Origin of the sequence: Exiguobacterium sp. s7, from assembly GCF_018618195.1 — a bacterium.
Lineage (GTDB): Bacteria > Bacillota > Bacilli > Exiguobacteriales > Exiguobacteriaceae > Exiguobacterium > Exiguobacterium mexicanum_A.
Genome location: NZ_JACSLO010000004.1, coordinates 113295 through 169553 on the forward strand (window position 1 = coordinate 113295; position 56259 = coordinate 169553).

Here is a 56259-nt window from a genome sequence, read left to right on the forward strand (position 1 = left end):
TAATGAGTCGCTGCTTGTTTTCGTTCGTCTAACGCACGTTAGCCCGTACTGTTTTCTGTAAAACCGGGAATACTCATAGCAGGAGGGATTTATGATGAAACGAATCGGATTATTGGCCATCATGCTCAGTTTGATTGTCGTCCTCGGCGGCTGTGTGCCGGGCGACGGGACGTACACGACCGACCCGGCCGGCTTCTTTTGGGGCGTCTGGCATGGTTGGATCGCACCGGTGTCACTCGTTTTAGGATTGTTCAATGACACGTATCGCGTCTATGAAGTGAATAACACCGGTTGGTTCTACGATTTGGGCTTCTATATCGCCATCATCAGCGGCTTTGGCGGGGTAGCGGTCACCCGGAAGAGCCGGAGTTGACGTTAGATGGGCTTTCGTCCGGACACGGCGACCGTATGATAGTCTCGTGAGTCAGGTCCACGTGTCTCGACGAGATCGGTCAAATTAAGAGCGGAAGCGGCGGGGATGAACTGTTCCCGCACGATAGACGCGATGCCATCCCACGTCACGTCAGCTTTCCCATCGCAGTACGTGATGACGAATGACCCACCTGGTGCGAGCACGCGATCAATCTCGGCAAGCACCGCCGGCACGTCTTCCCAAAAGTAGAGTGTGTGGATGCTGAAGACGCGGTCAAACTGCGCGTCCGGGAACGGGAGCGTCCCGAGGTCGCCTTGGACGACTTCGGCTCGCCCAACATGCACGTCCGTTTGATTTCGTCGGAGCGCCGAGCGGACGATGGTCGGGGAACGATCGAGTCCGGTCACATGCACGTGATTATAGCCACGTAGCATCTGTGCCAGTGCGTCGCCGGCCCCGCAACCGAGATCGAGGACGCGATTGTCGGGCTGAATATGAAGTTGCTCAATCGTCCAATCGACTTCGACCCGGTGTTGCCTGACCATCTTCTCACCGATATACGTGCCGACGACGCCGCGTGGATTCTCGTATTGACTGTCAATCCATGTTTGGAGACGTGTGAAGCGCATCGAACCATTCCTTTCTAAATAACATCGAGGTAGATTGAGTATAGCATAACCATATTAGGAGGGGAGTTGAATCGATGCGTTCCTTTTGGATTTTCGGCAATCAGTTGTCGCACGAACTCGAGCTATTCAATCACATCGAGGAGGATGACGTCATCGTCATGATTGAGGCGACGTCACGGTCGACGTGGCGGCCGTACCATAAACAAAAACTCGTCCTCATCTTCTCGGCGATGCGTCACTTCGCTGAGGAACTGCGAGAAAAGGGCTACACTGTCGACTATCATGAGGCCGATTCGTTCCAGGACGCGTGGGACGACCACTTCAAGCGATACGAACCGGAGGCAATCCATTATACGGCCGTCACCGACGTCGCGATGGAGAAGAAGTTGCGTCAGTTCGGGAAGAAATATAAGCTCGTCGAACATTCGGACGTGCCGCTCTTCTATCAAATTAGGCGAGAGTACTCCCACTTCTAAACGAAGTGAAAGTGGGAGGTGAATCGCCAACCTCTCTTTTGGGTATAATTCCTTCCAAGGAGGTGAAATTCATGTTGAAACATAAGGCTTACAAATTCAGAATTTACCCGACAAAAGAACAGGAAATCCTGATCGCCAAGACGATCGGTTGTTCGCGTTTCGTGTTCAACCACTTCTTAGCGAAGTGGGATGAAACCTACAAAGAGACAGGCAAAGGACTGTCCTACGGTTCTTGTTCGAAAGAAATTCCTTTACTAAAACAAGAGTTCGGCTGGCTCAAGGAAGTAGATAGTCATTCGCTTCAATCCAGCGTCAAGCACCTAGCCGATGCGTATGATCGTTTCTTTAAGAAGCAGAACGAACGGCCTCGATTCAAGTCGAAGCGCAACCCTGTACAATCTTACAAGACGAATATCGAGAAGAAGAATCAACTTCCTGAAGTCTCGATCGTAGGTAACAAGCTCAAACTTCCGAAGTTGAAGTGGGTTCGTTTTTCCAACTCCAGACAGGTCGAGGGGCGAATCTTGAACGCCACGATCCGACGCACAGCTTCGGGTAAGTACTTTGTGTCCCTGCTCGCAGAGCATGAGATCAACGAACTGCCGAAGACAGAATCATCTGTCGGCGTCGACGTCGGGCTGAAGAACTTCGCCATCCTGTCGGACGGCACGGTGTACAAGAACGACCGCTACTTCCGCACGCTCGAGAAGAAACTTGCGCGCGAACAGCGCAAGTTGTCACGTCGTCAGCTCATCGCCCTAAACAGGAAAGTGAGACTTTCCGAGGCGAAGAACTATCAGAAGCAAAAGCGAAAAGTCGCGCGCATCCATGAGAAGATTGCCAACAAGCGTACTGACTTCCTGCATAAGGTATCGACCGAGATCGTCAAAAACCACGACGTCATCGGAATCGAGACTTTGCAAGTGAAGAACATGCAAAAGAACCGCAAGTTGAGCAAGTCGATTTCCGAGGTCAGTTGGTCAGAATTCTTCAGCATGCTCGAGTATAAAGCCGACTGGTACGGGAAGACCGTCGTGAAGGTCGGGAAAACCTTTGCCTCGAGCCAGCTCTGTTCTAGTTGCGGCCATCAACACAAAGACGTGAAGCATCTTGGCTTGCGTGAATGGAGATGCCCGAGTTGCGGGATTCATCACGACCGCGATGTGAATGCAGGAATAAACCTCAAACAAGAAGCAGAACGCATCTTAGCTTCTTCAACCGTCGGGACGACGGGGTTAGCCTGATAAGGTTTCGACCGTTAGGTCGAATAACTCAGGAATCCTCCACCTCTAAGCGAAGCGTAGGTGGGGGTAGTTCAACGCCAGATGCGGAAACGGTTTGACGTCTTGCTCGAGGATGGGAAACCGAGGGGTGGCAAATGGTCGTTCGATGCGGACAACCGCCAGCCGCCGAAAGCCGGGCTGACGTTCCCGGCACCGATTCATTTCCGGCCGGACGTCATCACGAAAGACGTCATCGAAAAAGTGAATCGCGATTTCGCCGACCATCCGGGAGACATCACTCCGTTCGTCTGGCCGGTGACGCGCAGTGAGGCACGGCGGGCATTGAAACGGTTCGTTGAGGAGCGACTCGAGACGTTCGGTCCGTATCAAGACGCGATGCTGTCGGACAATCAAGACATGTCACACAGTCTGTTGTCCGCAGCAATCAACATCGGACTGCTGACTCCGGATGAGGTCGTCCAAGCGGCGGTGGAACCGGACGCACCGCTCGCCTCGGTGGAAGGATTCGTCCGTCAAATTCTCGGATGGCGAGAATTTATGCGCGCCGTCTACGTGGCGTCGATGCCGGGCTACGAGTCGGTCAATACGTTCAAGTATGAACGCGATTTACCCGATTACTTTTGGGACGCCGAGACGGAGATGAACTGCATCCATCAGAGCGTGAAGCCCGTCATCGAGAAGGCGCACAACCATCACATCCAACGGCTCATGGTGCTCGGTAACTTCGCGACGCTGTTCGAGGTGTCGCCACAACAGACGAGCGACTGGTTCAATAAGATGTACATCGACGCTTACGACTGGGTCGTCTTGCCGAACGTGCTCGGGATGGCGCTCCATGCGGACGGCGGAAAGCTGGCGACGAAGCCGTACATCGCCTCGGGAAAATATATCGATAAGATGAGTGACTACTGTAAAGGATGCACATACAACCCGAAACATACGACCGAGGACGACGCCTGTCCGTTCAACGCGTTGTATTGGCACTTTATCGACAAGCACGAGGAGCGATTCGCGAAGAACCAACGCATGAAGATGATGGTCCGCAACTGGCAAGGGCGGGATGATGCCGTCAAAGCGGACATCTTGGCGAAGGCGAGGCAGACGCTAACGGATATGTCCTAACGATAAAAATGATGAGAAACAAATGACGTGAGCCTGGTAAACTTCCAGGCTCACGTTTTTATAAGAACTTTTGTTCATCGAATCATCATTAACTTGGCCATTCAATTCCAATTTCAGAAAAAGAACATCTACTTTCTTCAATTCCTTCAACATCATTTGCGTTAATTGATTGAATGTCCTCTTCCGTTAAAAGAATACGCCTAGTAGGGTCTTCCAACTTTAAATGATATAGTTTTTCCACTAATGCTAGTTGTTGTTCCGTGAGTTCGTAATTTTCTTCCCAAAATTCAATAGCCGCTTCATACTCTGATGCCTGTACTTCTAAAAGATCCGCTCCTCGTTCAAGCATGATGTCATAAGGATGACTCGAAAAAACGTGCTGTTCACTTTCCCATAAGACGGTCGTGACGACTGGACGAACCTCTCCATCCACTTCATCTAACAAGTATTGAAGCGTTTCTTGTTCAGCTGTTTGTTGTACCTGGTCCGGAGCTTCGATAAAGTATTGCTTTGCATCTACTGGGTTCAAAGCGAGATGGTCATTTCGGAAACCTGCGGCATATACCTCTTGACCGAATGCCACCGTCCCTCTGCTTCCTTGGCCATCATTCGTACTGTAGTTGTCACCATCCCATGAATGTTCGTACGCAAGATCAGGAGCATCCGCTATAAAAACAGCATGGGCAATCGAGGCGAGTATGCATCCTTCCCATATGTTTTGGCGGGTCCACTCATGTTCGGTGAGTTGAATTTTTTTCACGTCTATTCTCCCCTAGTTATTCTCAAATGAAGGCTTTACTCGATTTCCGCTCACTAACAGTATAACTCGGTTAACAAGTAGACATTGATGTTAGTTCGGCTGGTTTGTAAATCTCATTCATGAAAGGTTTACGCTTTTTTTCACACGCTTCACAGACACTTTACATTCATCCGTTACGATATGACTTGTGAGACCCCTCATGCCAAGTGAATAGCAACTGGTAGAACATTGGAGAGACCAACAGAAGCCCGTACGTCCATGACGTCCTGTTTCTGTTGGTCCTTTTTTTGGGAAGGATGAATTCAAGTGAATGAAACACTTCGCACAATCGGACAAGAGAAGATGATCGCCTCCATCAAATCACCGAAACAACTCGAGAAGTTCCTACAGTCGGATGTGACGACGACGTTCCTCATGATGGGGACGCTCAGCACGCTCGACCGCTACGTCGCCCATTTGAAGCGTGAGAATCGGACCGTGTTCCTGCACGCCGAACGCATCAACGGCATCAGCCTCGACCGGGACGGCATCGACTATTTGGCGAAACGGGTCGGCGCCGACGGGATTGTGACGACGAAGGCGTCTGTCATCCAACACGCCAAACGGGCCGGCCTGATGACGGTGCAGCGCCTGTTCCTCGTCGACTCGGACGCGATCACCTCAGGCATCAAGATGGCGAAAGACCAACAGCCGGACGCGCTCGAACTGATGCCGGGTCTCATCCCGAGTGTCATCGAGCACGTCGCGGAACACGTCTCGTTGCCGATTGTGACAGGCGGGATGATCCGGAAACCGATTCACGTGCATGAAGCCCTGTCCCACGGGGCGTTCGCCGTCTCGACCGGGGACGAGCGGCTTTGGGCGTCGCAAGGAATGAAGGAGGACATCATATGAAATCGATTCAACTGCAGAATATCAAAAAATCATACGACGAGACGGAAGTCATCCGTGGCATCGACGTGACAATCGAGGCCGGTGAATTCTTCGCCCTCGTCGGACCGTCGGGCTGCGGCAAGAGTACGATGCTCCGGATGATCGCTGGGCTCGAATCGATCACGAGCGGGACGCTCCGCATTGACGGCGTCGCAGCGAACGAACTGAAACCGAGCGAGCGGCAACTATCGATGGTATTCCAAAACTATGCGCTCTATCCGCACATGACCGTCGAGAAAAACATCACGTTCGGGTTACATACGAAAGGACTGACGAAGCTCGAGCAGCGTGAACGTTGCTTGGAAGCGGCCGATACGCTCGGACTGACCGACTATTTGAAGCGGAAGCCGCGCGAACTGTCGGGCGGGCAACGGCAACGGGTCGCACTGGCCCGGGCCATCGTGACCGAGTCGCCGATTTGCCTCATGGACGAGCCGCTCTCGAACTTGGACGCGAAACTTCGGGCCAAGATGCGCTCGGAGATCCGGCAGCTGCAACGCAAGCTCAAGCTGACGATGATTTACGTCACGCACGACCAAGTCGAGGCGATGACGATGGCCGACCGGATGATGCTGTTGAACGATGGCCAGGTCCAACAAGTCGGTCAACCGCTCGATTTGTACAATAAGCCGGCGAACACGTTCGTCGCCTCGTTCATCGGGTCACCGCCGATGAATTTGACGTCGGTGCAACGGAGTGACAAGGGCTGGGTCGCCTCGGACGGGCGCCTGTTCCACCCGAACACGCTGACGCGAGAAGATACGGCGACGCTCGGCATCCGGCCGGAACAAATCACGCCGGCGAAAGACGAGATCACGTTCTACGCCGAATTGAAAAATATCGAAGTGCTCGGCACGGAGACGATTCTCGCCTTTGACATGGGCGGCGTCGAGTGGCTCGCCAAATGGCCCGGACAATGGCCGCTCGCGATTGGGGAGAAGATTGCCTGTTACGTCGACCCGAAACAGATGTCACTGTTTGATGCGACGGGAAATCGCATCGAACCGCGGCAACCGAAACTGTTCGAGGCGTTGGAGGTGTTCCAATGACGGTCGCCCTTCCGAGACAACGCGTCCGGACCCGATTATCAGACGCGACGAGCGGACTCCTCTACTTGTCCCCGTCGATCGCGTTATTTGGGATCTTTCTCGTCTATCCGTTGTTCCGGACGATTTACTTGAGTTTCTTTCAAACGGACACGCAAGGGACGCCGCTCAGCTACGTCGGCGGCGAGCATTACGCCAAACTGTTCACGAGCGCCTCGTTTTGGCAGAGCATTCAGGCGACGGTCGGCTTCGTCCTGTTGACCGTCCCACTCACGATCATCATCGCGCTTGGGCTCGCGCTCCTCGCCAACGAGAAGCTGCGCGGCATTGGCATCTTCCGGACGGCGTTCTCGGCGACGATGGGGATGAGCGTCGCAGCCTCGTCGGTCATTTGGATGTTCATGTACAACCCGTCCATCGGTATCTTCAATCGCTTCTTGGAAGCGGTCGGGGCAAGCGGGGTGCAGTGGCTCCTCGACCCGCAGTACGCGCTCCTGTCCGTGTCGCTCGCGACCGTCTGGATGAACATCGGCTTCACGTTCTTGATTCTCCTCGGCGGGCTGCAAAACATCGACCGGACACTGTATGAGAGTGCGGACATCGCCGGAACCGGATATTGGACCCAGCTCCGGGCCATCACGATCCCGATGCTGTCTCCGACGCTCTTCTTCGTCGGCATCATCTCGCTCATCAATGCGTTCCAGACGTTCGGGCAAATCGATTTGCTGACGAAAGGCGGCCCGACGAACTCGACGAACGTCATCGTCTACGCCATCTATAAGGACGCGTTCATCAACTATAACGTCGGCGGGGCGAGTGCGCAGGCCGTGCTCTTGTTCTTGACGGTCCTCCTGTTGACGTGGCTCCAGTTCAAGCTCGTCGAAAGGAAGGTGCATTACCAATGACGCTCCGGAAAGTAGTCACGTATACGCTCCTCGTCTTGAGCGCCGTTGTCATGCTGTTCCCGATTGCCTACGCGTTCTCGATCAGCCTGATGGACGGGAGCGAAGTGTTGAAAGGGAACCTCATCCCGCGCGACGTCACGTTCGACAACTATATTGCCGCCTTTGAGCGGATCCCGCTCATGACGTACTTATGGAACAGTCTCGTCGTCGCACTCCTCGTCATGGTCGGACAAGTCGTCTTGTCGAGTCTTGCCGCCTTCGCGTTCGTCTTCATCGACTTCAAAGGGAAAGGGCTCATCTTCATGCTCTTCCTCGCGACGATGATGGTGCCGTGGGAAGCGACGATGGTGCCGAACTTCTTGACGATTCAGTCGCTCGGCTGGCTCAACTCGGTGTGGGGGCTGTCGGTGCCGTTCTTCGCGCTCGCGTTCGGAACGTTTTTGCTAAGACAACAGTTCAAGACGATTCCGTACGAGATGTACGAGGCGTCACAAATCGCCGGCATCAGCCGCTTCCGTTTCTTTTGGAACGTCGTCTTGCCGGTGTCGAAGACACCGCTCGTCACACTGTCGGTATATAGCTTCTTGACAACATGGAACATGTACTTATGGCCGCTCCTCGTCACGAACACGGAGCAGGCACGCACGGTGCAAATCGGGATTAAACAGATGCAGTCGAACGAGGTCGCCTCGGATTGGGGTGTCGTCATGGCGGCGGTCATCTTGATTATCATCCCGACGCTGATGTTGTTATTCGCAGGACAAAAGCAGTTACAAGAAGGTCTGACGCAAGGTGCGATCAAATAATAGGGGGAATACATGATGAAAAAGAAAGCGTTATTCGCAGGGTTGGCTAGTTCGGTATTGTTGCTCGGGGCATGTGGTAGCGAAGAGGCGGAACCGGCCGCTTCGGCGACGGAGGACGGGAAGACGGAAGTCGTATTTTGGCACGCGATGAGCGGGGACTTAGAGACCGCGCTCAACAACCAAGTCGATGCCTTCAACGAGTCGCAAGAAGAGTATGAAGTGAAACCGGTGTTCCAAGGCACGTATGAAGAGGCGCTCACGAAGTTCAACGCCGTCGCGGGGTCACCGGACGCACCGGCTATCATGCAGACGTTCGAGGTCGGCACGAAATATATGATCGACTCGAACAAAATCACGCCGGTCCAAGAGTTCATCGACAAAGAAGACTTCGATACGGGCGTCTGGGAAGAGAACATCTTGAGCTACTATCAAGTCGACGGCAAGCAGTACTCGATGCCGTTCAACTCGTCGACACCGGTGCTCATCTATAACAAGGATGCGTTCGAAAAAGCGGGACTCGACCCGGAGAAAGCGCCGCGCACGTATGACGAGCTGAAGCAGGCGGCGAAGGCACTGACGACCGACGGCCAGACCGGCTTCACGATGCTCAACTACGGCTGGTTCTTCGAACAGCTCGTCGCCGCGCAAGGCGGGCTCTACGTCGATAACGACAACGGGCGCAGCGGTGCGCCGACGAAAGCGGTATTCGATGGGGAAGAAGGACAGAACGCCTTCAACTTGATCAAAGAGATGTACGACGACAAGACGTTCATGAACGTCGGCCAAAACTGGGACGACATGCGCGCCGCCTTCCAATCAGGGAAAGTCGCCATGTATCTCGACTCGTCGGCCGGGATTCGCACCGTCGCGGATAACGCCGACTTCGAGGTCGGGGCATCATACTTGCCGGTGCCGAACGAGGCGGAGCGGGAAGGTGTCATCATCGGCGGGGCCTCGCTCTGGATGGGTGACGGCATCGCCGACGAGACGAAGCAAGGTGCATGGGAGTTCATGAAGTATGCGGCGTCGAAAGAAGCACAGGCCAAATGGCACGTCGAGACGGGCTACTTCGCCATCAATCCGGAGGCGTATGACGAGCCGATCGTCAAAGAGATGTGGGCCGAGTACCCGCAACTGAAAGTGACGGTCGATCAATTGAGTGAGACGACAGCCTCACCAGCGACACAAGGCGCGCTCATCTCGACGTTCCCGCAGTCCCGTCAAAGCGTCGTCAATGCGATGGAGAGCCTATACCAAGGCGTATCGGTCGAAGAGGCGTTGAAGCGCGCGGCCGATGAGACAACTTCCACCTTGGGGCAGTGACATGTTGATTTACGCACATCGCGGCTATAGCGCCAAGTATCCGGAGAACACACTAAGCGCGTTCAAGGCGGCGTTGCCACATGTCGACGGCATCGAGCTCGACGTCCAATTGACGCGCGACGGACGCCTCGTCGTCATCCATGACGAGACGGTCGACCGGACGACGAACGGGAGCGGTTTCGTCAAAGACATGACGCTCCGGCAGCTCCGCTTGCTCCGGACGGAGAGCGGGGAACGGATCCCGACGCTTGAGGAAGTGCTCGTCTTGCTCGAACCGACCGACGTCACGCTCAACATCGAGCTGAAGACGGACCGGTTCGACTATGACGGGATCGAGTATCTGACGTGGCTCGCCGTCACCGAGTTCAAGTTAGAAGAGCGCGTCGTCTTCTCCTCGTTCAATCCGGACACGCTCATCCGATTGCGGGATATCGCCCGTGAGGCGAGGATTGCCGTCCTGACAACTGACGGGCATCCGAATCTGATCGAGTTCGTCGAGCGGATCGGGGCCGAGGCCGTCCACGCCCAGCCGGAATTCACCGGGACAGTGGAGGCGGCGACGCTCCGCGAACAAAATCGGTCACTTCGTCTCTACACGATCAATGACCCGAGCGAGTTGCCGGACATGACTGGTGTCGACGCCATCATGACGGACGAGGTCGAGCGGTTCCAATCGAGGTCGCGTCATTAAACAACACCCGAGACCAGTGTCTCGGGTGTTGTCGGTTAAAAACGGTGTAAGATTGCTTCTAAGTCACCACGTAGTTGATGGGTGCGTGAAGACGTTGGATAGACGCGGCTCGAGAAGACGAACTCGCCATCGTTCACGAATACCTCCATAGAAGACGCGTCGACGAAAATCCGGAACGTCGTGCCTGTTGCCTGTAGCCGGCGGACATCTGTGCCTCGTGTCAATTCGAGCCAATCGCCTGTTTTCGAGAAAGTAGCGGCGTTCCCGAAACAGTCGAATTGAAAATCGTTTTGCGTCTCGAAGGACAATTCGAACGCATCTCCTTCAAACTTCGGACCAGCCAACACATGACTTTGTTGTCGAAGCGAAATTATCTCTTCAATCGGTGTCATGTATAAACAATTATCCCGAAGCGACAGTTCACGTGGAATCGTCATCTGGTTCGTCCATCCCTCGGCTTGTTCAGGCCACTCGCATTCCCACATCGCATTCCATCCGATTAAAATACGCCGGCCGCGCTCGTCGAGGAACGTTTGAGCCGCGTAAAAGTCATGACCATAATCGAGTTCAGTGAAGGCACCATGCGTAAAATGCGGGAGTTCGAGATCGAGTGTACCCACGAAATACCCACATTGATGTAGGTTATGATACCGGTCACCGTCTGGCTCCATTCCTTGGGGTGATAGGAGCAATACGTCTTGACCGTCAAGCGAGAAGACGTCCGGGCATTCCCACATCCAACCGTGGCGTCCGGTTTCTCCGGCAATGACGCCACGCTCGGACCAATGGATGGCGTCGTCCGATCCATACAAGACGACTTTCCCGTCCGTCGCGTCACGCGTGCCGAGTACCATGTAGAAACGGCCGTCCGCTTCCCATACCTTTGGGTCCCGGACATGGGCGTTTCCCTGTTGCGGGATTTCAGAGATGATAGGATTCTGTGCGGACTTCACGAATGTCACTCCATCGGCGGAAGTGGCGAGACACTGGACTTGACGCAATGTCTCCCGTTTCTCGTCGAGCCATGTGTTGCCCGTGTAGTAGAGATGAAGTACCCCATCTTTCACTAAGGCGCTTCCGGAGAAGACGCCGTCGCGGTCATAGTCATGATCTGGCCGAAGTGCAATCGGTTTATGTTCCCAATGAAGGAGGTCGGTCGATGTGGCGTGTCCCCAGTGCATATCGTCCCACTCCACACCGAACGGATGATACTGATAAAACAAATGATAGACACCGTTGAACTGACAGAGTCCGTTCGGGTCGTTCATCCAACCGAAGGGCGGAGCGAAATGGTAACAGGGACGATAGCTCATACGGACAACACTTCACTTGTGAACGTATCCGTGATTTCTCGTTGTTCGCCATATACTTCGATGATGAGCGGTTCGGTCGATGGTGTTCGACGCGTGATGGTGACTTGCTCTTGTGACGCGTGAACGTCAAGCGTCTCACCTTTCCAATCGATCGAATACGCGAGGGCGTTCCATGCTTTCGGGAGCATTGGCGAGATGCGCAAGTTTCCGCCTGTCATCCGGACGCCGCCGAAACCGTTGACGACCGCTTGCCAAATCCCACCGAGCGACGCTGCGTGGATGCCTGCGTCGGATGTCTTCATGTTCGGCCCGAGATCGATTTCAGATGCGCGACGGAACAAGTCGTAGGCGAGTTCTTGATCGCCGAGATCAGAGGCGAGGACGCTATGTGTTGAGAGAGAGAGCGACGAGTCATGTAGTGTCTTCGGCTCATAGTACTCCCAGTTGGCACGTTTGACGTCTGCTGGGAACAAGTCTTCGAGCAGGTACATCAAAATCATGACGTCTGCTTGTTTCGATACTTGAATCTCGTTCACTTGCTCAAGGTTGTAGTCGTAGAACATCGAGCCGACGTTTTCTTGATTTTTGTATTTCGTCAAATCGATGATTTCTTTCTGCAAATACGTATCATCTTGTGGCAAGACACCGTCTTCACGGACTTGTGGCAAGTAAATCAAATCGAGGACGTGGCGGAACCGTTCGTCGGCTGTCCTAAGATCTAGTTTTTCGTTCAACCGCTCGTATAGTTCTGGTTTCTCATTGCGGAGCAGTTCCACGTATTCAATCGCTGTTTGGATGTTCCAGTGCGCCGTATAGTTCGTGAACGCGTTGTTGTCGACATGTTCCTTATATTCATCGGGACCGACGACTTGATTGATTTCATAACGACCCTCTGCTTCATCCCACTCAAGTCGGCTCGCCCAGAACTTGGCCGTATCGATGAGCAATTCATAGCCGTAACTGTCCATGAAGTCTTGGTCACCCGTGACATGATAGTATTGCCAAGCCGCGAACGCGATGTCGGACGTGATATGTTGCTCGATAAAGCCAGACCATATTTTTGTGGCTTCCCCGGTCACGATGTCGGCTGCACCCCAGACCGGTGTCACTTCACCGTCGTCGAGCCATGCCGATTCCCAAGGGAACATCGCGCCTTCATATCCGTTCTCTTTCGCTTTTCGGTGCGCTCCTGGCAACGAGAGATAACGATATTCGAGCAAACTACGTGCGATTTTTGGGTTTGTGTACGTGTAGTAAGGCAAGATAAAGATTTCTGTGTCCCAGAATGTATGCCCTTTATAACCTTCACCTGATAAGCCTTTCGCCGCGACGTTCATCCGATTGTCATGTTTCGGTGTCATGACTGCCAAATGATATTGGGCGAACCGAACGGCCAACTGATCGAACATTTCTTCTGATTCGATGGTGATCGGTGCGTGCGACCAGACGAGATTGTCCCAAGCATTGACGTGATCGATAAACAAACGGTCATAGCCACGTGCTTCGACTTCGCGCGTCACGCTCAACGCATAGTTTGCAAGTTCTGCTGTTGTGTCCACTGGCAATTCTTGATCACGAGAAGTGAAAACAGTCGAGTATTTCTCGATTGTCAGCGTCTCGTTCGCCGGGATGACGATGTTTGAATAGTCGAAGAAAATTTGGCGACGGTCCATCTTGATGATGGATTTCGGTTCGAATAATTCATGTTGACTGAATCGGTGGACGCTATGGAAAGCAAAGTCGATGCCGGATTCTGTCGTCGTTTGGAGCTGTTGCATGAAACGGCCGTCATAGAGACGTTTGTCGCCTTCTAAAAAGTGTTGGACGCCACTGTTGGTCATTTGTCCATTAATGCCGGATGTCATCGTCAACACGCTCTCTTGCTTTGGTGTGACAGTGACGCGTTGGGCAATGACATGCAAGTTGGCCATCGACACGAAACGACGGAAGACGAGGTCATAGACGTCACCGTCAGGACTTTGCCACGTCACTTCACGTACCAGTTCAGCCTGTTTCAAGTTGAGTGTACGCCGATACGTGAGAATTGTACCTTGGGTGAGGTCAAACCGAATCCCGTTCAATGTAAACTCCATCCACAACACATCCGCCGCGTTCGGAAGTTCCGTCACTTCGTTATGAGCAAATTTATTGAATGTTCCAGCGACGAATAAATTTCGTTGCTCGTTGGCATAGTGTTCCTCCGTAACCGAACGAAGTCCCATATAGCCGTTTCCAAGTGAAAAGACGGCTTCTCCTTTACCGAGCCATTTTGTGCGGAACCCGTCCTCTGAGACGAGCCAATGTTCTAACTCTCCAGTACCAGTCGTATAGTTCATCAGTGTATTCGTCACCTTGTAACCTCCTGTATAATAAAGCGCTTTCTTGATTCGACCCCATTCTATCCGAAACGTTTCGGATATTCAATACCAATTTTCCTTTAATTTCTTTCCCTAGCTTCGAAAACGTGATTAAATGGGGTCAGAAACGTTTTAGAAAAGAGGTTTGACATGGAGCAGGTGATTGCTAGTCTGGGGTTTCAATTCGAAAAGGTACAAGCGTGGAGAAAACAATCAATCTGGAAGTCAATCTTCTATGTGATCATCGCGGTGATGTTGGCGAATGCGTTCGTATTTGGTTTAAAGTGGGTGAACCAATCAAACGAAACGCCAACGAATTTGCCGGCGTTTACAGTCACAGAGGACGGAATTCAATACGAAGAGCCATTCCTATTCAACATGGAAGTGCTGGATTTGGCAGTGATGGTAGGAGAGGAACGTGAAACGGATGCGTTGCAGACGCTCTTGTTGGATGATTCGGGCTGGGTATTCAAACGTAGCGGTGTCTCGACTGAGTTGAAGGAATACAGTAGCTTACTCGAATTTTTAGGCGAGACGGAATTAACGGAACGAGATGTCGCACGGATTCTCGACGATTTGGAATGGTTCTATCCGCTCTACATTTATGGGGCGATCGTGGTAGACGTATTGATTCATCTCGTCGTCATTTCCTTCCTCGCGCTCGCAGGACTCGGATTCCGTCGCTTCGTGCCGATTCGCTATAAAGAGGCGTGGACGATTACGGCTTATGGCATCACAGCACCTCTGTTAGTGCGAACGGTCATTGCTTTATTGCCGGTCACCGTGCCGATGCTAGCTGTTCTATATTGGGCGACCGTCGGCATCTTTGCGTTTATGACGATACGAAAAATCGGCGATGAATGATCATCGCCGATTTTTCGCGACCGATTCTCTTAGAATCAGCTCGTTATTGACGAACGCCTCGTGCGGCACGTCTTGTCCCTCGACGATATGGACGACCATCGAAGCTGCCTTACGGCCCATCTCATACGGCTGTTGGCCCACAGTGGTGAGGGGCGGGGACACATATTGAGACAATAAGATGTTATCGAACCCGATAATCGACAGGTCTTCCGGCACATTCAAGCCGAGTTCGCGTGTGGCCTGAAGGACACCGAGCGCCATCACGTCGGAAGCGCAGAAGAACGCGGTCACCTCGGGATGGTTCAGCAAAAACGGCAAGGCCGCGCTTTTTGAGGCGAGTTCTTCGAAATCACCGTTCAATACGTAATCGTCACGAAACTCGATCCCGTTCTCTTGAAGCACTTGACGATATGCGTCATATCGGACCGTCGAGACATACGCGTGGGCCGCACCGTTCATGAAGGCGATGTGACGGTGTCCGAGTCGAATCAAATAGCGGACGGCCTGCTTGGCGCTTTCGAGTTGGTTTGAAGTCACGTATCCGGTGTTCACACCTTCGACGGGAATGTCGACTAATACGCAAGGAACTGTGCTCTCGATGGCTTCAAGCAAGTACGGATCATCGCGTTTCAACCCTTGGATGACGACACCGTCAAGCTGGCGTTCGGCGCACATCTGGCCGTATGTCTTATTTTTTTGTTTAGAAGTCGTCGTCGAGAGGAGGACGAACTCGTAATCGAGCATGGACAGCTCGTCCGATACGCCACAGAGCGTCTCGAACAGAAAATTATCTTTCACACTCTCTCGTTTTAAGTCGGTGACGAGAAAACCGATCGTCTTCGATTGTTTCTTAACTAAGCTACGGGCCAGGATGTTTGGGCTGTAACCGAGCTCTTTCGCGACGCTCATAATTTTGTCCCGCGTCTCTTTGTTCACATCGTCATACCCGTTCAACGCCCGGGACACGGTCGTGACGGAAAAACCTGACGCTTTGGAGACATCTTTCAAAGTGGCCATGGTGGTAAACTCCTTCTCTATGAAAACGTTATGGGTAATGTTCGATTTATGATTTGATATCTATAGTCTAGACGGAGAGTGTAATGTCTGTAAACCTCTAAAAATAAGGGTTTTAAGCCTGTTTAAAAATAACACTTGATTTCCGAAACGTTTCGGGTATAAAATCAGGTTGTGAGTTGAAAGCGGTTACTTTAATTCGAGTTTGATCATCCATAAGGAGGAAATTACACATGAATAAAAAAGTATCAAAGCCATTATCTGTTTTCATGCTATCAGGTCTTGTGTTCACTGCCGCGTGCGGCGGAGAAGAGGAGGCGCAAGTTGCTTCAGACCCGTCTGAGCTTGAAGGGAAAGAAATCACGGTCGGGACGTGGAAAGGGACAGACGCTGAAGTCAAAGCGTTCGATGAATTGCTAGCGGCTTTCACGGACGAGACAGGCATCAAAGTGAAGAAGAAAGTTTATAACGATTATCAAACACAACTTCAAACTGACCTTGTCGGAGGAACGGCACCAGATGTCTTTTATGTCGATGCTTTTCTTGCCCCTGAACTTTCGAAGCAAGGCGTGCTCGAGCCACTCGATCAATATGTAGACCAAACTGAAAAAGATTTGGGCGACTTTTATGAGCCGGCCATCAATGCTTTTAAATCAGAAGATCAGTTGTTCGGGCTACCGAAAGACTATTCAACGCTCGGTCTCTATTATAACAAGAAGATGATTGAGGATGCCGGATTCACAGCGGACGATATTCCGACGGAGATGGAAGAACTTCCTGGGTTCTTGAAAGAGTTACAGGGGGAGCTCCCATCTGGTGTGACGCCAGCCATCACATCATCTGAGTTAGCGCGTCATATGTTCGTACTTCAGTCAGGTGGCACAGATATCGTCGATGGAGATGGGAAAGCGGTCTTGTCGCAACAAGATCAAATTGCTGCCTTGCAGCCACTTGTGGATGCCTACCAAGATAAACTTGTTCAACGTCCAGCTGACCTTGGTCAAGGTTGGGCCGGTGACTCGTTCGGGGCTGAAAAAGCTGCCATCATGATTGAAGGGAACTGGGCGATTTCACATATCCAGCAAAACTTCCCGGATGTCGAAATGGGAACGAAAGAAGTCCCGACAATCGGTGGCGATAGCGGTTCAATGATGTTCACTGTATCGTACTCACTCAATAGCGATTCGGAAGAGAAAGCCGCGGGTTGGGAGTTCATTGATTACGCAACATCGAAAGATGGTATGAAAATCTGGTCTGAAGGGGCAGGCGTCCTTCCGTCACTCAAATCAATTGCAGAAGAGCTTAACCTTCAAGACGATGAGTTGAAAGCACCGTTCGTTGCAGCTGGAGCGTATGCGACTCCTTGGCAAAAAGGGGACTCCCTCTCAATCGTTGCCCGTGAATACAACAACTTGTTGCCGGCAGCTCTAAAAGGCGACATGACGCTTGAAGAAGCGATGAAAAAAGCAGAAGAGACAGCGAATAAAGACATCGAGACGCAATTGCAATAAAGAAACAATTGGGCTCGCGTAACCGCGCGAGCCTCGTTGTGTTCGGAGAGGGAGGATCATATGGGCACACAGCTCGAAATCAATCGGCGTACGGATGCGGCATCGCAAGCACCACCGCCTAAAAAGAAAAAAGGTAGTGAGCGCAACCGTCGTGAATCGATGCAGGGCATCACGTTCATGTTGCCGACGCTGATCATCTTAGTGACATTCACGTTACTTCCGATTGCGTACTCGCTGTTCTTGTCGTTTACGCGCGTCAATTTATTTGGCGGCATCGATTTCCAATGGGTCGGCTTTGATAACTACGTCAACGCGTGGAACGATGACCGGGTCTGGACAGCGTTAAAGAACACGTTCCGATATGCGTTGTTCGTCGTCCCGATTCAAACGACGATTGCCCTGTTGATGGCTGCCGTCCTTAATTCAGGGATTCGGTTCCAAAACACGTTCCGGACGATTTACTTTTTGCCGACACTCACATCGAGTTCGGCGCTCACGATGATTTTTATGTTCTTATTCAGTTTGAACGGTCCAATCAACAACGTCCTCGTCAGCCTTGGGTTTCTCGAGGCACCCGTCAACTTCATCAACGAGACCGACTTTGCGCTCACGACCATCATGGTCATGAACATCTGGTCGACGGTCCCATTCTTCATGACCATTTATTTGGCGGGACTGCAAGATATTCCATCGTCACTCTATGAAGCGGCGTCACTTGACGGGGCGAACGCATGGCAGAAATTGATGAAGATCACGGTGCCGAACTTGACGCCGGTCACAAACTACGTCTTATTGATGGGGATTATCGGTTGCTTCCAGTTGTTCGACCAGGCATATATCATCTCCGGAGGGACCGGGGGACCGAACAATGCGACGCTCACCTTCTCGCTCATCATCTATCAATATGCGTTCAAGACGATTGGGACGATGGGCTATGCGTCAGCGCTCGCAATCATCTTGACGGTCATCATCTTCACAGTGTCGATGCTTGCCCGTAAGTTGAACAAGGAAGAATCCAACTATTAAGGAGGAATGGATATGAAAAAGAAAAAATGGCCGCGTATCGTGATGTACGTCATTCTCATTTCCTACGCGCTCGTCACACTGTATCCATTCCTATGGGCAGTGCTCGCATCGTTCAAACCGTATAGTGAGATTGTGGCCGGGGGACTGACGCTTTGGCCGGAAAACCCGACACTCGCCAATTTTGAACATATCTTTACGAAAGATCCACTGTTCCCGCGATGGATCCTAAACTCGTTTTTAATTGCGACGGTCGGGACAATCGTGAACGTCATCTTCAACACGATGGCGGGTTATTCACTCGCGCGGCTTCGGTTCCCGGGACGGAACTACTTATTCCTCTTGATTCTCGCAGTCATGATGGTACCGGGACAGATTTTGCTCATCCCGAACTATTTGATTATGCGCTCGCTCGGGATTCTCGATACGTATTCTGCCTTGATTATTCCCGGGGCAATCAACTTCGCGTACATCTTCTTGATGCGACAGTTCTTCATCAACTTCCCGCGCGAAGTCGAAGAAGCGGCACAAGTCGATGGCCTTAACCGGTTTCAGACGTTTTGGCGCATCGTTTTCCCGATGGCGAAAGCCTCGGTCGCGACGCAAGCCGTCTTCGTATTCCTTGGCTTCTGGAACGAGTTCTTAAAACCGCTCCTCTACATCACGTCGCCCGAGAAATACACGCTTACGCTCGGACTACAGTCGTTCCAAAGTCAAAACGCGACACAGTGGAACTACATCATGGCGGCTTCAGTCGTCAGTATCATTCCAATCATCATTTTGTATATCCTACTGAATAAGTACTTCATGCAAGGGTTGCGAATCGGTGGGGACAAATAAGGAGAGTTACAATGAAAGCTTTTATTTTTGATTTAGACGGTGTGATCACCGATAGTGCCGAATATCATTATTTGGCTTGGAAGGCACTCGGCGAAGACCTCGGCATCCCATTTGACCGTGAGTTCAATGAGACGCTCAAAGGCGTCAGCCGGACCGAATCGCTCGAACGGATCCTTCGCCATGGAGGCCGAGAGAACGATTTTTCACCCGAAGAGAAGGAGCGACTCGCTACGAAAAAGAATGAACATTATGTCTCGCTCATCTCGAAGATTACGAGCGATGATATTCTGCCAGGAGTCGAGGCGTTTTTAAGCGAACTAAAAGAGGCAGGCTATAAGATTGGGATGGCGTCGGCGTCAAAGAACGCTCACATGGTGACACGCCAACTCGGTTTGCTCCATGCGTTTGATCATATCGTCGATGCGGCAACCGTCGTGGACTCGAAACCACATCCAGAAGTGTTCTTGAAAGCAGCCGAAGCGCTAGCTGTCGAGCCGAAGGACTGTGTCGGTGTGGAAGATGCGGTCGCGGGGGTTGAAGCGATCCATGCGGCTGGGATGTTTGCCGTCGGCATCGGAGATCCGGCCGTGTTGACCGAGGCCGATCTCGTTTTCACAGACACGACCGGTCTCACGCTCGACAACGTCTTGACACGGATTTAAAAAAACAAAGCCTCGAGTGGTGATGCTCGAGGCATTTTTGATGAGGAGGAGATCGAATGAAGCGAACATGGTGGAAAGAGGCCGTCGTGTATCAAGTGTACTGGCGTAGTTTCCTCGACACGAACGGGGATGGATACGGTGATTTAGAAGGGGTGCGCCGAAAGTTGCCGTACATCAAAGAACTCGGGGCAGACGTCGTGTGGCTGAACCCATTCTATGTCTCACCGGATAAAGACAACGGCTATGATATCGCCGACTACTACCAAGTCATGAACAAGGCGGGCACGATGAAGGACTTCGAGCTTTTGCTTCAGGAAGCACACGCCATCGGGCTCAAGGTCATTCTAGACCTCGTCGTCAATCATACATCTGATCAGCATGCATGGTTTTTAGAGGCGAAAGCATCGGTCGACTCACCAAAACGAGACTATTACATCTGGCATGACCCTGTAGACGGAAAAGCACCAAACAACTGGCGCTCGTACTTTGCGCCGTCGTGCTGGGAGTATCATGCGGAGAGCGGGCAATATTATTACCATTCATTCGCCGTCGAACAACCGGATTTGAACTGGGAAAACGCGGAGTTGCGACACGAGATTTATAAGATGATGCGCTTTTGGCTCGATCAAGGCATCGATGGGTTCCGGATGGACGTCATCAACTTGCTCGCGAAACGGAAAGATTTGTCGGATGTCGCTAATCCATATGACTTGAGTTACTTGGCGAATAATCCGGGCATCCACGAGTACCTTCAAGAGATGCATGAGGAAGTGTTGCGGCACTATGACTGCATGACAGTTGGTGAAATTCCATTCGTGACGCCAGCAGAAGGAGCACTCTATGTCGACGAGGCTCGCCATGAACTCGATACACTGTTCCATTTCCAAATCGCCGACGAAATGCCGACATGGGATATGTTGCGGTTCAAAGCGATTCAACGCGATTGGTATGAAGGGTTGAAAGGGCGGGGCTGGAACTCGCAGTTCTTGAACAACCACGATCACACGCGGCAAGTAACGCGTTACGGGAATGACGGGGAGCATCGTGTCGCCTCGGCCAAGCTACTTGCCACGCTCACGCATACACTCCCGGGCATGCCGTACATTTATCAAGGGGAAGAGATCGGGATGACCGGCGTCACGTTCGAATCGATTGACGATTACCAAGATATCGCCATGAAGAATCGTTATGTGGAAGAAGTAAGTAAAGGAAGAGAGGCAAAAGAGGTGTTGGCGAGCCTGCAACTGCTCAGCCGTGATAACTCCCGGACACCGATGCAGTGGAACGCCCAGTCCGAATCCGGTTTCACAGACGGCACCCCATGGATGACGGTTAACCCGAACTATGTCGAACTGAACGTCGAGGCGGACTTAGCGCGAGAAGATTCCGTCTTCCGTTACTATCAACAGCTGATTCAACTGCGAAAATCGCATGAGGCACTCGTGTATGGCGACTTTACAGACTTGCTCCCGCAAGACGAGTCGTTGCATCTGTATGAACGTACATTAGGGGACGAACGGTTCGTTATCGTCCTGAATCATTCGGATGATTCCCATGCACTTCCGATTACGACAGAGGGATACGACCTCGTGTTGCATAACCTCATCAATGACACTAATCAACTGTTGCCGCACGAGGCGCGGGTATACATGACAAAGCCCGCTCAATGAAGCGGGCTTTGTTATGTTTTCTTCGGCGAATCACTAAAAGCAAAATATATCCCGACGCCAATCGCGAGCCCGATCAAGTAGTTGTCGAGGGCGATGGCTAACGAGATACCGATTGCGAGTGCGAGCGGAAAAGCGTAGCTGCCGGTCGTCTGTTTGTTGGACATGGAGAATGCCTCCTTTGTCCAATAACTACGGGCGCCGCCTCAAAAAGTTTCAAGCCTTCTTCTTCGTCCCTTGGAACGCGAAGAACATCGCGATGCCGACCCCGAGTCCGAGCCACCAGTTATCGAACAACAGACCGAAGATGAGGACAAAGGCGACGGCGACCGGGAGTGCTAAAAATCCACGTTGACGTTTCACAAAAATCATCCTTTCTGCTTCTCTCTGTTCGACTGTTCCCGGTTTCGAATCATTTCATTCTAAAAGCAAGCGTTTTCATAAAAACGGCTCAACGCCAACGTTTGTCTAAAAGATGAACAGTTATATTTTCATGTGAAATTGTGAGCAAAATCATCTATTCAACAGCCGAGGACCCTGCTATATTAATCATGTGATATATTTCACATGAAGAAATCGTAAATCACTTATATATAGGAGGACCATCCCATGGTTACATTTTTCTTAGCGTTAGGACTGTTATTGCTCGGTTATATCATCTACGGCCGTTACGTCGAGAAGACGTTCGGTATCAAAGAAGAGCGGACGACGCCCGCCTATGCGTCACAGGACGGCGTCGACTACGTGCCGATGGGGACGAAGCGAAACTCGATGATTCAGCTGTTGAACATCGCCGGTGTCGGTCCGATCTTCGGTCCGATCATGGGCGCTTTGTATGGCCCGGTCGCGTTCCTTTGGATCGTGCTCGGTTCGATTTTCGCCGGCGCGGTGCATGACTATTTGACCGGGATGATCTCGCTTCGCAACAACGGGGCGCACTTGCCGCAGCTCGCCGAGAAGTTCCTCGGCCGGTCGCTCCGCCACGTCGTCAACGGCTTCGCGTTGCTCTTGCTGCTCTTAGTTGGGACCGTGTTCGTCACGTCACCGGCCAATATGATCAACAACTTGTTCGACGGCACCGGCTCGACGCTCGCCATCGTCACGTTCGGCATCTTTGCCTACTACATCTTGGCGACACTGCTCCCGGTCGATAAAATCATCGGCCGCATCTACCCGTTCTTCGGGGCGCTTCTGTTGTTGAGCGCCGTCGGCATCGCCGTCAGTCTATTCACGCAAGGCTATCAAATCCCGGAGATGACGTTGACGAACATGCATCCGGACGGCTTGCCGCTCTGGCCGCTCATCTTCTTCACGATCTCGTGCGGGGCACTGTCAGGCTTCCATGCTACGCAGTCACCGATCATCTCGCGGACGACGATGAAAGAGAGCAACGGTCGCAGTATTTTTTACGGCATGATGATCGTCGAAGCGGTCATCGCCATGATCTGGGCGGCTGCCGCCATGGCCATCTTCGAACCGGGTGAACTGCTCGCCATGATCAATGCCGGTACGCCGGCGCTCGTCGTCCAAGAAGTGGCGACGCTCATGCTCGGTAGCATCGGCGGCACGCTCGCCATCCTCGGCGTCATCGTCTTGCCGATCACGTCGGGCGACACGGCGTTCCGGAGTGCCCGCATGATCATCGCCGACTACTTGAACATCGTCCAGAAGAAGTTCACGTCACGGTTGTGGATCGCGCTCCCGCTCTTCGTCCTGTCGTTCATCTTGACGAAAGTCGACTTCCGTCTGTTGTGGCAATACTTCAACTGGGCCAACCAGACGACGGCGGTCATCGCTTTGTTCGTCGGTGCGACGTACTTGTATATCAAAGGACGGAACTACTGGATCGCCTTGTTGCCCGGGACGTTCATGTTGTATGTCGTCTGGTTCTACATTTTGACGGCTCCGATCGGCTTCAAGATGGACGGGGTGCTCCCGTATATTTTGGCCACAATCGGCACGGTCACACTGTTCGGCTTGTTCTTCCGCCACGCGAAAGCGATGCGCGAACAAGGGCTCGAGTGCGACATATCAAGCGATCAAGCAGCATGACAAAAGGGTTTGGCCTCGGCCAAACCCTTTTTAGTCGGTTGTCTCTTGTTCCGTGAGTAGCGTCGTACTCGTTGTGCTGTGGGAATACAGATAGATGGAGAACGTTGTCCCTTCTCCGTACACCGAGTCGGCGTGAATGCCCCAACCGTGTGCCTCGGCGATCCGTTTGCAGATGCGGAGGCCGAGCCCAGTCCCTTTGATCGGACGGTGGGCGTCCGAGTCGACTCGGTAGTATTCGTCGAACACGTACGGGATGGCGTCGCTCGGGATGCCGATCCCCGTGTCCCGTACCGACAGGACGTACGTGTCGCCCTCGGTCGTCATCTCGACATAGACCGTGCCGCCGTCCGGAGAGTACTTAATAGCGTTGCCAATCAAGTTGTGAAGCAACTGCAACAGTTTTTCCTCGTCGGCCTCGATCGTCACGTCGTCGGCTGACAAGATGACGTCGTGCTGGAGAGAAGTCGCCTTGTAATGGGCGACGACGTCCTCTAGCACCGGTCGCAAGGCGAACGTCGACATCGATAACAGTTCTTCGGAATAGTTCACCCGCTGATAGTCGAGGAAGTTGTCCACGAGGCGCTCGAGCCGCTCGGCTTCCCGTTTGACGAGCGTCAACATCCCGTGCGTCTTGTCGTTGTCGCTATGCTGGTACATGAGCAGTTCGGCGTAGCCGTTGATGGCTGTGAGCGGGGAGCGGAACTCGTGGGACAGCTCGGCGAGGAAGGCATCCTTCTGTTCCTCGAATCGGATCGAGTCGGTGATGTCGCGCCACATGATGAAGACGCCACGCGGGGTGTGCGTGAAGTTCGAAATGACTTGCATCGTCCGCTCGCCGATGCGGAGCGACTTCGCATCCATGCTCGGGCAACAGCCGAACCGGTTCGTCAACAGCTCATCCCAAAACAGCGTCACGTCGGTCATATCGGCCCCGTTCCGCTCGAGCGTCTCATAAAAGAAACGGGTCATATCGTCCATGCTTGGAAAGCGACGGGTCTCCATCGACGGACAGATGGCACGGAGCTGTTCATTCGAATACAGATGGTTCCGTGTGAAGTCGATATAGCAGACGGCATCCTGCACCTCTTCGACGAGCGAGGCGATCGGGAAGGCGTGAGGGGAGCGGGCGCGCTTCGTCACGACGGATCGACTGCTCGCGGACCGTCCATGATTTCGCCGTGCCGGATAAAATGACTTTCGATTCATGAGAGAACCTCCTTTCCATCAAAGGTTATATTATGAAAGTAAGTAAGTGCGTAGCATTCCCATTCATTATACGATATTCCGGCTTAATTCCCTATACCACCCATGGGCCTAGCTAAAAACCGGTCATGATCGGGACACTTGGACGATTCGGTCTCGATTCTAGGAAAAAACGCCTCCCTCGAGGATACGAGGAAGGCGTCAGGCTTAGAAGAACGTGTATGGGTTGACGCTATTGGCAGCCGTTGAGCTGCTATAGACGTATTTGTTTTTATGGACCTCGAAGTGGAGATGGTTCCCGAACGAGTTGCCGGTGTTGCCGACCGTACCGATTTTCCCACCCTTGGCGACCTTCTGTCCTTTGACGACGTTCAAGCGGTCCAAGTGGGCGTAGACGGTCGTATAGGCTTGACCGTTGATCGTGTGTGAAACCATGACGTGGTTGCCGTAGGCGCCGTAGTTCCGGGCGACGATGACTTGGCCGTATGCTGCCGACTGAACCGTCGTGCCTTTGGCGGCCGCCAAATCGATGCCGTTATGGAACGTGTAGCCATATTTTCCGCTCGCCGGGCCGTACCCTTGCGTCAACGTACCTTTTGTCGGCATGAGGAGCTTGCCCGCTGTCGCCGTTTGGAGTGATGTGCTGCTATATTTTTTTACATATGTACTCGAGACGTATTTTGTACTGCCGTTATAATTGATTTTCGTCCATGAACCGGTCGCGCCGAGATAGGTGAACGTTTGGCCGAGTTTGGCACTGCCGACTTTTTGGTAAGACGTCGATGGGCCGCTCCGCACGTTCAGGACATTCGTCGTGACTTTGACTTTATACGATGTAGCTGCCTCTACCGGTGTCGAAGCGGGAAGTGTCAAGCCGGAAACAAGAAGGGCGCCTAATGTAATCGTCATCAGTTGTTTTTTCATAGTATGGTAAATCCTTTCAATTATGTAACAATGCGACAGAACAATGATAATTACCTTACAAAAAAATTTTACCATCAAAAAATAGATTCTAATATGTCATTTATATTTCAAAAAAGTATAATCGTTATGAAAACGACAGTGTAGTGGGAAAAGTCGAGTTGTACCAACGTAATTGAGACATACAACGTTTTGTTGGTAAAAGAATATATGCCTAATATTCAAAAAAACTCCGATTTCTCATAGTTTAGCTTTTGAAAAACAGGGTAATTTTAATTAGTTTGGCCTAAATAAAAAAGACCGATGAGAATCAGCCGCTTTTGTCAGTCCTTTCCTTGAAGTGCTTCCTCTATACATAAGAAAAACCGAGGCATGCGCCCCGGTTTAGCGTGTCTGCCCTTACGGAGAAGGCGTGATCACGTTCAGATGAATATTTCGATTATGGTGCCGACAGTTCTTCCTCGGTGACCCATTTATGATTGGTCACTTCTTCACCTGATTCTAACGTGAAGTCGACCATATAGACGGTCGTCTTTTCAGCCGAATCGACGGTTGCCGTCGTGCCGCCCATTCCTTCCATATGTTCAGCCTCGACATCGATCTCATCGCCGACCTCATATGGTTCGGTCGTGGCGTTTTTGACTTCTTCATGGATAATCCATTTATGGTCTTCGATACGTTCACCCCCATGCGTCGGATCATACGAGATGCTGTATACGACCGTGTCGTAAGCACCGACAATCGTCGCTTCGGCTCCTTCCATACCTGGCATATGGGCTTCTGTGATGATGGCCGTGTCACCGACCGCGAACGTCGGGTTCTCCGCTGACTTCAAGCCTTCGGGGACGTCACCAGACCCGGACATATCCATTCCTGAATGGTCGTTTCCGTCCATCGTCTCTTCCATCTGGTCATTCATGTTCGTGTCATTGTTCGTCGTTTCATCTTCGCCGCAAGCAACGAGCAAACCGCTCAGTGAGAGTGCCATCGTCATCATTCCAAGTTTTTTGTTTATCTTCATTCCTATTCCCTCCAATTAACGTGTGATTAGTTTACTTTCAACTGTCCCATCATCCCGTTTTCTTCATGTTCCAGGATGTGGCAGTGATACATGAACGTCCCTGTCTCCCGAAACGTCATTTCAATTTTTACTTTTTCGCCCGGTGCGACAGCGACCGTATCTTTCCAACCGCGTTCGTTGTCAGGCGGGGGTTGGCCGTCCCGTTCAAGTATCCGGAATTGGACGCCGTGGACGTGGAACGGGTGGGTCATCCCGCCCATCATGTCTTCTCGATTATAAATTTCCCATATCTCGGTCGAACCTTGTTGGACATTGATGTCGATTCGATCGGGATCGAATTGTTTGCCGTCAATCGACACCATGTTGCCCATCCCGAACAACGTGAGGCGTCGGTCGGCAACGCTTGATTCGTTAGACGCAGACGTTCCGTCAAAGGCATCGCTCCATTCGCCGTCTTGATCGACCTCGTCACGCACCGTGAACGTCGTGAACGGAATCCCATCCGCTTGAAGAGCGAGATCGTCTCCGAGCGACAAGTCTGAGAAGTCGATTAATATCTCGGCACGTTCGCTAGGTGTGAGCGTCAACGTTTTGAGTGGTACGGGTTTGTCGAGCAACCCGCCGTCGGTCGCGATTTGAGTGAATGACGATCCGTTCGATAATGAGAAGTCGATGTTCCGAGCGTTAGAGCCGTTAACGAGACGGACGCGTAACGTGTTCGTGGTCACGTCGAACGTCGTATTGATGGCACCGTTCGCAATCAACGTATCGCCGACCGTCCCATCGACGTTCATCTGGCGATCGTAATCGAGTTGTCCGTCGTCTGTGAAGAGACGGTCTTGGACGATGAGCGGAATGTCATCGACACCGTACTCGTTTGGCAACCCGTTCTCCGCTTGGTCCGTTACGTACAAGAGTCCGGCCAGACCAAGGTATACTTGTTCGGCCGTTGCGCCCATCGGATGCGGATGGAACCAAAGCGTGCCCGGTTCTTGGTCAATCTCGAGACGAACTTGTTTTTGCTCACCGGGGCCAATCAGTTGGTGCGGTCCGCCGTCTTCTTCTCCAGGGATGACGAGACCGTGCCAATGGAAAGAGGTCGGTTCGGCGAGCTGATTGATCGTGTCGATATACACGGTCTTCCCAGCTGGCAACTCAATCATTGGGCCGAGTAAAGTCCCGTTATAGCCAAGCGTCTCGGTGTTGACGCCTTCGTCGAAGAAGCGATGCTCGCCACGTTCAGTGCGGACCGTATAATAAAGCGCCTCGTCTGTGACGCGGTCAGGTTGTAGCCGTTTCGGAATCGGAAGCGGTTGAGCTGGTTCGTCGGAGGTGATGAGGTCAATCGTGTTCCCACGTCCCATCCCACCATTGCCGTGCATCATGCCGCCATTGTCCCGATCTCCCATGAATGATCCGTTTCCCATCATCCAGCCTCCAGGAGCGAACGTGAACAACAGGAGGAGCAGTCCAATCACGATACTTACGATAACCATCCCGATAATCCATTTCATGACGCGGTTCATAAGGCATCATCCTTTCTAGTTAAAGCGAGAACCTATTTAGTTATACCAACAACTTATGAAATTTTTGTTAAACGGGAAATTTAGTTTTTATATACTGCATAGGGGTATATGGTATACATAGGAGGTGGTCAACGTGGAACATTCACACCACGCGTCATCTCATCATGAACACGGAGAAGCGCATGACTCGCACGCCGGCGGACATGAAGGGATGATTGAAGAGTATAAGCGTCGATTTTTCGTCTCGTTAGGACTGACGATTCCAATCCTCATCTTGTCGGACATGATTCAAGAGTGGGCCGGTTTCGAACTTACGTTTACTTATGAAAAGCAGACGCTATTCGTGTTGGCGACGATCGTGTACGTCTATGGAGGGTGGCCGTTTTTGAAAGGGAGCATCGACGAATTGCGTCAACGAAACCCGGGGATGATGATGCTGATTGGACTGGCCATCAGCGTCGCGTACTTCTATAGTGTCGCTATCGTGTTCGGGTATGGGCATGGACATGACTTCTTTTGGGAGTTGGCGACGTTGATCGTGATCATGTTGCTCGGGCATTGGATTGAGATGCGCTCCATCATGGGTGCCTCGAACGCGTTGCAACAGCTCGTTCGTCTATTACCGAGTGTGGCGCACCGCATCAACGGGAGTGATATCGAAGACGTTCCCGTCTCGGCGCTAGCAGCCGGAGATTTGATTCTCGTCAAACCGGGCGAGCAGATCCCTGTCGACGGGGAACTGCTGAAAGGGCGGACGACGGTCGATGAGTCGATGTTGACCGGGGAGTCGATGCCCGTTGAGAAAGAAACGGGAGATGTCGTCATCGCCGGGTCGATCAACCAAGAAGGAAGTATGACGATTTCAACGACGAGCACGGGAGAGAGCACATACTTGTCGAAAGTCATCGATTTGGTCAAAGAAGCACAGGAGTCCAAATCAAAAACGCAAAATCTGGCCAATCGGGCCGCCAAGCTTTTGTTCTATGTCGCCGTCGGGGCGGGTGTGCTAACGTTCGTCGTTTGGCTCGCTCTCGGCTACTCGGTCAGTATGGCCGTCGAGCGGATGGTCACCGTCATGGTCATATCATGTCCGCATGCGCTCGGCCTTGCGTCCCCGCTCGTCGTGGCGGTCTCGACGTCGCTATCGGCGAAACGAGGGTTGTTGATTCGGAACCGGACCCAGTTCGAGGAGGCACGTCATCTCGATGCGATCATCTTTGATAAGACGGGCACACTGACGCAAGGTGATTTTGGGGTGACGGACATTGAAGCCGCATCCTCGTATACGAACGATGAAGTGTTGCGTCTGGCTGCCGCCGTCGAGACGGCCTCGCAACACCCGCTCGCACGAGGGATTCTTCGCGAAGCGGAAGAGCGAGGTTTGACGTTACCTGAGGTCGTCGATTTCGCCTCCATCACCGGCGTCGGTCTAGAAGGTCGCGTGAATGGGGCACACGTTCAAGTCGTCAGTCCTCGTTTTATTCGCGAGCACGAGCTATCGATCGATGAAACGGCATTTGATCAGTTATCGGCCGCCGGGAAGACCGTCGTCTTCACGATTCGCGACGGGGAATTGGTCGGCATGATCGCCTTGGCGGACATGGTTCGCGATGAGGCGAAAGAGACGGTCCGAGCGTTGAGAGAGCGCGGTGTCCGCTCGATTATGCTCACCGGGGATAACCGGAAAGTGGCGAACTGGGTCGCCTCGCAACTTCACATCAATGAAGTGTACGCAGAAGTGCTACCGGATGATAAATCACGGCAAGTCCAAACCGTCCAAGCCGATGGCAGCAAAGTGGCGATGGTCGGGGACGGCATTAACGACGCACCGGCCTTGGCCCAAGCGGATGTCGGGATCGCCATCGGGAGCGGGACCGACGTCGCCGTCGAGACGGCCGATATCGTCCTTGTCCGGAGCAACCCGAAAGACGTGCTATCGATTCTCGACTTGTCTCGCAACACGTACAACAAGATGATTCAGAATCTCTGGTGGGCCGCCGGCTACAACATCGTCGCCATCCCGCTCGCAGCGGGCGTGTTGGCACCGCTCGGCATCATCTTGTCCCCGGCCGTCGGTGCGGTGCTCATGAGCCTCAGTACGGTCATCGTCGCGCTCAATGCGCGGACGCTCAAACTTTAACAATTCTTTCATCTTTAGTCTCTATAATGAGTAGGATGCTAAAAATGGAGGGAATAGAATGAAACGAAAGCTATTCGTACCGATGTTCGTGACGACCGTATTACTTGCCTCGTGCGGTGCGGATCCGACAGAGGATCAGACCACTGCACCGGTTGTTGAGAAAGAGAAATCGACAACCGAACAGACGACAGACCGCTGGGAAGCGACAGCAGCAGGCACCGAAGTTTCCCATATTCACGGTGCCGGTTTTTGGCAAGACGGACGCCCGGTCATCGCGACGCATACGGGACTGATGGAATTCAGGGAAGACGGCTGGTACGAGTTGTCGTCGAACCGGCATGACTATATGGGCTTCGAGCTCGTCGCCGACGGCTTTTACGCGAGCGGTCACCCGGCGCAGGATTCGCCGTATAAGAATCCGCTCGGCGTCGTCCGTGGAACCGAGAAAGGCGAGACGCTCGAGATTCGTTCGCTAGAGGGCGAGGCCGATTTTCACTATATGAGCGTAGGCTATGAAACAGAAAGTATTTACGTCTATTTAGAACAAGCGACAAAAGAGCTCGCGCCAGGATTTTATCGTTCGCTCGACGGTGGTGTCTCGTTTGAGCCGATGAAGATGGACGGGATCGAAGGTCGTGGCATCGCCGGTATCACGGCCGATGCGAGCGAACCGAAACGCGTCTTCGTCTATGGCCCAGATGGCATCCTCGTTTCAGATGACGGGGGAGATACGTTCGAGCCGTTCGATGATCAAGGAAACATCGTCACGATGGCCGCGGCAAAAGGACAACTGGCGTATATCGCTAAAACAGGTACCTCGTTCGATCTTGTGGTCTCGGATTTGACCGACGAGACGGAGACGTCCATCGACTTGCCGACTATGAACGCTGACAACGTCCCGATTGAACTCGTGATGGAAGCAGAACGATTGTTGCTGGCGACGTCGGATAACAGTGTGTACGTCTTCGAAGACGAGGGATGGACGCAACTGTTAAAAGCGGGAAGTGTGAACTGAAAAAATGGTCGGCGCCTGAGTCAGGGGCCGGCCATTTTTAGTGGAGCGGAAGCGTGATGGTAAACGTCGTCCCGGATTGGTCGGAGGCGACGGTCAACGTGCCTTCATGCAGGCGAATGATTTGATGGGCGATGGCGAGTCCGAGGCCACTGCCTCCTGTCCGACGGGAACGTGATTTTTCGACCCGATACAGACGATCGAAGATGTAAGGCAGGTCATCTTGTGGGATGCCTTTCCCGTCATCTTGAATGGTGAAATGAAGCGACTCATTCGCAAGCTGCATATCAAATCGGACGTGGCGTGCCTCGCTGTGTTCAATCGCATTGTGGGCGATGGAACGGAACACTTGTAAGATTCGACTTCGGTCCAACTGAAGGATGATGTCTGTTGCGCCGCAATCGGTCTGAGTTTTGAAAGCGATCGGCGTCACCCGGAACATCGTATCGAGCACTCTGCGTAAATCTTCGCATAACTCACCTGCAGACACGGTTTCGCGATGCAACGTGAACGTGTTCTCATCCAACTGGGCGAGTTGGAACGCATTTTCGACGAGTTCCGTCAGCGCTTGGCTCTCCTCAAGAATCGTTTGAATCGACTGTTCTTTTAACGGTCCTGGTGTTTGTGGTTTTGACGCGATCTCGGCATAGCCTTGCAGATACGTGAGCGGCGTCTTGATCTCATGGGCGAGGTCGGATAAAAATTGATTGCGCTCTTTACGAAGACGAACGAGTTCGAGCGACATCGCTTCAATCGAGCGGGCAAGTTCCCCGATCTCGTCTTCTCGAGTCGTCGGAAGCGTCAACGTTTCAGGATTCGTCAGTACGTTCTCGGTGGCTCGGCGCAACAGCTGAATCGGATTTGAAATCAAACGGCTCAGCAAAACGAACGTCAAAACGGTGATGACGAGCGCGATCCCTGTGATGTAGAGAAATCGGAGTTGGAGGCGATGGCTGATCTCGTGAATGATCTCGGTCGGGAGAAACATATACACATATCCGAAGCGGGTGTCGTCTTCCATGGCGTCAATCGGGGTCCGCACCGCGAGATACGGTTCGTTCTCCCAATCATTTTCGAGCACGATCGTTTCATTCACGTCCTCTCGGCTCGCTTCATCTTGAACGAGCGTCGCGAGCGGGTCGGGAAAGCGATTGGACGTCTGCAAAATCGAATGGTCGGGAGCGGTGATGGCGACTTTCGTATCGGTCTCACTTTCCATCGTCGCGACATGACCAATCGTCTCGGCATCAAAGCTCATCGAGAGTACGTTCGCATGACTCTCGGCCCGCGACTCGAGGCGATCGATTTCTTCGACGACGCGCTCACCGAGCAACGTGTGGTAAAGCAGTAAGAACAAGACACCTTCAATCAGCAATGTCGTCAACAAAAAAATCAGGCTGATTCGGAACGGGAGGCTGTTGCGTCGGAACGTCATGAGTCCGACCGCTCCTCGGTCCAGCGATAGCCGCGTCCCCACACCGTCTTCAAATAATCGTCAATCGGGAAGCCGGCCTCGCCGAGTTTGTCGCGAATCATACGGATATGGGCGTCGACCGTGCGCGGGTCCGATTCGGACGAATAAGGCCATACCAAGTCATATAAATCCATCCGGTTGTACAACCGGTTCGGATGTTGCAGAAACAACTTTAAGATGGCCGTCGCTTTCGGCGTCATGACGACTTCTTGTTCTTGATACAGGATGCGTCCGCTCGCTTCTTCATAGCGCAATTGTCCATAATTCACATTCGTGACGCGGCTCCGTCGTAACACTGCGCGAATCCGGGCCAACAACACGTTGCCTTCGAACGGTTTCGTGACATAGTCGTCAGCCCCGGCGTCCAATCCGCGGATCGTCGTCTCGCTATCCGAGCGGGCCGTCAATAAGACGACAGGTAGTTCGGCGTCGAGTGCTTTGATTTGGCGACACAACGTGATCCCGTCGACACCGGGCATCATGATATCCAACATGACCAAGTCCGGACGTTCAGATAGCAGCTCCATGGCTTCTCGTCCGTCCGCGGCCTCGATGCAAGTGTAGCCGTCCCCTTCGAGGAATAAGCGAAGGAGCCGTCTCATTTTTACTTCGTCATCGACAATCAAGATGTTCATCTGTTGTCCTCCTTTTGTTTTCGTCCATCGTTCCTACCAATTTCGAGAGTCGTGCTACGTTCTCCTTGTAAAGAACTGTCGGACAAGCTCCGATTCGTCGAACGGCACGAGGAGGTCTTCGATGCGCTCGACGTGGTCATGTCCTTTCCCGAACAGGACCCCACAGTCATAGTCTACCATCCGCTCACAGAAGAAACGGATGGCTTCTTCGCGCTTGTCGAAATGGGCAAGTTCGGCAGACTGTCCATCCGCTAAATCGTCGAGGATTTGCTGGGGATTTTCATGGCGCGGGTCATGGACGGTCAAGATGAAGTCGGCGCCTGAAACAGCGACCACGTCGGTCATCATCCGACGTTTCATCCGGTCTCGCTCACCGGCGGCGCTGAGTAACACGAGCACACGAGAATGACGGGCCGTTAGCGATGTCACGACTTTTTCAATGGCATCCGGAGTATGTCCGTAGTCGATATAGACGGGTGTCGTGATGCCCGACACTTTCTCGAGTCGCCCGCTCGGCAAGGTTAAGTTCGAGAGGTGAGGGACAATCTCTTTTAAAGAGACACCCGTTTGAAGGACGATACTGATCGCACATAACGTGTTGTCGAGGTTATAGTCTTCTAGGAACGGGGGCGCAGACAACGCCGTCTCTCCGTCCATACGAACGATAAAACGGTCAGCTTCCGTCTGACCGGTTAAATCGGCTACAGACGAATGACGGCTGAACCTGAACCACCTCGCGTGAGGTGGTGCGACGGACCGCATGAGCTCATGATACGGGTCGTCACCATTGACGATGCCGCAACCCACATCCGATAATTGCGCGAACAATTGGGCTTTCGTGTACGCATACGTCTCCATCGTGCCGTGGTAATCCAAATGGTCGTGCGACAGATTGAGAAACGAGGTCGTCTCGAATGACAAGTTCGCGATACGTCTCTCCGCGATGGATTGGGAAGATACCTCGATCAGACAATCCGTCACGCCGGCCTCGATCATGGTGTGGAGGTGGCGGTGGATGGTTAGCGAATCGGGTGTCGTGTTCGGTGTCTCGAACGTCTGACCGGAATAGGTGATACCGAGTGTGCCGATCAAGCCGGCGGATATGCCGAGTTGGTCGAACAGTTGATGTGCCAGGGCGGTCGTCGTCGTTTTTCCGTTCGTCCCGGTGACGCCATGAAGACGGAGTCGCGTCGATGGATGGTCATAGAACGCACTGGCGAGTTCAGCTAATGCATGTTTCGTATCTTTACAGTAGATGACAGGCACCCGGGCCTCGATCGGACGTTCGGCGATGATGGCCACGGCCCCGTTGTGGATTGCCTCGTTCACGTAGTCATGGCCGTCACGTCGATACCCTGATATACAGACGAATAAAAAATTTTGTTTAATTTCTTTGGAGGAGAAGGAAATGCCTTCAATCATCGTTTCGGCAGGATTGTCTAAATACGTCCATGTCACAAGCTGTTTCAGCTCTGTCAACAGGTCTTGCAGGTTTTTTAACACGTCTTGATGTCTCCTTTGTCGGCAAAGTCCATTTTGACAGTATAGCCCCTGTTTGTGAAAAAGAAGTGAAATGGTAGGAACGCTCGCTCGACTAGATGAATCATGGGGTTTTAACGAAAAAAGAATAGGCAAAGGAATACGTAGAAGCAAATAAATAGAAAGGCAGGAGAGAACAATGAAACCTTATGCGAAATTCGGAGTGATGATTCTTGTGTCGACGTTCCTCATGTACTGGCTCATGTATTTGAACGTGTTCCAACTCGACCACATCTTCTTCAGTCAGACGCGTCTGTACATGGCGCTCATCATGGGCTCGGTCATGGCGTTCGTCATGTTGCTGTTCATGTGGGGCATGTACAAGAACAAGAAGCTGAACGCCATCATCTTGGGCGTGAGCGCGCTCGTCTTCGGCTTGTCGTTATGGCTCGTCCGGAGCCAGACGACGGTCGATGACGTCAGTTGGATGCGAGCGATGATCCCGCACCACTCCATCGCCATTTTGACGAGCGAACGGGCGGAAATCGAAGACCCGCGCGTGAAACAGTTGTCAGAAGAGATCATCAAAGCGCAAGAACGAGAAATCGCCGAGATGAAGCGATTGATCGAAGAGCTAGAACAAGAAGAAGAGGAAGCGAAGGCGGCTGAAGAAGCCGAAGCGCAAACAACAGCGGCCGAGTGATCGGCCGCTTTTGTCATGTGTCGGTAGGGAGTTGTGTCTCAATCAAGTCGACGGCAATCGTCAACGCCTGAATGCGACGTTTGGCGAGCGTCAGTTGCGCCTTGTAACGGGCGGGTTCGTCTTTCGCTTCGAGCGTTTTCACCGTCTCGTTCAGTTTGTGGAGGATTGAATCGATTTGTCGTTTCGCTTCGGTTAATTCAAGTGTGGAATATTGCATGAGTCCTCCTAAAGCGTTTTCCTCCAGTATACATAAGAAAAAAACCGAGGCGAGCGCCTCGGTTTAGTTTGTTGGCTAGACGTCCGGTTCATCTACATTCGAGATATGATTCACTTGAGAGGCTAGCACGTCTCCTTAGCGATTCGCTCAAGGTGGTCTCGTCTGTACAGAAATTAGTGCTCTTGAAAACGGATTGCTTTGTTCCAGTCCCGATTCCTCACTTTTTAGGCTTTTGGAATTGATTCAGAACGCCTTTGACTTTGTCCGCTAAAGAGTCGGAATGGCCGTCGTTGCGTTGATGAGTCGATTTGTCATCATTCATTTTCCCAGTTATTTCTTTCGCCTTGGCTGCAACTTGGTCAATGATGTGGTCATACTTACCGTTTTGTTTGTGATCAGACATAAGTCTAATTCCTCCTCGTATCAGGTCTTTAGTAAAGTGTTAACCAATTTTGAAGAAGAATAAACTTTTAAGGTCGAAAGAACTTATTTTCGCATATTGTTAGCTCGGAAAAAATCAAAGTGATATTGATCATAACGCACCGACGACCGCATGCGGCACGTACGGTTCTTCGAGTGAAGCAATCTCGTCCGCCGTTAGCGTGACGGTCAATGCACGGGCGGCTTCGTCCAAATGATGTGCCTTCGTGGCGCCAATGATTGGAGACGTGACCGTGTCTTTTTGAAGGAGCCAGGCGAGGGCGACTTGGGTACGAGTGATCCCCCGCGTCTCAGCGATGGCGGCGACCCGCTCGATGATGAGCCGGTCGGCGTCCATCGTCGCGTCATACTTCGAACGTTGAATCACGTCCGTCTCGGAGCGGTGGGTCACGGTCGATAGGTCGCGGGTCAGACGTCCTGAGGCGAGCGGACTGTACGGTGTGACCCCAATTTTCTCTTCCCGACAAAGCGGCAACATTTCACGTTCTTCTTCCCGATAAATCAAGTTCAAGTGATTTTGCATCGACACGAACCGGGTCCAGTTGTTCCGTTCCGCCACGTGGAGCGCTTTTTGGAACTGCCAGGCGTACATCGCCGATGCACCGATATAGCGGGCCTTCCCGGATTTGACGACGTCATGGAGCGCCTCCATCGTCTCTTCGATCGGTGTGTCATAGTCCCAACGGTGGATGATATACAGATCGACGTAATCGGCGCCGAGCCGTTTCAAGCTATGGTCGATTTCCGACAGAATCGCCTTCCTCGACAAGCCGCCGCCGTTCGGACCGTCGTGCATTCGACCGTGAACTTTTGTTGCGAGTACGATCTCGTCCCGGTTCGCATAATCCCGAAGCGCACGTCCGACGTATTCCTCGCTCGTGCCTTTCGAGTAGATGTTTGCCGTGTCAAAGAAGTTGATACCGAGGTCGAGTGCTTGTTTGATGATCGGACGGGTCGCCGCCTCATCGAGTACCCAGTCATGAATCCATCGGTTCGCGTCGCCAAAGCCCATACAGCCGAGACAGAGCCTTGAGACATCGAGTCCCGTATTGCCAAGTTTTACGTATTCCATGAAAATGCCTCCTTCAAAGTTGATACGTGGAGAGGAACCGTTCGAACTCATCCACGGTGCTGTCATCGTTGACGGTCAATCGTAATTCGGTATGGGTGCCGATCGGAAGCGCCAGCGCCTCGACAAGTGCCTCCGGCGTCGGGTCGAGTCGGAATGAATCGAGCCGAATCGCCACGTTATGGGCAAGTGCGAAATGCGCACAACGGGTGAGCAATGTCGCGAAGCCGCGTTCGACCGCCACGTGATACGTCTTTTCCATGTCGATTCCCCTCCTTTGCCATCAGTATGACGCGGGAAGCAGGGCGAGCGTTAGCGCGTTCATGTCGTGTTTTTGCCTAATCCTCTCAACAGGTTGGACAGGGCTCGTCCAAGAAAACAATCTACCGTATACTGAAGGGGAGAATCCAGAGGGAGGGTGAACGACATCGAGACACGACTGCAACTGATTGACGTCATCACACGACACATACCGGGGGACGGGGTGCATCCGACGATCGTCCCGGCGATGACGTTCATTCATGAATCGATGGTGACCGAACCGATCACACGCGTCAATGAACCGTCATTTTGCCTAATCCTGCAGGGGGGGAAAGAGATGTTGTTCGGTGACGAACGGCTCGTCTACGAGGGCGGACATTACCTCGTTGTCTCGGTCGACTTGCCTGTGACGGGACAAGTGACGAAAGCGAGCGCAGACGTCCCATACGTGGCGTTGAAACTCGAGTTGACGATTGACGACTTGATCGATGCCGTCGGGCACGTCGAGCTGACTGAGCCGCGTGAACCGAAACGAGGCATGTATATCGCCGATGCCGACGAGGCGTTGTTCGATGTCGCGCTCCGTCTCGCCCGTCTCGTCGATACACCGGATCATGTGGCACTCGCGCCGCTTTATAAGCGCGAACTCCTGTATTGGGTGGCGCAAGGGTCGAACGGGGAGATGCTGCGGCAGTTGGCGTTCGAGGGGAGTCAGGCGTTCCGGATCAAACGCGTCATCGACCACATCATCGCGAACTTCAACGAGACGATTCGGAGTGAAGAGTTGGCCCGCGTCGCCAATATGAGCGTCTCGACGCTCCACCGTCATTTCAAGGAAGTGACGGCGATGAGCCCGCTCCAATTCCAAAAACAGTTACGGCTCCAAGAGGCGAGACGGCTGTTGCTCATGCAGGCGACGGACGTGGGCGAGGCGGCGTTCCAAGTCGGCTACGAGAGTCAATCGCAGTTCAGCCGCGAGTATGCCCGGTTGTTCGGGCTGTCGCCACGGGCCGACGTGCGGCAACAACGACAGCTTTGACAAACGAAATGCGCGAGCGGTATGCTTGAGGGGAAAACGACATACATTAGGATTGTTACTGGATTGCCAGGCAAAACCTAAACTGGGCGCACGTGTTGCGTCTGGTTTAGGTTTTTCTTGTGTTCAGGACAAAAAAAGGAGGATATTATGCGACACATCATCTTTCTAGACGTCGACGGCACGCTCGTCGATGACCACGGCAACATCCCGGAATCGGCAAAGGAGGCCGTCCGACAGGCGCGACAGAACGGCCATCTCGTCTTCTTGTCGACCGGGCGCTCGAAGGCGGAGCTGTTTTCGGACATTCTCGACGTCGGCTTTGACGGCATCATCGGGGCAGCCGGGGGCTACATCGAACTCGAGGAAGAAGTGTTGTACCATCAACAAGTCTCCGTCGATGATTTGAGCCACCTCATCTCCTTCTTTACGGAACACGGCATCGATTTCTATCTTGAGTCGAACGACGGCCTGTTCGCCGGCGGCAACGCTAAGGCACGGGTGGCGACGATGATTGACGAGTTGATGGCGAACAATCCGGAGGCGAGTGCGACGATCGAGCGCGGCTTGAAGCCGTTCCATGACGCGATGATGGAAGGGGTCGACCTCGTCCGTCCCGACGTGAACAAAATCTCGTTCCTCGGCTCATCCGTCCCGCTCGACGTCATCCAACAAGAGTTCGCATCCCGCTTCACCGTCATCCCGAGCACGGTCGCTGTATTCGGGGCTAACAGCGGGGAGCTCTCCATCCCGGGCGTCAACAAAGCGACGGCGATTGCGACGTTGCTCGAACATCTAGGTCTCGAGCGAGCGCAGACGTTCGCCTACGGGGACGGGTTGAACGACATCGAGATGCTCGAATACGTCGAGGTCGGTGTCGCCATGGGCAATGCCAAACCCGAGGTCAAGCGTGTCGCCGACGATGTGACGGACGCCTGTGACCAAGACGGGCTTGCGAATAGCTTCAAAAAGTATCGACTCATCTGAAAAAAAGCCAAGCAACCTCTCTTCAGGTTGCTTGGCTTTTCGTCGCGACATCGTTCACGACATCGGCGAGGGTCACATGCTTCAATACCGATTCCATCGCCGATTGGGCATGGATGAAAATCGGCTCGATCGTCGCTTGGATATGTTGGCCGACAGGACACGCCGGGTTCGGGTTGTCATGGATACTGAACAGCTCGTTCTCCTCGACGACACTGACAGCGCGATAGACGTCATAGAGCGAAATCTCGGTCAAGTCTTTCGTCAGTTTGGCTCCGGCGACGCCAGGCTTCACTTCAATCAAGTCGGCCTTCTTCAACATCGCCATGATTTTTCGGATCAAAGCCGGGTTCGTGTTGACACTGCCGGCCAAAAAGTCAGACGAGGTGACGCCGTCCTGATTGACCTCGATCAACGTCAAGATATGAATGCCGACCGCGAAACGGCTACTGATGGACATAGGCTACCACCTTTCTGCACAAGTCATGTAAGTGAATTGGTTACATCTTCAGTATAACAGGGAACAAACAATTGACAAACGAAGATGCTGTAACTATGATGATTACATGTAACCGATTTAATTACAGGTTAAAAGGAGGAAATGATTTATGAAATACTTAGTCACAGGTGCAACCGGGAAACTCGGTTCGAAAATTGTCGATGTGTTACTCAAGTCGGTACCCGCAAGTGAACTCGCGGTCAGCGTCCGCAATCCGGAGAAAGCGGAAGCACTGAAAGCGAAAGGTGTCGATGTGCGACACGGCGACTTCGACAAGCCTGATACGCTCGATGAAGCGTTCAAAGGTGTCGAACGATTGCTCATCATCTCGGCGGACGGGGACAACGACACGCGCATCCGTCAACATGCGAACGCTGTCGAGGCGGCCGAACGCGCAGGCGTATCGTTCATCGCCTATACGAGTCTCGCCGACGCGACAGACAGCCAAAACTTGATGGCCCCGCCACATGTCGAGACGGAAGGCGCAATCGAGCGGACGGGAATCCCTCACGCGTTCTTGCGCAACAACTGGTACTTAGAAAACGAACTTGGTAGCATTCAAGGAGTGCTTGCCGGCGCACCTTGGGTGACGGCAGCCCGTGACGGGAAGGTCGGTTGGGCGCTACAAGAAGATTACGCTGAAGCGATTGCGAACGTCCTGATGGCGGACGATTTCGAACAAGACATCTTCGAATTGTCAGGTCCGCTCTATACGCAAGCCGAACTCGTCGAGGCGCTCAGTGAAGTGCTCGGGCGTGAAGTGACCCTTCAAGAAGTGAGTACTGACGCTTATGCTGGCGTCATGCGCGGCGCCGGGGTGCCGGAAGGAGCGATTCCGATCGTCGTCGGCATTCAAGACAGCATCCGCAACGGCTCGCTCGAGGTCGAGTCGAATGATTTCGAGTTGGTGCTCGGTCGTCCGGTGACACCGCTCAAAGAGGCGCTTCAAAAGCTCGTATCAACGTTATAAACGATAATAGTGACGTCACGTTTTCGATGATTGAGAACGTGACGTTTTTTGATGAATATTAGTGATTTGTCTTCACATATTTGTGAACACGTCATCCCCATCCGTTATACTAACAATAAATGGATAATCATAGATGTACATAGGAAGGATCGATTACATGAAAAACATGATGTTCTTAATCGGCGTCGTCTTAGGATTAGGATTATTGTTCGGGCTGAGATATGAATTCAATGTCATCGGGGATACGGGCTTTAGAATCGCGGCCATCCTCATGCTCATATCGGTACTCATCATTCGGTCGACTGCAAAAATTTCATTCTTCAGCCATTCATAAAAACAGACCGCGAATCCACATTCGCGGTCTGTTTTTTAGTTCGCTCGGGCTTCGAGCTGACCGGTCACGTCTTCTAACGTGCTCGCGGTCGAGGCGAGGCGGTCCGACATGTGGCTCAACTCTTTTTGGATGGCGACTTGTTCTTCGGTCGCGGCGGCGACGTGCTGAATTTGTTGCTGCAGTTCGCTCGCCGCTCGTTTCGTCGTCGCAAGGCGCGCCTCGAGCGTCTCCATCTGAGACGTCACGCGTTGACGTGTCTCTTGAATCGAACTGATTTGACCGTCGATTTCAGAGACGTCTTCGGTCAGGCGATGGAACACGGCCGTCACATCGGCCGAGACGGTTTGACAGTTCTCGGTCGCGCGTTTGAATAACTGTGCCGAATCGCGGACGACGATCGTATCGTCCATCAGTCCACCGAGAACGCGGGTCATCTCGGCTGCATAATCTCGGGACTGGACGGCGAGCTTGCCGACCTCAGAAGCGACGACGGCGAAACCACGACCGGCATCACCCGCCCGTGCGGCTTCAATCGAGGCGTTCAAAGCCAGCATGTTCGTCTGGTCGCTGATTGTCTCGACGTGCTGCAGGATGGCTTGAATTTCGGTCGATCGGTTCGACATCGTCGTGACCACGCGTTCGAGTCGTTCCGATTCGCTAATGATTTCTTCGACTTTCGCCTCCATCCGTCGCATGTCGCCGTCCCCGGCGATGGCGTCGGCCGCAATCCGTGACGAAGCGGCAGCTGTTTGGGCCATCCGTTCTTGGATGAGCGCCGTGAGGGAGCGAATCGATTGAATCTCCTCGGCCCCGTGGTTCATCGACGTCTCTTGCTCGGTCGCGTGGGCGACGATCGGATCGACGGTGACGGCGATTTGTTCCCCGGACTGGAGCGACTGGTTGGCTGCCGTCTCGAGTTCGGTCGCATGTGTCTTCAATGTCATGACGAGTTGACTGGCGTCGGTGACGGCCTGCTGTAACAGACGGCGCGTCTCATCTTCCTGTACTTTGACACGCGACGACTCGAGGTTACGGAAGTGGATTTGCGCGATGAGCACGGCGCTCAGTAGGATGAGATAGATCGCATGGACGAGCAACAGGCTGAACGGATAATCCGCTGTTCCACAAATGATTTCAGGAACCAAGAAATATCCAGCGAGATGTTGCACGGCGAAGATGACCGTACTGTAGACGATCAAATCGATGCGGCGCATGAACGACAAAATCGCCAAGACGACGAAAATCGAGAAATGATATTCGACGAGCCCTTGCCCACCGGCGACGGTCGAGATGCTCGCGAACGTGAGCGTCAGCATCATCAAGTACGGGAAAAGATGTGGTTTTACGCGCTGGCTGACGACCATGGCGATCAATAGTACGATTGGGACTGCAAACAGGACCCATGTCGCGATGGGATATGCGTAGCCGACGGCACCGTTTCGGAGCACGGTGTACGTATAGGCAAAATCCGTGAAGCGGTGGAGCAGATGGACGATGACAGACGTCAAGACGATGACGAACGTGGTGACGAGCATCAATTGATTGCGTTTTTCAGAACTCATGCAGATTCCTCCTGATAATAGGTCGATATAGCTACTAGAGTATCGTCCGATTGGCACGAATGTTTATCGTTTTTACACGCCGAAGCAAAAAAAAGAGAAGCGGATGCGCTTCTCTAGTCTGACGTGAGCCCGAGCCACCGTTTGACGGGTTCCCGGAAATAATAAGTGACACCAATCAACGTGACGAAGACGAGGGCGGCGATGACGACCAAAGTGATGCTTCCCGAGGCGAGACTCGCTCCGAGAAAACTGTAGGCGAGTGTCCCGGGAATCATGCCTAGGACGGTCGCGAGGATAAACGACCGGAACCGGACCTTAGCAATTCCGCCCGCGTAACTGAGCAAATCGAAGCTGACGAGCGGGATGAGCCGCAAGACGAATACGTATAGGAAGCCGCGTTGCTCCATCTGTGTGAACAGCTTCTCCGACCACGGATAGCTCTCGACCTTGAGCACGGACCTGCCGAACAGTCGGGCCATGACGTAACCGGTCACGGCCGCCGCCGTCGCCCCGAACAAGATGTAGAGGACACCGGGCCAAACCCCGAAGGCGAGACCGGCCCCGAGTGACAGCACCGACGTCGGCAAGAAGATGATTGGTCCGATTGCATAGATGAGGAAAAAGACGACAGGACCCCACCAGCCGAACGACAGGACGCTGTCACGGACGTCAGACGGACGGAGTTCATAGTGGAAATGAGTGATGTAGAAGATACTCCCGAACACAATGAGCATGAGACTAAGTTTGAGCGGGCGTGGCACGGGAATCATTCCTTTCGTATCGATCAGTCTTTTATTTATCGTAGCGCATTTTTCGTCTGAATGAAGGTGAACCAGCTTACAAATCGGTGCCCAATGTGCGAATTAAGCGCTTGACCTATCAGAAAATGGAAACATAGGTCAACGCATGTGTAAAGTCACTTCATTTCAAGCCTCTTTCCTACGATAAATCAGGTAGGGAGGGATCATCGTGAAAAATTTGAAGATGTCTAAAAAACTGACAGTACTGATCAGCGTATTCATCGCGACACTCGTTCTCGTCGCAGCACTCAGCCACGTCTTCATGGGACGCATGGCCGATGCGGGAGAATCGATTTATGAAGATCGGTTATTGCCGATTCGCGCCCTCGGTCAAATCCGGACGGATAACCGTGCCTTGGACGGGTATTTGCTCGAATTGATGCTGACGACGGATGCGTCTCGAAATGAAGAACTAGAGGCAAGTATCGAGGAACGGCGTGACAGCATCGGGACGAACCTCGAACTGTTCAACGAGACGTTCGCCTCAACAGATGCCGAGATGCAAGGTCGAGTCGAAGACTTGAATGCCGAGATTGCAGCCTATCTCGAAGGGACCGAGCTCGTGCTTCAGCCGGTGCTTCGGAATGAGAACACGGCGGCGTACCGCATCTATATGAGTGACTTGCGACCGGTCCGTCAAGACTTGGTCGAGACGGCAACGGTCGTCATGGACGGCATCAATCAAGAAGCCGAGACGGCAAGCACGACGATGCAGAACGAGCGGACGGAATCGGTCACGTTGTTCTGGGCGCTTGTCGCCATCGGGGCACTCATCTCAATCGGGCTCGGCGTCTACATCACGCGCCTCATCGTCCGTCCGGTCCGTGAGTTGAATGGACTCATGAGCCGTGCCGGAGCCGGTGATTTGACGGTCGACAGCACGTACACGTCGCGTGACGAGATTGGTTCGCTCGCCAACTCATTTAACGAGATGAAAGATAGTCTTCGCGACTTGATCGGCAATGTCACGGCGACAGCCGGTCGCGTCGCGACGTCATCGGACGATTTGAAATCGAACGTCGAAGAGACGACAAAAGCGACCGAGATGGTCGCCGTCACGATGGAAGAGATTGCATCCGGTTCGGTCCGTCAATTGACGCGTGTGAAGGAATCGAGCAGTACGCTCACCGAACTGACGAACGGGATTCATCACGTCTCGGACAGTGCCCAGCATATGACTGAACTGTCGGATGGGGCACTTCAAAAAGTCGGGACCGGCAACGAGTTGATTGAGACGCTCGAGTCCCAGCTTGAGGCGATGAACGAAAAAGTGAAGGCGTTGCAGACGGTCATCGGCCAACTCGACGTCCGCTCCCAAGAAATCGGCAGCATCACCGGTACGATCTCCGGCATCGCCGAACAGACGAACTTGCTCGCCTTAAACGCGGCCATCGAAGCGGCCCGGGCCGGCGACCAAGGACGTGGATTCGCCGTCGTTGCCTCAGAAGTTCGGAAACTTGCTGAAGAGTCGGCGATTGCGACGAAACGAATCTCTGGTTTGATTGGAGATACGCAGACAGAGACGAAACAAGCCGTCCAGACGATGCATGTTGTCGAGAGCGAGATGGGCCACAGCGTCACGAACGTCCAACAGGCGGGCGTCGCGTTCGAGGACATCAAGCGGGCGATCGAAGAAGTCGGTCAAAAAGTCGAGGAAGTGTCAGGCTCTGTCCAAGAGATGGCGGCCGGTGCGACCGAGATTTTACGATCGGTGAACGAGATTCAAGGCATCACGGAGACGACGGCGACCGACACCGAGAACACCTCGGCGGCGACGGAAGAACAGATGGCGTCGATGGAAGAAATCACGGCTTCGGCCCAAGAGCTGTCGAACATGGCAGACGAGATGCGTCAAATGACAAAACGATTTAACGTGTAACGAACAGGCAGGTCGCCATCGACCTGCCTGTTTTTGCGTATGTCGTAAATTGAGCTAGCACATTATTTCCTTCCGTTCCCTTTTAAATATAAATTATGTAAAATTGGCTCGTGTTCATTCTCTATGGTAAGGGGTGGCTTATGAAATATTCGTTATTTAGATTGAGTGACGCGCTAGAGGCGTTTGCCATCTATCTCATGTGCTTTGCTTCAAATTTGGCATTGGTTTATGTGCAAACTTCGAACGTAGAAATTGCTTCTCTTTTAGAGGCCTTTATAGACAGTATTGTAGACTATCGACTGATTATAAGTATTTCCCTTACATTTATGATGATTGTGTTTCATTATCAATTTCTAAATCGAAAGAAGACAGAAATATCCTGCCGCATCCTTGTAGGTGATACACGGGAAGGGATGGTCAAACGATACATTTTAAATAGTTTAACGATATTGATGATTAGCTTTGTAGCGTCGCTTTTATTCGGCTTTTATTTAAATGTGATTGTAACGAGCAATCTCTACTTAGTCTTTATTTTTACTATATACATACTAGTGAGTGCGGGGCAGGTGACGAACGAATGAAAATCTTACACTTTTTTATCACTAAAATATTTTTGAAGCGATGGATTTTGGTGCTGAGTACGGTCGCCTTGCTGTTTCTTGCCAACTCTCTTTCTTTTATTGCCGCGCGTTCCATTATTTCAACGTTTCAAGGTTATCAAGATATCGGTGTGTTTAATCAAGCAGGCAATTTCATTGCGAACCTAGACCCTGATCAGGAAGCGAAGTTTGATGGAATCGATGTCGAAGCTACACAAAAGCTATACGACTATTTAAACGACAACTATACATACGCTTTTCAAGCCGATGGGTTTGCCACTTCATTACCTAACGAACAGAACATGGAAGTGTCTGTCAGTTATATCAATGAAAAGGCGTATCAAATCAACCAATTAAATTTACCGCAAGGGAACCATTTGAAATTCGATTATCAATTGGACACCGACCAAATCTCGGTTTTAATAGGGGCCGGTCTGGCCTCGACATATCCTGTCGGTTCAACGATAAAAATGACAGATCCGGTCACCCAACAAGCGGTCAATTTAAACGTTCAAGGAGTTTTGGAGAAGAATACGCACCGGTCGAATTTCTATGCGCCCAATTCAAAGAACTATTTTAACTTTGCGATTCTCGTCCCCGTGAACGAACAATTTATTCAACGAGCGAACATTGACCTTCATGTGAACGGGTTGATGGATCTGGTGCTACTCGATTCGACAAAAGAGGAAGCCGCGGAATTGAACGAATACGTACAAGAAAATATAGGTCTGAAACTTAACTTTTTTAGTCAACAAGAAAACTTTGATTACTTTGAGGCGTATTATGCGAACTCGATAAAAATCATCTGTGCCATCACCTTCGTTCTGCTTGTCATCCTTGTTAGTCTAGCAACGTGGACCAGTTTGACGAGTGTTCGGTTGATGATTAAAGATTTTACACTCAACTTATTGGTCGGATTAAGTTATTCCAAACTGAGAACGATTTTTTATAGTTACTTCGGAATGTTGTTTACATTGAATCTAGCCATGCTATTTGTGATTATCGCGTTCAATCGATACGGCTATTGGATTAGAAAAGATGCCATTTTTGCCACGTACGGGCTATTTGGTTTAATCAGTATGGATTGGTTTGCTTTACTGGTAGTTCTTTTAATCAATCTGGTGATTGGGTTAACGATTGTGGAACTGACATTACGGAAAATAAAAAAGATTCCAATCTCGGTGGGGGTTTTAGAATGAATCGTATCATGAAGTTAGAAATCCAGAACAAAACGTTCAAACAGAAAGGTTTTTCAATCTTGAATGATTTTGAGTTGGAAGTTCAAACTGGGGAAAAAGTTTCGATCATCGGGGAGTCTGGGGTCGGAAAAACGTCGTTGCTTAATATTCTCGGATTGCTCGATACACAATACGAAGGAAGCTACGAGCTGTTTGGTTCAGTGGTTAATGAGTTGTCACGAAACAAACTGGCAGAGTGGCGCAATCAAAAGATTGGGTTTGTGCTTCAAGATTCCGCGCTTATTCATTCGTTAACCATCGAGGATAATATCAAGTTACCTCTCATGTATGCCAACATCGAAAAAGACCGAAACGCTCAAGAACACTTTGAACGAATTGTTCAGAAGATTGGGATTGAGTCGATTTTGAAAAAGAAACCGCATGAGTGTTCGGGTGGCCAACGGTCTAGAGCTGTTTTTGCGAGAGCAATCATGATGAATCCCCAAATCATCTTATCAGATGAACCGAAGGCGTCATTAGATTCAAAAAACAAAGAAAAAATCATCGATCTATTGTTTGAAATGAACAATGAATTTAATACGACTATTATCACCGTGACGCACGATTTAGATGTGGCTAATCGTCATGATCGGATTATCACGCTCGAAATGAATGAATGAGATATGTTCCATGCATGATGAAAGGCAGGTCGAAACAATTCGACCTGCCTGTTTAGCGTGATTCGTAAGCCGTAATCCATTGCTCCGGCGTCATCTTCGAGACGAGCTCGCCAATCAACTCGTACGGGATATGTTTGACGTTGCCGAAGCGGATACAGCTCTTGCCCATGTTCAATTTCGTCGGCACTTGGGCGGCGTATGACTCCTCGAACCAGCGGAGCAGTTCCGGGTCGCTATAGACGCCCATATGATACACGGCGACATGGTTCTTCTGGGCGATGACGCTCAAGAACGGGAGCGGGGTGCCCGGCGTGACGTGATACCCGGACGGATACGTCGATAGCGGGACGACATAATGGATGCCGTTCCCGTCGGTCGTCTTCTCGAACCCGGCCGGTAAGTTCGCATCGATGACGTCAATTAAACGGATGAAAGCGTCGAGCCGCTTGTCGTCGACGAGTGTCGTATAGTCCATCAGACGTCGCCTCCTCGTAAAATCTTCGCCATCGCCTTGCCTTTGGCCAGTTCATCGACGAGTTTGTCCAAATAGCGAATCTCGCGCATGAGCGGCTCCTCGACATTCTCGACGCGGACGCCGCAGACGACGCCTTTGATGAGGGCGCGGTCTTCGTTCATCTTGGGCGCAGCGGTGAAGAATGTGTCAAAGTCGACCTCGGCAGCGAGTTGGCGCTCGAGTCCGGCCTCGTCATAGCCCGTCAACCAGCGGATAATCGTATCGACTTCGTCTTTCGTCCGGCCTTTCCGTTCGGCTTTCGCGACGTAAAGCGGATAGACGCTCGCAAAGCTCGTCGTGTAAATGCGGTGTGCCATGAGATCCCCTCGTTTCGTGGAATGATACCTCCATTTTCTCACATAATCAAAGTTCATACCCAAAATACTTTTTGTTGCAAATGCAACTAAATGCATTATACTAAACATAACATATTGCAAACACAACAATCAGGAGGACTATATGAGAGACCAGTTGCGTGAAATCGGGATGATCGCCCGCTCCCTCGACTCGATCAGCAATATCGAGTTCAAAGAACTCGAGCTGACGAAAGGGCAATATTTATATTTGGTCCGGATTTGTGAGGAGCCGGGCATCATTCAAGAGAAGCTCGCCGAATTAATTAAAGTCGATCGGACGACGGCGGCGCGGGCGGTTCAAAAGTTGGAAACGAACGGGTTGATCACGAAGCAGGACGACCCGCACAACAAGAAAATCAAACGGCTCGTCCCGACTGAACGGGGCAAGGCGCTGTATCCGGTCATCATCCGCGAGCATGAGCATTCGACTAACGTCGCGCTCGCCGGGCTGAGCGACCAGGAAGCCGAGCAGCTGCTCCGGCTGTTGAAGCGGGTCCGCCACAATATCGAAGGGGACTGGGATGCCGTGAAGAAAGGGAAGAAACGAGACTACTAGGGGGAACGAACATGATCACCATCAAAGCTTGCACAATCGAAGACGTCGAAGCACTTCGCACTATCAGCATCGAGACGTTCACGGAGACGTTCGAGGCCGAGAACGACCCGGTGCATCTGGCGGCGTATCTCGAGCGGGCGTACAACGTGGCGCAACTCAAAGAAGAACTTTCGAATCCAGACTCACAGTTCTTCTTCGCCATACTTGACGGGGAAGTGGCTGGTTACTTAAAAGTGAACGCCAACAACGCCCAGACCGAGGCCATGGGCGAGGAGGCGTTCGAACTCGAACGGATCTATGTGCGACGCACCTTCCAAGGGAGCGGCGTCGGGAAGGCGTTGTATGACCAGGCCATCACGTGCGCGGGTGAGCTGAACAAACGTGAAATCTGGCTCGGTGTGTGGGAACATAACCATAAGGCACTCGCCTTTTACCGAAAGCACGGCTTCGTCCAGACCGGGGCACACACGTTTTATATGGGCGATGACGCCCAAGTCGATTTGATTATGGCCAAGCCGCTTCGTCCGTGACCCATTCCAGTATCCCGGACAAGTCCTCATAGACGGCGTCAGGGGCCAGGTCGGGCATATCGACCGGTTTGCCGTCGCGGTTGATCCAAGCCGTATGGAACCCGAAGTTCTTCGCACCGGCGATGTCCCATCCGTTCGAGGACAGGAACAGCACCTCGTCCCGCTTCAACCCGCTGTTCTTGAACCAATGCATGTAGGCGGCCGGTGACGGCTTGGCTTGTTTGATACCGTCGATGCTGACGAGCTCGTCGAACAGGTCGGTGAACCCGGCGTTGTGGATGAGCGCCTCGAGCATCGCGTCCGTCCCGTTCGAGAGAACGATAGTCTGTTTATGATGCAGCTGGTGCAAGACATCCGCGACCTCTTCATATGGTGACAGGTCGGCGTACGTGGCAATCAACGCATCCTCCGTCTCGGTCGTCCACGTCACTTCGGCCGCCGACAATGCATACCGGAGCGCGTCGCGCGTGACGACAGAGAAGTCCTCATAACGTCCCATGATGTGGCGGGTAAAGAAGTAGTCGAGCTGTTTCGTCCGCCACGACTGGCTGATTTGGTCCCCTTTTCCGGGGAACTGTTCGTCACACGCCGTCTTGACGGAATGCACATCGAACAAGGTCCCATATACATCGAACACGAATGCTTTAATCTGCGGTTTCATAAAATCCCTCCTGTATGATGTAGCGTCATCTACTCTTTACCCTAGTTGGCGTGAATTATACGGAATGGGCCAGTCAGTTGATGAACGAACAAGATAGGAGGAATACGATGTACGTCCCAAAACTTTACGCTGTGAACGATCCGAAAGAAGTGCACGCATTTCTAAAGGCCCATCCGTTTGGCACCATCGTCACGTATGATGGCCAAAAACCGATCGCGACGCACGTGCCACTCCGTTTCCATGAGGAAGAGGGCCGCGTCTGGTTCACGACACACATCGCCAAAAACAATCCACAGTGGCAAACGATTGAAGACCAGACCGTCCTCTTGATCGTCCAAGGCCCGGACGCCTATGTGTCGGCGTCGTGGTACGGACATGAGGACGTATCGACATGGAACTATCAGGCCGTCCATGCATACGGACAGGCCACCATTTTAAATGCGGACCAACTCGATGAAGACTTGGCTCGACTGCTTCAAGACCATGAAGGGGACCGGGAGCACGCCGTCGTCTGGGAGGAACTGTCCGAGTCGGTGCAACGGCAGAAATATGGCGTCGTCGGGTTCCGCATCGACATTTCGGAGATGCAGGCGGCGTTCAAGCTGAGTCAGAATCGAAACGAAACGGATTATAAGCGTATCGTCTCGGAACTCGAACAGGCAGGGTGTCCAATCGCGGATGTGATGCGGAAGAAGCGTCCTTGATTTCATTCATTTAACTAAATTTGGCGAGAATTCTCCCACCTCTGAGAGTCTCGGGCGAAGCCCAGCGTAGGTGGGAGATGAATCGCCTGGTCCCAGATCCTCGGGCTGCCCCTGTGACAGATATGACGAACGGAAGTTCGTGATTCTGTCAGATTTCCCTTCCCCCGTCGCGGGTATCGGATGAGGAAGGCGTTAATCACGATCATCGGCCGAGAGGAGGGGCGACATGCTGAAGGGCTACAAATACCGGCTCCACCCGACGGCGGCACAGGCCGAGTTCCTGGTCCGGACGATCGGCTGCGCCCGGTTCATCTACAACAAGCTGCTCGAGGACCGCATCGCCATCCACGAGGAGGCGAAGGCGAGCGGCGGGCCGAGGCAGAAACCGCCGACACCGGCCTCCTACAAGCCCCTGTTCCCGTTCCTCGCCGAGGCGGACAGCCTCGCGCTCGCGAACGCGAAGCTGCACCTCGACGCGGCGTTCACGAAGTTCTTCGCCGGGACGGCTGCCTTCCCGGTGTTCAAGTCGAGACGAAAATCGCGCGCGTCCTACACGACGAACAACCAGCACGGCACAATCCGCATCGAGGCGGGAAAGGTCCGTCTGCCGAAGGTCGGGTTCGTCCGCTTCACACAGCACCGAATCTTCGACGGCGAGATCCGCTCCGCGACCGTGTCGATGACGAAGACGGGCACGTTCTTCGTGTCGCTCCTCGTCGAGCAGGGCGACGAGCCATGGGTGCCGGCCGAGCACAAGGTCGGGATCGACCTCGGGTTGGAACACTTTGCCGTCATGACGAACGACGCTCTCGTCACGGAGAAGATCGCGAACCCGCGCCACCTGCGACAGGCCGAGGCACGGCTGAAACGGGCGCAGCGCGCGCTCTCCCGCAAGAAGCCCGGTAGCAGGAACCGCGAGAAGGCGCGGCTCCTGCTGGCGAAAAAGCATGAAAAGGTACGGAACCGACGGCACGACTTCCTCCACAAGCTGTCGCGACGCATCGTCGACGAGAACCAAGTCGTCGTGGTCGAGACGCTGAAGCCGAGGGAGATGATGCAGGACCGCCGCCTGGCGAAATCGATCGGGGACGTCGGATGGGGCGAGTTCGTCCGCCAACTAGAATATAAGGCTAGGCTCTATGGACGGACGCTGATCAAGGCCGACCCGTGGTTCGCCTCGACCCAAGTCTGTTCGGCCTGTGGCGAGAACGGCGGAAGGAAGGAGCTAGACGTCCGCGAGTGGACATGCGGCGCGTGCGGGGCATACCATGACCGCGACGTCAACGCGAGCCTCAACCTGTTGCGCCTCGCCGACCGAAACATCCCAGGGCAGGGACTGCCCGACGAGCTTGGTCCATAACCGTGGCTGGTAAGAGCACGGTCTTCCCAAGAAGCTCCCACTTCAAGTTGCGAAGCAACTAAGTGGTGAGTAGTTCACAGGAATGGCAGTATCTCGGCGTTCTCGGAGAAAGTGATGGGACGGAAGGCTACATGTGGGAGTGTCCTGTTTTCTTTGAACTCGACGGTGAGCATATCCTCTTATTTTCACCGCAAGGGATGAAACCAGAAGGGGACCGGTATCAGAACTTGTTCCAAACGGGTTGCGTGACCGGTTCGTTCGAATATGAAACGAACACGTTTGAGCGAGGTGATTTCCAAGAGCTCGACCACGATCATGATTTCTATGCCGTCCAGACGTTGCTCGATGACAAAGGGCGCCGCATCGCCATCGGCTGGATGGACATGTGGGAATCGGAGATGCCGACGAAAGAACATGGCTGGGCCGGGGCGTTGACGTTACCACGTGTCCTTTCACGGTCTGAGAACGGGCGCATCAAGATGGAGCCGGTCGAGGATCTGAAAGTCTTGTGTTCTAAATGGCTGGACGTCCAGTTGACGACGATTGAAGAGACTGAAATCGTCATGGATGTGGCGGGGGAGTTGCTTGAGCTAGAGGTTGAGTTCTCATTAAGTGATGTCACAGCAGATACGTTCGGTATCAAGTTACGTCGGAGTGAAGATGGCTCAGAAGAGACCGTCATCCGCTTCTCGCCTCAAACCCGCCAATTGACACTCGATCGAACGAAGTCAGGGACGGGCGTCGATGGAATCAGAACGGCTGAGGTCGACGTGGAAGGGGATGTGCTCCAGTTACGGATTTTCCTCGACCGGTTTTCGGTGGAAGTGTTCGCCGACGCTGGGACGACGGTGATGACAAGCCCGATCTATCCCGATCCGACGAGTCTTGGGTTATCGTTCTATGCCGAAGGTGGAAGTGTCAACGTCAAAACGTGCAACGTGTGGCAATTGAAAGATGTATGGACTGAACAATGAACTAAAGAACCGTGCCGATCTCATAAAGAGTAGGTACGGTTTTGTTATAAATATATACAATTGACCTTTCACAACAAAACGCTCTGTAAGTTGTGGTTAAATGGGTCGTATCATGAGTGTAGAACGCAAATTACTTATGAATTGAGCGGAGACAGATGAACATGAAACGATTGATAAGGTTACTAGGTTGGCTGATTGTCATTTTAGCGTTGTTTGAATTAACGACGGATTGGCCTGACCCACCAAACCCACCGATTGAACACACGTTTGAAGAACCGATTGTGTTTCCGTTTGAAATCACTCGGCGTTACACAGAAGTCGACATTCAAGTGCCGCATTACCTTCATAGTTTCGTGTTTCATTATGTAAACGAAGAGACGTCACAAGAGCTACATTATATTGTCGATAAAGTCGTCGATGAACCTGAAGACGTGGACGATCTTTCGTCATACGGGGACCAATACGAGCTCGCAGACGGGACGGCTGCTTTCTTTGATGAATCTGAATCGACGTCACAAGGGTTATGGTGGATTAACAAAAACGGTTTCACTGCAAGAATCATCTACTACCTCGATGGCAACTCCGTGGAACTCGACGACGAGACCCGCTTGCCGGTCCAACAACTGATCAACTTGGCCAATCAAACGTTATGAAATTAGCCCGCATCTTACCACTTGAGAGAAGAGGGCTTTTTTCTATTTTTCCTTAAATATCTTGAAGTTCAGATTGACAGCGCCACTCGATTCATCCTATACTCATAACTGATAATGATTATCAATGTCGGCGTAAAACGTTGTCATACAGAAAAAGGGGACTAGGACATGAACAGCTACAAGAAAATGCTACATATGTTCATCATCATGTCTGCTTTCGTGCTCGTGCTCGCAGGATGCGGCTCGAACAATGAAGATGCAGCCACGACAGATGAATCTGCTGAAACGGCAGAAGGCTATCCAATCACAATCAAACACGCGTTAGGCGAGACGGTCATCGACAAGAAGCCAGAACGCGTCGCAACGGTCGGTTGGTCGAACCAAGACGTGGCGCTCGCGCTTGACGTCGTACCAGTCGGTTTCTCGGCTGCGAACTACGGTGTCCAAGACGGCAGCGGCATGTTGCCGTGGACGGCTGACAAGTTGAAAGACCTCGGTGAAGAAAACCCGAACATCTACCAAGATACGGACGGTCTCGACTTCGAAGCGATCGCCGACTCACAGCCGGACGTCATTCTTGCTGCCTACTCAGGCATCACGCAAGAAGATTACGACACGTTGACAGAAATCGCACCGGTCGTCGCATACCAAGAGACGCCTTGGGTGTCATCATGGCAGGACACGGTTCGTTACGACTCAATGGCCATGGGCATGGAAGAAGAAGGCAAACAGTTGATTGAAGACACAGAGAAACTCATCGCCGACAAGGCAGCTGAAGTACCGGAGATGAAAGGGAAGAAAGCGGCATTCGTCGCGCTCAGCCCAGGCGATCTCTCGAAGTTCTACATCTACACGACTGGTGACCCACGCGGTGCTTTCATCGAAGAACTCGGCATGGAGTACCCTGAGAACATCACAAGCCAAATCAAAGATGAGAACAGCTTCTACCTCGAGCTCAGCTCAGAGAACGCTGACATCTTGAACGACGTCGACATCTTCGTCGCCTACGGGAACGAAGAGACGTTGAAAGCACTTCAAGCTGACCCGCTCTACAGCAAAGTGCCGGCCATCAAACGCGGTTCGGTCGTCATGATCGAAGATAACACGCCGCTCGCGGCTGCTGGGACACCATCACCACTCTCGATCGAATATACGATTGACGACTATGTGAAACTCGTGTCAGAAGCACTCGCGAAAGTCGAGTAATCAAATGAATATGCCGAAGAAGTTACACACGCCGAAACGGTTCGGGCTCCTCCTCGTAGGGTCGCTCGTCCTTCTCGTCGTCTGTATGCTCGCTTCGCTTGCTTTCGGCTCACGGACAGTCGGATGGGATGAACTGCTTGACGGTTTATTCCGTCCGGCTGTTCAGTCGTATGAAGCGGATATCGTCCGGCAGCGGGTCGTTCGGACGGTGTTCAGTTTCATGTGCGGGGCAGCACTCGGTGTCTCGGGCGCATTGATGCAGTCGGTGACGCGCAACCCGATCGCCGACCCGAGCATTCTCGGAGTCAACACAGGAGCGGCGCTGTTCGTCGTCGTCGGGATTGCCTTCTTCAACATCTCGACCGCGAGCGACTATATCTGGTTCGCGCTCGCCGGGGCGCTCTTGACGGCGGCGTTCGTGTTCGGGATCGGGTCGCTCGGTCGGGGCGGTTCGACGCCACTCAAACTCGTCTTGGCCGGCGCGGCGACGAGTGCGGCCTTGTCGTCACTC

Annotated in this window: 60 protein-coding genes (1 of these 60 cut by a window edge); 36 read left to right on the forward strand and 24 right to left on the reverse strand. The window is 52.5% G+C overall.

Annotated elements, in window-relative coordinates; genetic code table 11:
• Window positions 1-94: 94 nt before the first annotated feature.
• Entirely contained in the window at window positions 95-373 is a 279-nt protein-coding gene (locus KNP79_RS07050; protein ID WP_200881495.1) for a hypothetical protein, read from the forward strand.
• A 2-nt stretch (window positions 374-375) separates the two neighbouring features.
• On the opposite strand, the gene KNP79_RS07055 is transcribed toward KNP79_RS07050, so the two are convergent.
• Complete coding sequence (locus KNP79_RS07055; RefSeq protein WP_215191704.1) at window positions 376-1002, reverse strand: class I SAM-dependent methyltransferase; 627 nt, start codon at window positions 1000-1002, stop codon at window positions 376-378.
• A 74-nt stretch (window positions 1003-1076) separates the two neighbouring features.
• Here KNP79_RS07055 and KNP79_RS07060 point away from each other — a divergent pair, with 74 nt between their 5' ends.
• From KNP79_RS07060 to KNP79_RS07070, 3 genes are all read left to right on the forward strand, one after another.
• The gene (locus KNP79_RS07060) at window positions 1077-1478 is read left to right on the forward strand and encodes a cryptochrome/photolyase family protein (RefSeq protein ID WP_251130789.1); all 402 of its coding nucleotides are present in this window, start codon (window positions 1077-1079) and stop codon (window positions 1476-1478) included.
• A 71-nt stretch (window positions 1479-1549) separates the two neighbouring features.
• Window positions 1550-2722, forward strand: coding sequence for an IS200/IS605 family element RNA-guided endonuclease TnpB (gene tnpB, locus KNP79_RS07065; protein WP_131471411.1), 1173 nt, complete (start codon window positions 1550-1552; stop codon window positions 2720-2722).
• Window positions 2723-2803: 81 nt separating this feature from the next.
• Window positions 2804-3844, forward strand: coding sequence for a cryptochrome/photolyase family protein (locus KNP79_RS07070; RefSeq protein WP_251132902.1), 1041 nt, complete (start codon window positions 2804-2806; stop codon window positions 3842-3844).
• An 88-nt stretch (window positions 3845-3932) separates the two neighbouring features.
• Here KNP79_RS07070 and KNP79_RS07075 read toward each other — a convergent pair whose 3' ends face one another.
• Window positions 3933-4604, reverse strand: a complete 672-nt coding sequence (locus tag KNP79_RS07075) for a hypothetical protein (protein WP_131471409.1) — start codon at window positions 4602-4604, stop codon at window positions 3933-3935.
• 306 nt (window positions 4605-4910) lie between these two features.
• Between KNP79_RS07075 and KNP79_RS07080 the strand changes: the two genes are divergently transcribed.
• The 6 genes from KNP79_RS07080 to KNP79_RS07105 are packed head-to-tail and all read left to right on the forward strand — an operon-like array spanning window position 4911 to window position 10308.
• Entirely contained in the window at window positions 4911-5498 is a 588-nt protein-coding gene (locus tag KNP79_RS07080) for a glycerol-3-phosphate responsive antiterminator (protein ID WP_021066164.1), read from the forward strand.
• Complete coding sequence (locus KNP79_RS07085) at window positions 5495-6586, forward strand: ABC transporter ATP-binding protein (protein ID WP_034779187.1); 1092 nt, start codon at window positions 5495-5497, stop codon at window positions 6584-6586. Before KNP79_RS07080 ends, KNP79_RS07085 begins: the two co-directional genes overlap by 4 nt.
• Window positions 6583-7488: a carbohydrate ABC transporter permease gene (locus KNP79_RS07090; protein WP_034779185.1), complete on the forward strand. Its 906-nt coding sequence runs from the start codon at window positions 6583-6585 to the stop codon at window positions 7486-7488. Before KNP79_RS07085 ends, KNP79_RS07090 begins: the two co-directional genes overlap by 4 nt.
• A complete protein-coding gene (locus KNP79_RS07095) occupies window positions 7485-8294 on the forward strand; it encodes a carbohydrate ABC transporter permease (protein WP_214751122.1) in 810 nt (269 codons plus the stop codon). The genes KNP79_RS07090 and KNP79_RS07095 overlap by 4 nt, the downstream gene beginning before the upstream one ends.
• A 12-nt stretch (window positions 8295-8306) precedes the next feature.
• Entirely contained in the window at window positions 8307-9617 is a 1311-nt protein-coding gene (locus tag KNP79_RS07100) for an ABC transporter substrate-binding protein (protein ID WP_371743422.1), read from the forward strand.
• Window positions 9589-10308, forward strand: a complete 720-nt coding sequence (locus tag KNP79_RS07105) for a glycerophosphodiester phosphodiesterase (RefSeq protein ID WP_215191708.1) — start codon at window positions 9589-9591, stop codon at window positions 10306-10308. Before KNP79_RS07100 ends, KNP79_RS07105 begins: the two co-directional genes overlap by 29 nt.
• Before the next feature lie 35 nt (window positions 10309-10343).
• Here KNP79_RS07105 and KNP79_RS07110 read toward each other — a convergent pair whose 3' ends face one another.
• Together KNP79_RS07110 and KNP79_RS07115 are read right to left on the reverse strand one after the other, a co-directional pair.
• The gene (locus KNP79_RS07110) at window positions 10344-11621 is read right to left on the reverse strand and encodes a glycoside hydrolase family 32 protein (protein WP_215191710.1); all 1278 of its coding nucleotides are present in this window, start codon (window positions 11619-11621) and stop codon (window positions 10344-10346) included.
• On the reverse strand, window positions 11618-13957 hold the full coding sequence (locus tag KNP79_RS07115) for a glycoside hydrolase family 65 protein (protein WP_214825280.1): 2340 nt from the start codon (window positions 13955-13957) through the stop codon (window positions 11618-11620). Before KNP79_RS07115 ends, KNP79_RS07110 begins: the two co-directional genes overlap by 4 nt.
• A gap of 171 nt (window positions 13958-14128) precedes the next feature.
• On the opposite strand from KNP79_RS07115, the gene KNP79_RS07120 reads away from it, so the two are divergent.
• Window positions 14129-14842, forward strand: a complete 714-nt coding sequence (locus KNP79_RS07120) for a DUF1189 domain-containing protein (RefSeq protein ID WP_034779176.1) — start codon at window positions 14129-14131, stop codon at window positions 14840-14842.
• Here KNP79_RS07120 and KNP79_RS07125 read toward each other — a convergent pair whose 3' ends face one another.
• On the reverse strand, window positions 14843-15859 hold the full coding sequence (locus KNP79_RS07125; protein ID WP_034779173.1) for a LacI family DNA-binding transcriptional regulator: 1017 nt from the start codon (window positions 15857-15859) through the stop codon (window positions 14843-14845).
• A gap of 230 nt (window positions 15860-16089) precedes the next feature.
• On the opposite strand from KNP79_RS07125, the gene KNP79_RS07130 reads away from it, so the two are divergent.
• The 5 genes from KNP79_RS07130 to KNP79_RS07150 are packed head-to-tail and all read left to right on the forward strand — an operon-like array spanning window position 16090 to window position 21562.
• Window positions 16090-17367 carry an ABC transporter substrate-binding protein gene (locus KNP79_RS07130; RefSeq protein ID WP_034779172.1) on the forward strand — a complete coding sequence of 426 codons (1278 nt, stop codon included), beginning with the start codon at window positions 16090-16092 and terminating at the stop codon, window positions 17365-17367.
• A gap of 60 nt (window positions 17368-17427) precedes the next feature.
• On the forward strand, window positions 17428-18393 hold the full coding sequence (locus tag KNP79_RS07135) for a carbohydrate ABC transporter permease (protein WP_215191712.1): 966 nt from the start codon (window positions 17428-17430) through the stop codon (window positions 18391-18393).
• 12 nt (window positions 18394-18405) lie between these two features.
• Complete coding sequence (locus tag KNP79_RS07140; protein WP_084592872.1) at window positions 18406-19230, forward strand: carbohydrate ABC transporter permease; 825 nt, start codon at window positions 18406-18408, stop codon at window positions 19228-19230.
• A gap of 11 nt (window positions 19231-19241) precedes the next feature.
• Complete coding sequence (gene pgmB / locus KNP79_RS07145; RefSeq protein ID WP_034779166.1) at window positions 19242-19892, forward strand: beta-phosphoglucomutase; 651 nt, start codon at window positions 19242-19244, stop codon at window positions 19890-19892.
• A 56-nt stretch (window positions 19893-19948) separates the two neighbouring features.
• Window positions 19949-21562 (forward strand): alpha,alpha-phosphotrehalase, encoded by a 1614-nt coding sequence (locus KNP79_RS07150; protein WP_034779164.1) that lies wholly within the window; start codon window positions 19949-19951, stop codon window positions 21560-21562.
• A gap of 11 nt (window positions 21563-21573) precedes the next feature.
• On the opposite strand, the gene KNP79_RS07155 is transcribed toward KNP79_RS07150, so the two are convergent.
• The gene (locus KNP79_RS07155; RefSeq protein WP_198662218.1) at window positions 21574-21726 is read right to left on the reverse strand and encodes a hypothetical protein; all 153 of its coding nucleotides are present in this window, start codon (window positions 21724-21726) and stop codon (window positions 21574-21576) included.
• Between the two features lie 49 nt (window positions 21727-21775).
• Complete coding sequence (locus tag KNP79_RS07160; RefSeq protein WP_200881506.1) at window positions 21776-21922, reverse strand: hypothetical protein; 147 nt, start codon at window positions 21920-21922, stop codon at window positions 21776-21778.
• Between the two features lie 246 nt (window positions 21923-22168).
• On the opposite strand from KNP79_RS07160, the gene KNP79_RS07165 reads away from it, so the two are divergent.
• A complete protein-coding gene (locus KNP79_RS07165; protein WP_215191714.1) occupies window positions 22169-23611 on the forward strand; it encodes a carbon starvation CstA family protein in 1443 nt (480 codons plus the stop codon).
• Between the two features lie 30 nt (window positions 23612-23641).
• Here KNP79_RS07165 and KNP79_RS07170 read toward each other — a convergent pair whose 3' ends face one another.
• The 4 genes from KNP79_RS07170 to KNP79_RS07185 form a co-directional block, all read right to left on the reverse strand.
• Window positions 23642-24817, reverse strand: coding sequence for a sensor histidine kinase (locus KNP79_RS07170; protein ID WP_215191716.1), 1176 nt, complete (start codon window positions 24815-24817; stop codon window positions 23642-23644).
• A 204-nt stretch (window positions 24818-25021) separates the two neighbouring features.
• Window positions 25022-25723 (reverse strand): peptidoglycan DD-metalloendopeptidase family protein, encoded by a 702-nt coding sequence (locus tag KNP79_RS07175; RefSeq protein WP_332908946.1) that lies wholly within the window; start codon window positions 25721-25723, stop codon window positions 25022-25024.
• Window positions 25724-26174: 451 nt separating this feature from the next.
• Window positions 26175-26756, reverse strand: a complete 582-nt coding sequence (locus KNP79_RS07180) for a YdhK family protein (RefSeq protein ID WP_029594721.1) — start codon at window positions 26754-26756, stop codon at window positions 26175-26177.
• Between the two features lie 26 nt (window positions 26757-26782).
• The gene (locus tag KNP79_RS07185) at window positions 26783-28270 is read right to left on the reverse strand and encodes a multicopper oxidase family protein (RefSeq protein WP_029594722.1); all 1488 of its coding nucleotides are present in this window, start codon (window positions 28268-28270) and stop codon (window positions 26783-26785) included.
• Between the two features lie 295 nt (window positions 28271-28565).
• Between KNP79_RS07185 and KNP79_RS07190 the strand changes: the two genes are divergently transcribed.
• Window positions 28566-30422 carry a heavy metal translocating P-type ATPase gene (locus KNP79_RS07190; RefSeq protein ID WP_371743426.1) on the forward strand — a complete coding sequence of 619 codons (1857 nt, stop codon included), beginning with the start codon at window positions 28566-28568 and terminating at the stop codon, window positions 30420-30422.
• Window positions 30423-30480: 58 nt separating this feature from the next.
• Window positions 30481-31437 (forward strand): F510_1955 family glycosylhydrolase, encoded by a 957-nt coding sequence (locus tag KNP79_RS07195; protein ID WP_215191718.1) that lies wholly within the window; start codon window positions 30481-30483, stop codon window positions 31435-31437.
• A 37-nt stretch (window positions 31438-31474) separates the two neighbouring features.
• Here the strand turns inward: KNP79_RS07195 and KNP79_RS07200 are convergent, their stop codons facing one another.
• The 3 genes from KNP79_RS07200 to KNP79_RS07210 are packed head-to-tail and all read right to left on the reverse strand — an operon-like array spanning window position 31475 to window position 35046.
• A complete protein-coding gene (locus KNP79_RS07200) occupies window positions 31475-32911 on the reverse strand; it encodes a sensor histidine kinase (protein ID WP_215191720.1) in 1437 nt (478 codons plus the stop codon).
• The gene (locus KNP79_RS07205; protein ID WP_138858806.1) at window positions 32866-33543 is read right to left on the reverse strand and encodes a response regulator transcription factor; all 678 of its coding nucleotides are present in this window, start codon (window positions 33541-33543) and stop codon (window positions 32866-32868) included. Before KNP79_RS07205 ends, KNP79_RS07200 begins: the two co-directional genes overlap by 46 nt.
• Before the next feature lie 54 nt (window positions 33544-33597).
• Window positions 33598-35046 (reverse strand): UDP-N-acetylmuramoyl-L-alanyl-D-glutamate--2,6-diaminopimelate ligase, encoded by a 1449-nt coding sequence (locus KNP79_RS07210; RefSeq protein ID WP_215191722.1) that lies wholly within the window; start codon window positions 35044-35046, stop codon window positions 33598-33600.
• Window positions 35047-35221: 175 nt separating this feature from the next.
• On the opposite strand from KNP79_RS07210, the gene KNP79_RS07215 reads away from it, so the two are divergent.
• The gene (locus KNP79_RS07215) at window positions 35222-35725 is read left to right on the forward strand and encodes a DUF305 domain-containing protein (RefSeq protein WP_214796739.1); all 504 of its coding nucleotides are present in this window, start codon (window positions 35222-35224) and stop codon (window positions 35723-35725) included.
• A gap of 13 nt (window positions 35726-35738) precedes the next feature.
• Here the strand turns inward: KNP79_RS07215 and KNP79_RS07220 are convergent, their stop codons facing one another.
• The 4 genes from KNP79_RS07220 to KNP79_RS07235 all read right to left on the reverse strand — a co-directional run bounded on the left by KNP79_RS07220 (window position 35739) and on the right by KNP79_RS07235 (window position 37714).
• Window positions 35739-35942 carry a hypothetical protein gene (locus KNP79_RS07220; protein WP_214825277.1) on the reverse strand — a complete coding sequence of 68 codons (204 nt, stop codon included), beginning with the start codon at window positions 35940-35942 and terminating at the stop codon, window positions 35739-35741.
• 217 nt (window positions 35943-36159) lie between these two features.
• Window positions 36160-36345, reverse strand: a complete 186-nt coding sequence (locus KNP79_RS07225; RefSeq protein ID WP_214753760.1) for a hypothetical protein — start codon at window positions 36343-36345, stop codon at window positions 36160-36162.
• A gap of 129 nt (window positions 36346-36474) precedes the next feature.
• Entirely contained in the window at window positions 36475-37455 is a 981-nt protein-coding gene (locus KNP79_RS07230) for an aldo/keto reductase (protein ID WP_215191723.1), read from the reverse strand.
• 13 nt (window positions 37456-37468) lie between these two features.
• On the reverse strand, window positions 37469-37714 hold the full coding sequence (locus tag KNP79_RS07235; protein WP_215191725.1) for a hypothetical protein: 246 nt from the start codon (window positions 37712-37714) through the stop codon (window positions 37469-37471).
• 156 nt (window positions 37715-37870) lie between these two features.
• Between KNP79_RS07235 and KNP79_RS07240 the strand changes: the two genes are divergently transcribed.
• Window positions 37871-38752 (forward strand): AraC family transcriptional regulator, encoded by an 882-nt coding sequence (locus tag KNP79_RS07240; protein ID WP_371743423.1) that lies wholly within the window; start codon window positions 37871-37873, stop codon window positions 38750-38752.
• 147 nt (window positions 38753-38899) lie between these two features.
• Window positions 38900-39736: a Cof-type HAD-IIB family hydrolase gene (locus tag KNP79_RS07245; RefSeq protein ID WP_215191726.1), complete on the forward strand. Its 837-nt coding sequence runs from the start codon at window positions 38900-38902 to the stop codon at window positions 39734-39736.
• 22 nt (window positions 39737-39758) lie between these two features.
• On the opposite strand, the gene KNP79_RS07250 is transcribed toward KNP79_RS07245, so the two are convergent.
• Window positions 39759-40193 (reverse strand): Rrf2 family transcriptional regulator, encoded by a 435-nt coding sequence (locus KNP79_RS07250; protein WP_058764740.1) that lies wholly within the window; start codon window positions 40191-40193, stop codon window positions 39759-39761.
• A 148-nt stretch (window positions 40194-40341) separates the two neighbouring features.
• Here KNP79_RS07250 and KNP79_RS07255 point away from each other — a divergent pair, with 148 nt between their 5' ends.
• Window positions 40342-41202 carry an SDR family oxidoreductase gene (locus KNP79_RS07255; RefSeq protein ID WP_214824682.1) on the forward strand — a complete coding sequence of 287 codons (861 nt, stop codon included), beginning with the start codon at window positions 40342-40344 and terminating at the stop codon, window positions 41200-41202.
• A 157-nt stretch (window positions 41203-41359) separates the two neighbouring features.
• The gene (locus KNP79_RS07260; RefSeq protein WP_021066193.1) at window positions 41360-41536 is read left to right on the forward strand and encodes a hypothetical protein; all 177 of its coding nucleotides are present in this window, start codon (window positions 41360-41362) and stop codon (window positions 41534-41536) included.
• Window positions 41537-41571: 35 nt separating this feature from the next.
• Here the strand turns inward: KNP79_RS07260 and KNP79_RS07265 are convergent, their stop codons facing one another.
• Together KNP79_RS07265 and KNP79_RS07270 are read right to left on the reverse strand one after the other, a co-directional pair.
• Complete coding sequence (locus KNP79_RS07265) at window positions 41572-43098, reverse strand: methyl-accepting chemotaxis protein (RefSeq protein ID WP_214824685.1); 1527 nt, start codon at window positions 43096-43098, stop codon at window positions 41572-41574.
• 113 nt (window positions 43099-43211) lie between these two features.
• A complete protein-coding gene (locus tag KNP79_RS07270) occupies window positions 43212-43859 on the reverse strand; it encodes a TVP38/TMEM64 family protein (protein WP_214824687.1) in 648 nt (215 codons plus the stop codon).
• A gap of 223 nt (window positions 43860-44082) precedes the next feature.
• Here KNP79_RS07270 and KNP79_RS07275 point away from each other — a divergent pair, with 223 nt between their 5' ends.
• From KNP79_RS07275 to KNP79_RS07290, 4 genes are all read left to right on the forward strand, one after another.
• On the forward strand, window positions 44083-45777 hold the full coding sequence (locus KNP79_RS07275; RefSeq protein ID WP_251132903.1) for a methyl-accepting chemotaxis protein: 1695 nt from the start codon (window positions 44083-44085) through the stop codon (window positions 45775-45777).
• 140 nt (window positions 45778-45917) lie between these two features.
• Window positions 45918-46358 (forward strand): hypothetical protein, encoded by a 441-nt coding sequence (locus KNP79_RS07280; RefSeq protein ID WP_034779131.1) that lies wholly within the window; start codon window positions 45918-45920, stop codon window positions 46356-46358.
• On the forward strand, window positions 46355-47575 hold the full coding sequence (locus tag KNP79_RS07285) for an ABC transporter permease (protein WP_215191730.1): 1221 nt from the start codon (window positions 46355-46357) through the stop codon (window positions 47573-47575). Before KNP79_RS07280 ends, KNP79_RS07285 begins: the two co-directional genes overlap by 4 nt.
• Window positions 47572-48234, forward strand: a complete 663-nt coding sequence (locus KNP79_RS07290; protein WP_215191732.1) for an ABC transporter ATP-binding protein — start codon at window positions 47572-47574, stop codon at window positions 48232-48234. Before KNP79_RS07285 ends, KNP79_RS07290 begins: the two co-directional genes overlap by 4 nt.
• Before the next feature lie 52 nt (window positions 48235-48286).
• Here the strand turns inward: KNP79_RS07290 and KNP79_RS07295 are convergent, their stop codons facing one another.
• The gene (locus KNP79_RS07295; RefSeq protein WP_058764716.1) at window positions 48287-48709 is read right to left on the reverse strand and encodes a DUF1801 domain-containing protein; all 423 of its coding nucleotides are present in this window, start codon (window positions 48707-48709) and stop codon (window positions 48287-48289) included.
• Window positions 48709-49065, reverse strand: a complete 357-nt coding sequence (locus tag KNP79_RS07300) for a DUF2200 domain-containing protein (RefSeq protein ID WP_214764318.1) — start codon at window positions 49063-49065, stop codon at window positions 48709-48711. Before KNP79_RS07300 ends, KNP79_RS07295 begins: the two co-directional genes overlap by 1 nt.
• Before the next feature lie 142 nt (window positions 49066-49207).
• Between KNP79_RS07300 and KNP79_RS07305 the strand changes: the two genes are divergently transcribed.
• Window positions 49208-49660: a MarR family winged helix-turn-helix transcriptional regulator gene (locus tag KNP79_RS07305; protein ID WP_214714399.1), complete on the forward strand. Its 453-nt coding sequence runs from the start codon at window positions 49208-49210 to the stop codon at window positions 49658-49660.
• Window positions 49661-49671: 11 nt separating this feature from the next.
• Entirely contained in the window at window positions 49672-50190 is a 519-nt protein-coding gene (paiA, locus tag KNP79_RS07310; protein WP_215191734.1) for a spermidine/spermine N(1)-acetyltransferase, read from the forward strand.
• Here the strand turns inward: paiA and KNP79_RS07315 are convergent.
• Window positions 50165-50851, reverse strand: a complete 687-nt coding sequence (locus tag KNP79_RS07315; protein ID WP_215191736.1) for a haloacid dehalogenase type II — start codon at window positions 50849-50851, stop codon at window positions 50165-50167. The genes paiA and KNP79_RS07315 overlap by 26 nt on opposite strands.
• Before the next feature lie 107 nt (window positions 50852-50958).
• Between KNP79_RS07315 and KNP79_RS07320 the strand changes: the two genes are divergently transcribed.
• The 6 genes from KNP79_RS07320 to KNP79_RS07345 all read left to right on the forward strand — a co-directional run.
• Complete coding sequence (locus tag KNP79_RS07320) at window positions 50959-51555, forward strand: FMN-binding negative transcriptional regulator (protein WP_214824697.1); 597 nt, start codon at window positions 50959-50961, stop codon at window positions 51553-51555.
• A gap of 226 nt (window positions 51556-51781) precedes the next feature.
• Entirely contained in the window at window positions 51782-52915 is a 1134-nt protein-coding gene (locus tag KNP79_RS07325; RefSeq protein WP_215191738.1) for an RNA-guided endonuclease TnpB family protein, read from the forward strand.
• 65 nt (window positions 52916-52980) lie between these two features.
• Window positions 52981-53889, forward strand: coding sequence for a glycoside hydrolase family 32 protein (locus KNP79_RS15860; RefSeq protein WP_215191739.1), 909 nt, complete (start codon window positions 52981-52983; stop codon window positions 53887-53889).
• Window positions 53890-54050: 161 nt separating this feature from the next.
• Window positions 54051-54542 carry a hypothetical protein gene (locus KNP79_RS07335; RefSeq protein ID WP_214824704.1) on the forward strand — a complete coding sequence of 164 codons (492 nt, stop codon included), beginning with the start codon at window positions 54051-54053 and terminating at the stop codon, window positions 54540-54542.
• A 168-nt stretch (window positions 54543-54710) separates the two neighbouring features.
• On the forward strand, window positions 54711-55748 hold the full coding sequence (locus KNP79_RS07340) for an iron-siderophore ABC transporter substrate-binding protein (RefSeq protein ID WP_214824707.1): 1038 nt from the start codon (window positions 54711-54713) through the stop codon (window positions 55746-55748).
• A gap of 10 nt (window positions 55749-55758) precedes the next feature.
• Window positions 55759-56259 carry the beginning of a FecCD family ABC transporter permease gene (locus KNP79_RS07345; RefSeq protein WP_371743424.1) on the forward strand. Its footprint extends 513 nt past the window's final position, so only the first 501 of its 1014 coding nucleotides appear in the window; it begins with the start codon at window positions 55759-55761; the stop codon falls past the right edge of the window.

What these genes read in the sequence shown, in the direction of transcription:
- KNP79_RS07235 (WP_215191725.1), bottom strand. Translation starts at nt 37,714, where the DNA reads ATGGAAAAGACGTATCACGTGGCGGTCGAACGCGGCTTCGCGACATTG.
- KNP79_RS07165 (WP_215191714.1), top strand. Translation starts at nt 22,169, where the DNA reads ATGGTTACATTTTTCTTAGCGTTAGGACTGTTATTGCTCGGTTATATC.
- KNP79_RS07120 (WP_034779176.1), top strand. Translation starts at nt 14,129, where the DNA reads ATGGAGCAGGTGATTGCTAGTCTGGGGTTTCAATTCGAAAAGGTACAA.
- KNP79_RS07090 (WP_034779185.1), top strand. Translation starts at nt 6,583, where the DNA reads ATGACGGTCGCCCTTCCGAGACAACGCGTCCGGACCCGATTATCAGAC.
- KNP79_RS07155 (WP_198662218.1), bottom strand. Translation starts at nt 21,726, where the DNA reads ATGTCCAACAAACAGACGACCGGCAGCTACGCTTTTCCGCTCGCACTC.
- KNP79_RS07140 (WP_084592872.1), top strand. Translation starts at nt 18,406, where the DNA reads ATGAAAAAGAAAAAATGGCCGCGTATCGTGATGTACGTCATTCTCATT.
- KNP79_RS07060 (WP_251130789.1), top strand. Translation starts at nt 1,077, where the DNA reads ATGCGTTCCTTTTGGATTTTCGGCAATCAGTTGTCGCACGAACTCGAG.
- KNP79_RS07095 (WP_214751122.1), top strand. Translation starts at nt 7,485, where the DNA reads ATGACGCTCCGGAAAGTAGTCACGTATACGCTCCTCGTCTTGAGCGCC.
- KNP79_RS07275 (WP_251132903.1), top strand. Translation starts at nt 44,083, where the DNA reads ATGTCTAAAAAACTGACAGTACTGATCAGCGTATTCATCGCGACACTC.
- KNP79_RS07085 (WP_034779187.1), top strand. Translation starts at nt 5,495, where the DNA reads ATGAAATCGATTCAACTGCAGAATATCAAAAAATCATACGACGAGACG.
- KNP79_RS07195 (WP_215191718.1), top strand. Translation starts at nt 30,481, where the DNA reads ATGAAACGAAAGCTATTCGTACCGATGTTCGTGACGACCGTATTACTT.
- KNP79_RS07250 (WP_058764740.1), bottom strand. Translation starts at nt 40,193, where the DNA reads ATGTCCATCAGTAGCCGTTTCGCGGTCGGCATTCATATCTTGACGTTG.
- KNP79_RS07245 (WP_215191726.1), top strand. Translation starts at nt 38,900, where the DNA reads ATGCGACACATCATCTTTCTAGACGTCGACGGCACGCTCGTCGATGAC.
- KNP79_RS07105 (WP_215191708.1), top strand. Translation starts at nt 9,589, where the DNA reads ATGAGACAACTTCCACCTTGGGGCAGTGACATGTTGATTTACGCACAT.
- KNP79_RS07130 (WP_034779172.1), top strand. Translation starts at nt 16,090, where the DNA reads ATGAATAAAAAAGTATCAAAGCCATTATCTGTTTTCATGCTATCAGGT.
- KNP79_RS07285 (WP_215191730.1), top strand. Translation starts at nt 46,355, where the DNA reads ATGAAAATCTTACACTTTTTTATCACTAAAATATTTTTGAAGCGATGG.
- KNP79_RS07335 (WP_214824704.1), top strand. Translation starts at nt 54,051, where the DNA reads ATGAAACGATTGATAAGGTTACTAGGTTGGCTGATTGTCATTTTAGCG.
- KNP79_RS07190 (WP_371743426.1), top strand. Translation starts at nt 28,566, where the DNA reads ATGATTCAAGAGTGGGCCGGTTTCGAACTTACGTTTACTTATGAAAAG.
- KNP79_RS07050 (WP_200881495.1), top strand. Translation starts at nt 95, where the DNA reads ATGAAACGAATCGGATTATTGGCCATCATGCTCAGTTTGATTGTCGTC.
- KNP79_RS07290 (WP_215191732.1), top strand. Translation starts at nt 47,572, where the DNA reads ATGAATCGTATCATGAAGTTAGAAATCCAGAACAAAACGTTCAAACAG.
- KNP79_RS07225 (WP_214753760.1), bottom strand. Translation starts at nt 36,345, where the DNA reads ATGTCTGATCACAAACAAAACGGTAAGTATGACCACATCATTGACCAA.
- KNP79_RS07205 (WP_138858806.1), bottom strand. Translation starts at nt 33,543, where the DNA reads ATGAACATCTTGATTGTCGATGACGAAGTAAAAATGAGACGGCTCCTT.
- KNP79_RS07295 (WP_058764716.1), bottom strand. Translation starts at nt 48,709, where the DNA reads ATGGACTATACGACACTCGTCGACGACAAGCGGCTCGACGCTTTCATC.
- KNP79_RS07320 (WP_214824697.1), top strand. Translation starts at nt 50,959, where the DNA reads ATGTACGTCCCAAAACTTTACGCTGTGAACGATCCGAAAGAAGTGCAC.
- KNP79_RS07300 (WP_214764318.1), bottom strand. Translation starts at nt 49,065, where the DNA reads ATGGCACACCGCATTTACACGACGAGCTTTGCGAGCGTCTATCCGCTT.
- pgmB (WP_034779166.1), top strand. Translation starts at nt 19,242, where the DNA reads ATGAAAGCTTTTATTTTTGATTTAGACGGTGTGATCACCGATAGTGCC.
- KNP79_RS07150 (WP_034779164.1), top strand. Translation starts at nt 19,949, where the DNA reads ATGAAGCGAACATGGTGGAAAGAGGCCGTCGTGTATCAAGTGTACTGG.
- KNP79_RS07125 (WP_034779173.1), bottom strand. Translation starts at nt 15,859, where the DNA reads ATGGCCACTTTGAAAGATGTCTCCAAAGCGTCAGGTTTTTCCGTCACG.
- KNP79_RS07255 (WP_214824682.1), top strand. Translation starts at nt 40,342, where the DNA reads ATGAAATACTTAGTCACAGGTGCAACCGGGAAACTCGGTTCGAAAATT.
- KNP79_RS07305 (WP_214714399.1), top strand. Translation starts at nt 49,208, where the DNA reads ATGAGAGACCAGTTGCGTGAAATCGGGATGATCGCCCGCTCCCTCGAC.
- KNP79_RS07220 (WP_214825277.1), bottom strand. Translation starts at nt 35,942, where the DNA reads ATGCAATATTCCACACTTGAATTAACCGAAGCGAAACGACAAATCGAT.
- KNP79_RS07170 (WP_215191716.1), bottom strand. Translation starts at nt 24,817, where the DNA reads ATGAATCGAAAGTCATTTTATCCGGCACGGCGAAATCATGGACGGTCC.
- KNP79_RS07175 (WP_332908946.1), bottom strand. Translation starts at nt 25,723, where the DNA reads ATGACGATTACATTAGGCGCCCTTCTTGTTTCCGGCTTGACACTTCCC.
- KNP79_RS07260 (WP_021066193.1), top strand. Translation starts at nt 41,360, where the DNA reads ATGAAAAACATGATGTTCTTAATCGGCGTCGTCTTAGGATTAGGATTA.
- KNP79_RS07100 (WP_371743422.1), top strand. Translation starts at nt 8,307, where the DNA reads ATGATGAAAAAGAAAGCGTTATTCGCAGGGTTGGCTAGTTCGGTATTG.
- KNP79_RS07180 (WP_029594721.1), bottom strand. Translation starts at nt 26,756, where the DNA reads ATGAAGATAAACAAAAAACTTGGAATGATGACGATGGCACTCTCACTG.
- KNP79_RS07110 (WP_215191710.1), bottom strand. Translation starts at nt 11,621, where the DNA reads ATGAGCTATCGTCCCTGTTACCATTTCGCTCCGCCCTTCGGTTGGATG.
- KNP79_RS07230 (WP_215191723.1), bottom strand. Translation starts at nt 37,455, where the DNA reads ATGGAATACGTAAAACTTGGCAATACGGGACTCGATGTCTCAAGGCTC.
- KNP79_RS07325 (WP_215191738.1), top strand. Translation starts at nt 51,782, where the DNA reads ATGCTGAAGGGCTACAAATACCGGCTCCACCCGACGGCGGCACAGGCC.
- paiA (WP_215191734.1), top strand. Translation starts at nt 49,672, where the DNA reads ATGATCACCATCAAAGCTTGCACAATCGAAGACGTCGAAGCACTTCGC.
- KNP79_RS07185 (WP_029594722.1), bottom strand. Translation starts at nt 28,270, where the DNA reads ATGAAATGGATTATCGGGATGGTTATCGTAAGTATCGTGATTGGACTG.
- KNP79_RS07340 (WP_214824707.1), top strand. Translation starts at nt 54,711, where the DNA reads ATGAACAGCTACAAGAAAATGCTACATATGTTCATCATCATGTCTGCT.
- KNP79_RS07265 (WP_214824685.1), bottom strand. Translation starts at nt 43,098, where the DNA reads ATGAGTTCTGAAAAACGCAATCAATTGATGCTCGTCACCACGTTCGTC.
- KNP79_RS07115 (WP_214825280.1), bottom strand. Translation starts at nt 13,957, where the DNA reads ATGAACTATACGACTGGTACTGGAGAGTTAGAACATTGGCTCGTCTCA.
- KNP79_RS07215 (WP_214796739.1), top strand. Translation starts at nt 35,222, where the DNA reads ATGAAACCTTATGCGAAATTCGGAGTGATGATTCTTGTGTCGACGTTC.
- KNP79_RS07070 (WP_251132902.1), top strand. Translation starts at nt 2,804, where the DNA reads ATGCGGAAACGGTTTGACGTCTTGCTCGAGGATGGGAAACCGAGGGGT.
- KNP79_RS07280 (WP_034779131.1), top strand. Translation starts at nt 45,918, where the DNA reads ATGAAATATTCGTTATTTAGATTGAGTGACGCGCTAGAGGCGTTTGCC.
- KNP79_RS07315 (WP_215191736.1), bottom strand. Translation starts at nt 50,851, where the DNA reads ATGAAACCGCAGATTAAAGCATTCGTGTTCGATGTATATGGGACCTTG.
- tnpB (WP_131471411.1), top strand. Translation starts at nt 1,550, where the DNA reads ATGTTGAAACATAAGGCTTACAAATTCAGAATTTACCCGACAAAAGAA.
- KNP79_RS07135 (WP_215191712.1), top strand. Translation starts at nt 17,428, where the DNA reads ATGGGCACACAGCTCGAAATCAATCGGCGTACGGATGCGGCATCGCAA.
- KNP79_RS07055 (WP_215191704.1), bottom strand. Translation starts at nt 1,002, where the DNA reads ATGCGCTTCACACGTCTCCAAACATGGATTGACAGTCAATACGAGAAT.